Source organism: Nostoc sp., from assembly GCF_036916735.1.
Taxonomy (GTDB): Bacteria; Cyanobacteriota; Cyanobacteriia; order Cyanobacteriales; family Nostocaceae; genus Nostoc.
On the sequence record NZ_JBALFV010000081.1, the window covers coordinates 1 to 57,671 of the forward strand.

Annotated in this window: 46 protein-coding genes and 2 pseudogenes (1 of these 48 running past the window's edge); 22 read left to right on the forward strand and 26 right to left on the reverse strand. The window is 41.0% G+C overall.

Annotation, left to right across the window (positions count from 1 at the left end):
• Positions 1-163 precede the first annotated feature (163 nt).
• Both kdpA and V7L20_RS32770 read right to left on the reverse strand, forming a co-directional pair.
• Positions 164-1,912, reverse strand: coding sequence for a potassium-transporting ATPase subunit KdpA (kdpA, locus tag V7L20_RS18310; RefSeq protein ID WP_334745452.1), 1,749 nt, complete (start codon positions 1,910-1,912; stop codon positions 164-166).
• 335 nt (positions 1,913-2,247) lie between these two features.
• Positions 2,248-2,385, reverse strand: a pseudogene (locus V7L20_RS32770) (potassium-transporting ATPase subunit KdpA); the annotation flags it as partial.
• Position 2,386: 1 nt separating this feature from the next.
• Between V7L20_RS32770 and V7L20_RS18320 the strand changes: the two are divergent.
• Positions 2,387-3,199 carry a class I SAM-dependent methyltransferase gene (locus tag V7L20_RS18320; protein WP_334745453.1) on the forward strand — a complete coding sequence of 271 codons (813 nt, stop codon included), beginning with the start codon at positions 2,387-2,389 and terminating at the stop codon, positions 3,197-3,199.
• 308 nt (positions 3,200-3,507) lie between these two features.
• Here the strand turns inward: V7L20_RS18320 and V7L20_RS18325 are convergent, their stop codons facing one another.
• The 3 genes from V7L20_RS18325 to V7L20_RS18335 all read right to left on the reverse strand — a co-directional run bounded on the left by V7L20_RS18325 (position 3,508) and on the right by V7L20_RS18335 (position 7,991).
• Positions 3,508-4,329, reverse strand: coding sequence for a DUF928 domain-containing protein (locus V7L20_RS18325; protein WP_334745454.1), 822 nt, complete (start codon positions 4,327-4,329; stop codon positions 3,508-3,510).
• A 196-nt stretch (positions 4,330-4,525) separates the two neighbouring features.
• Entirely contained in the window at positions 4,526-6,856 is a 2,331-nt protein-coding gene (locus V7L20_RS18330) for a CHASE2 domain-containing protein (RefSeq protein ID WP_334745502.1), read from the reverse strand.
• A 166-nt stretch (positions 6,857-7,022) separates the two neighbouring features.
• The gene (locus V7L20_RS18335; RefSeq protein WP_334745455.1) at positions 7,023-7,991 is read right to left on the reverse strand and encodes a DUF1822 family protein; all 969 of its coding nucleotides are present in this window, start codon (positions 7,989-7,991) and stop codon (positions 7,023-7,025) included.
• Positions 7,992-8,664: 673 nt separating this feature from the next.
• Between V7L20_RS18335 and V7L20_RS18340 the strand changes: the two genes are divergently transcribed.
• Genes V7L20_RS18340 through V7L20_RS18360 form a run of 5 tightly spaced genes read left to right on the forward strand, consistent with a single transcriptional unit; the run spans position 8,665 to position 13,646 of the window.
• Entirely contained in the window at positions 8,665-9,309 is a 645-nt protein-coding gene (locus V7L20_RS18340; protein ID WP_334745456.1) for a sigma-70 family RNA polymerase sigma factor, read from the forward strand.
• Positions 9,310-9,342: 33 nt separating this feature from the next.
• On the forward strand, positions 9,343-10,314 hold the full coding sequence (locus V7L20_RS18345) for a DUF1822 family protein (protein WP_334745457.1): 972 nt from the start codon (positions 9,343-9,345) through the stop codon (positions 10,312-10,314).
• Positions 10,315-10,340: 26 nt separating this feature from the next.
• Positions 10,341-12,680, forward strand: coding sequence for a CHASE2 domain-containing protein (locus V7L20_RS18350; protein WP_334745458.1), 2,340 nt, complete (start codon positions 10,341-10,343; stop codon positions 12,678-12,680).
• Between the two features lie 39 nt (positions 12,681-12,719).
• The gene (locus tag V7L20_RS18355) at positions 12,720-13,478 is read left to right on the forward strand and encodes a DUF928 domain-containing protein (RefSeq protein WP_334745459.1); all 759 of its coding nucleotides are present in this window, start codon (positions 12,720-12,722) and stop codon (positions 13,476-13,478) included.
• A gap of 12 nt (positions 13,479-13,490) precedes the next feature.
• Complete coding sequence (locus tag V7L20_RS18360; RefSeq protein ID WP_334745460.1) at positions 13,491-13,646, forward strand: hypothetical protein; 156 nt, start codon at positions 13,491-13,493, stop codon at positions 13,644-13,646.
• A gap of 44 nt (positions 13,647-13,690) precedes the next feature.
• Here V7L20_RS18360 and V7L20_RS18365 read toward each other — a convergent pair whose 3' ends face one another.
• Positions 13,691-14,065 (reverse strand): hypothetical protein, encoded by a 375-nt coding sequence (locus V7L20_RS18365; RefSeq protein WP_334745461.1) that lies wholly within the window; start codon positions 14,063-14,065, stop codon positions 13,691-13,693.
• Between the two features lie 32 nt (positions 14,066-14,097).
• Here V7L20_RS18365 and V7L20_RS18370 point away from each other — a divergent pair, with 32 nt between their 5' ends.
• Positions 14,098-14,406, forward strand: a complete 309-nt coding sequence (locus V7L20_RS18370) for a hypothetical protein (RefSeq protein WP_334745462.1) — start codon at positions 14,098-14,100, stop codon at positions 14,404-14,406.
• 47 nt (positions 14,407-14,453) lie between these two features.
• Here the strand turns inward: V7L20_RS18370 and V7L20_RS18375 are convergent, their stop codons facing one another.
• The 3 genes from V7L20_RS18375 to V7L20_RS18385 all read right to left on the reverse strand — a co-directional run bounded on the left by V7L20_RS18375 (position 14,454) and on the right by V7L20_RS18385 (position 19,080).
• Complete coding sequence (locus tag V7L20_RS18375) at positions 14,454-17,996, reverse strand: two-partner secretion domain-containing protein (protein ID WP_334745463.1); 3,543 nt, start codon at positions 17,994-17,996, stop codon at positions 14,454-14,456.
• A gap of 11 nt (positions 17,997-18,007) precedes the next feature.
• Positions 18,008-18,328 carry a transposase gene (locus V7L20_RS18380; RefSeq protein ID WP_334745464.1) on the reverse strand — a complete coding sequence of 107 codons (321 nt, stop codon included), beginning with the start codon at positions 18,326-18,328 and terminating at the stop codon, positions 18,008-18,010.
• Positions 18,329-18,579: 251 nt separating this feature from the next.
• A complete protein-coding gene (locus tag V7L20_RS18385; protein WP_334745465.1) occupies positions 18,580-19,080 on the reverse strand; it encodes a helix-turn-helix domain-containing protein in 501 nt (166 codons plus the stop codon).
• Positions 19,081-19,323: 243 nt separating this feature from the next.
• Here V7L20_RS18385 and V7L20_RS18390 point away from each other — a divergent pair, with 243 nt between their 5' ends.
• Entirely contained in the window at positions 19,324-19,569 is a 246-nt protein-coding gene (locus tag V7L20_RS18390; protein ID WP_334745466.1) for a hypothetical protein, read from the forward strand.
• Between the two features lie 66 nt (positions 19,570-19,635).
• Here V7L20_RS18390 and V7L20_RS18395 read toward each other — a convergent pair whose 3' ends face one another.
• From V7L20_RS18395 to V7L20_RS18425, 7 genes and pseudogenes are all read right to left on the reverse strand, one after another.
• Entirely contained in the window at positions 19,636-22,221 is a 2,586-nt protein-coding gene (locus V7L20_RS18395; RefSeq protein ID WP_334745467.1) for a CHAT domain-containing protein, read from the reverse strand.
• A 54-nt stretch (positions 22,222-22,275) separates the two neighbouring features.
• Positions 22,276-25,908: a two-partner secretion domain-containing protein gene (locus V7L20_RS18400; RefSeq protein WP_334745468.1), complete on the reverse strand. Its 3,633-nt coding sequence runs from the start codon at positions 25,906-25,908 to the stop codon at positions 22,276-22,278.
• Between the two features lie 117 nt (positions 25,909-26,025).
• Positions 26,026-27,408 carry an HlyD family secretion protein gene (locus tag V7L20_RS18405; protein ID WP_334745469.1) on the reverse strand — a complete coding sequence of 461 codons (1,383 nt, stop codon included), beginning with the start codon at positions 27,406-27,408 and terminating at the stop codon, positions 26,026-26,028.
• 6 nt (positions 27,409-27,414) lie between these two features.
• On the reverse strand, positions 27,415-29,631 hold the full coding sequence (locus V7L20_RS18410; RefSeq protein ID WP_334745470.1) for a peptidase domain-containing ABC transporter: 2,217 nt from the start codon (positions 29,629-29,631) through the stop codon (positions 27,415-27,417).
• A 196-nt stretch (positions 29,632-29,827) separates the two neighbouring features.
• Entirely contained in the window at positions 29,828-30,235 is a 408-nt protein-coding gene (locus V7L20_RS18415) for a beta/gamma crystallin-related protein (RefSeq protein ID WP_334745471.1), read from the reverse strand.
• A gap of 191 nt (positions 30,236-30,426) precedes the next feature.
• Positions 30,427-30,608: pseudogene (locus V7L20_RS32775) on the reverse strand (cysteine peptidase family C39 domain-containing protein); the annotation flags it as partial.
• Between the two features lie 284 nt (positions 30,609-30,892).
• Complete coding sequence (locus V7L20_RS18425) at positions 30,893-31,186, reverse strand: SH3 domain-containing protein (protein WP_334745473.1); 294 nt, start codon at positions 31,184-31,186, stop codon at positions 30,893-30,895.
• A gap of 439 nt (positions 31,187-31,625) precedes the next feature.
• Between V7L20_RS18425 and V7L20_RS18430 the strand changes: the two genes are divergently transcribed.
• Complete coding sequence (locus V7L20_RS18430; protein WP_334745474.1) at positions 31,626-32,147, forward strand: helix-turn-helix domain-containing protein; 522 nt, start codon at positions 31,626-31,628, stop codon at positions 32,145-32,147.
• 105 nt (positions 32,148-32,252) lie between these two features.
• Here V7L20_RS18430 and V7L20_RS18435 read toward each other — a convergent pair whose 3' ends face one another.
• On the reverse strand, positions 32,253-32,921 hold the full coding sequence (locus V7L20_RS18435; protein ID WP_334745475.1) for a DUF6875 domain-containing protein: 669 nt from the start codon (positions 32,919-32,921) through the stop codon (positions 32,253-32,255).
• A gap of 721 nt (positions 32,922-33,642) precedes the next feature.
• Positions 33,643-35,316 carry an alpha/beta hydrolase gene (locus V7L20_RS18440; RefSeq protein ID WP_334745476.1) on the reverse strand — a complete coding sequence of 558 codons (1,674 nt, stop codon included), beginning with the start codon at positions 35,314-35,316 and terminating at the stop codon, positions 33,643-33,645.
• A gap of 793 nt (positions 35,317-36,109) precedes the next feature.
• Between V7L20_RS18440 and V7L20_RS18445 the strand changes: the two genes are divergently transcribed.
• A complete protein-coding gene (locus V7L20_RS18445; RefSeq protein WP_334745477.1) occupies positions 36,110-36,565 on the forward strand; it encodes a hypothetical protein in 456 nt (151 codons plus the stop codon).
• Positions 36,566-36,656: 91 nt separating this feature from the next.
• On the opposite strand, the gene V7L20_RS18450 is transcribed toward V7L20_RS18445, so the two are convergent.
• The 3 genes from V7L20_RS18450 to V7L20_RS18460 all read right to left on the reverse strand — a co-directional run bounded on the left by V7L20_RS18450 (position 36,657) and on the right by V7L20_RS18460 (position 39,045).
• Positions 36,657-37,709 carry a M28 family peptidase gene (locus tag V7L20_RS18450; protein ID WP_334745478.1) on the reverse strand — a complete coding sequence of 351 codons (1,053 nt, stop codon included), beginning with the start codon at positions 37,707-37,709 and terminating at the stop codon, positions 36,657-36,659.
• 220 nt (positions 37,710-37,929) lie between these two features.
• Positions 37,930-38,226, reverse strand: coding sequence for a type II toxin-antitoxin system death-on-curing family toxin (locus V7L20_RS18455; protein WP_334745479.1), 297 nt, complete (start codon positions 38,224-38,226; stop codon positions 37,930-37,932).
• 417 nt (positions 38,227-38,643) lie between these two features.
• Positions 38,644-39,045 (reverse strand): hypothetical protein, encoded by a 402-nt coding sequence (locus V7L20_RS18460; protein ID WP_334745480.1) that lies wholly within the window; start codon positions 39,043-39,045, stop codon positions 38,644-38,646.
• A gap of 602 nt (positions 39,046-39,647) precedes the next feature.
• On the opposite strand from V7L20_RS18460, the gene V7L20_RS18465 reads away from it, so the two are divergent.
• Both V7L20_RS18465 and V7L20_RS18470 read left to right on the forward strand, forming a co-directional pair.
• A complete protein-coding gene (locus V7L20_RS18465) occupies positions 39,648-40,919 on the forward strand; it encodes an urease accessory protein UreH domain-containing protein (RefSeq protein ID WP_334745481.1) in 1,272 nt (423 codons plus the stop codon).
• Positions 40,894-41,577 (forward strand): hypothetical protein, encoded by a 684-nt coding sequence (locus V7L20_RS18470; RefSeq protein WP_334745482.1) that lies wholly within the window; start codon positions 40,894-40,896, stop codon positions 41,575-41,577. Before V7L20_RS18465 ends, V7L20_RS18470 begins: the two co-directional genes overlap by 26 nt.
• Before the next feature lie 158 nt (positions 41,578-41,735).
• Here the strand turns inward: V7L20_RS18470 and galE are convergent, their stop codons facing one another.
• Positions 41,736-42,734 (reverse strand): UDP-glucose 4-epimerase GalE, encoded by a 999-nt coding sequence (gene galE, locus V7L20_RS18475; protein ID WP_334745483.1) that lies wholly within the window; start codon positions 42,732-42,734, stop codon positions 41,736-41,738.
• A 413-nt stretch (positions 42,735-43,147) separates the two neighbouring features.
• Here galE and V7L20_RS18480 point away from each other — a divergent pair, with 413 nt between their 5' ends.
• Positions 43,148-43,801 (forward strand): hypothetical protein, encoded by a 654-nt coding sequence (locus tag V7L20_RS18480; protein ID WP_334745484.1) that lies wholly within the window; start codon positions 43,148-43,150, stop codon positions 43,799-43,801.
• Between the two features lie 285 nt (positions 43,802-44,086).
• The gene (locus tag V7L20_RS18485; protein ID WP_334745485.1) at positions 44,087-45,838 is read left to right on the forward strand and encodes an ABC transporter ATP-binding protein; all 1,752 of its coding nucleotides are present in this window, start codon (positions 44,087-44,089) and stop codon (positions 45,836-45,838) included.
• 527 nt (positions 45,839-46,365) lie between these two features.
• On the opposite strand, the gene V7L20_RS18490 is transcribed toward V7L20_RS18485, so the two are convergent.
• Positions 46,366-48,162, reverse strand: coding sequence for an endonuclease (locus tag V7L20_RS18490; protein ID WP_334745486.1), 1,797 nt, complete (start codon positions 48,160-48,162; stop codon positions 46,366-46,368).
• A 177-nt stretch (positions 48,163-48,339) separates the two neighbouring features.
• Between V7L20_RS18490 and V7L20_RS18495 the strand changes: the two genes are divergently transcribed.
• The 4 genes from V7L20_RS18495 to V7L20_RS18510 all read left to right on the forward strand — a co-directional run bounded on the left by V7L20_RS18495 (position 48,340) and on the right by V7L20_RS18510 (position 51,053).
• The gene (locus V7L20_RS18495) at positions 48,340-49,083 is read left to right on the forward strand and encodes a hypothetical protein (RefSeq protein ID WP_334745487.1); all 744 of its coding nucleotides are present in this window, start codon (positions 48,340-48,342) and stop codon (positions 49,081-49,083) included.
• A 93-nt stretch (positions 49,084-49,176) separates the two neighbouring features.
• Positions 49,177-49,851: a HupE/UreJ family protein gene (locus V7L20_RS18500; RefSeq protein ID WP_334745488.1), complete on the forward strand. Its 675-nt coding sequence runs from the start codon at positions 49,177-49,179 to the stop codon at positions 49,849-49,851.
• A gap of 176 nt (positions 49,852-50,027) precedes the next feature.
• Positions 50,028-50,591: a leucine zipper domain-containing protein gene (locus V7L20_RS18505; RefSeq protein ID WP_334745489.1), complete on the forward strand. Its 564-nt coding sequence runs from the start codon at positions 50,028-50,030 to the stop codon at positions 50,589-50,591.
• 75 nt (positions 50,592-50,666) lie between these two features.
• On the forward strand, positions 50,667-51,053 hold the full coding sequence (locus tag V7L20_RS18510; protein WP_334745490.1) for a DUF2358 domain-containing protein: 387 nt from the start codon (positions 50,667-50,669) through the stop codon (positions 51,051-51,053).
• Positions 51,054-51,466: 413 nt separating this feature from the next.
• On the opposite strand, the gene V7L20_RS18515 is transcribed toward V7L20_RS18510, so the two are convergent.
• Positions 51,467-51,673, reverse strand: a complete 207-nt coding sequence (locus tag V7L20_RS18515) for a hypothetical protein (protein WP_334745491.1) — start codon at positions 51,671-51,673, stop codon at positions 51,467-51,469.
• Between the two features lie 149 nt (positions 51,674-51,822).
• On the opposite strand from V7L20_RS18515, the gene V7L20_RS18520 reads away from it, so the two are divergent.
• The 4 genes from V7L20_RS18520 to V7L20_RS18535 all read left to right on the forward strand — a co-directional run bounded on the left by V7L20_RS18520 (position 51,823) and on the right by V7L20_RS18535 (position 55,394).
• On the forward strand, positions 51,823-52,218 hold the full coding sequence (locus tag V7L20_RS18520; protein ID WP_334745492.1) for a hypothetical protein: 396 nt from the start codon (positions 51,823-51,825) through the stop codon (positions 52,216-52,218).
• Positions 52,219-52,580: 362 nt separating this feature from the next.
• Positions 52,581-53,333, forward strand: a complete 753-nt coding sequence (locus V7L20_RS18525) for a hypothetical protein (protein ID WP_334745493.1) — start codon at positions 52,581-52,583, stop codon at positions 53,331-53,333.
• Between the two features lie 523 nt (positions 53,334-53,856).
• Positions 53,857-54,498: a DUF4232 domain-containing protein gene (locus V7L20_RS18530; protein WP_334745494.1), complete on the forward strand. Its 642-nt coding sequence runs from the start codon at positions 53,857-53,859 to the stop codon at positions 54,496-54,498.
• Positions 54,499-54,599: 101 nt separating this feature from the next.
• Positions 54,600-55,394 carry a GH25 family lysozyme gene (locus V7L20_RS18535; protein WP_334745495.1) on the forward strand — a complete coding sequence of 265 codons (795 nt, stop codon included), beginning with the start codon at positions 54,600-54,602 and terminating at the stop codon, positions 55,392-55,394.
• A gap of 337 nt (positions 55,395-55,731) precedes the next feature.
• Here the strand turns inward: V7L20_RS18535 and V7L20_RS18540 are convergent, their stop codons facing one another.
• Positions 55,732-56,181 (reverse strand): NUDIX hydrolase, encoded by a 450-nt coding sequence (locus V7L20_RS18540; RefSeq protein WP_334745496.1) that lies wholly within the window; start codon positions 56,179-56,181, stop codon positions 55,732-55,734.
• Between the two features lie 647 nt (positions 56,182-56,828).
• Positions 56,829-57,671 carry the 3' portion of an RsmB/NOP family class I SAM-dependent RNA methyltransferase gene (locus tag V7L20_RS18545; protein ID WP_334745497.1) on the reverse strand. 129 nt of this gene lie beyond the right edge of the window, so 843 of the gene's 972 nt are visible here — the last part of the coding sequence; its start codon lies beyond the right edge, outside the window — the gene reads right to left on this strand; it ends in the stop codon at positions 56,829-56,831.

The following is a 57,671-nucleotide window of genomic DNA, read 5'->3' on the forward strand; positions in this document are numbered from 1 at the left end:
GGATGAACGAGTATCAAAGGTGGATGAACGAGTATCAAAGGTGGATGAACGAGTATCAAAGGTGGATGAACGAGTATCAAAGGTGGATGAACGAGATTCTTAACTCCTAACTCCCCCTTGTCTCCCCTGCCCCCTGCCCCTCCACTCCCCACTCCCCCAATCTTTAGCCCATACCTTTAGCGATAAAAAACGCTTCACCGATCGGCCCTAATGCAAGTACTGGGAAAAATGTAAGTGCGCCCAGGATTAAAATCACCCCTGCGGTAACACCTGTAAATAGTCCAGTATCGGTTCGCAATGTACCAGTAGTGTAGGGAACAGCTTGCTTACGAGACATACTATCTGCTAAAAACAGCAAACCCAGAATTGGAATATAGCGTCCAGCAATTAAACTGAAGCAGGTACTCAAGTTCCACCACAGGGCAGTTGCAGTAGTTTTTGTACCCGTTGCAGACATCGCCAAAGGTGAAGGTTGTGAATCTCCCAAACCTTCAAACCCAGAACCGTTGTTAGCAGCAGCAGACGCATATTCATAGATAACCTGAGCAAAGCCGTGAAAACCCGGATTACTAATTCCTGATAGTTGATCGGGAAATGCCAAGGCGATACCTGCGGGAATCATAATTGCGATCGGGTGAACCAGCAGAATCAGGAAACTAGCAAGTACAACCTCGCGCTTCTCAATCTTGCGTCCCAAAAATTCTGGTGTGCGTCCTACCATCAACCCTGTAGCGAACACAGCCAGAATCAGGTAAGCAAATAAATAAGCGGTTCCTGTACCCTGTCCACCCCAGATAATTTGCAGAAACATATTAGAAAGGGTAATAAAACCACCGTTGGGCATAAAGGAGTCGTGTAAACTATTGACTGCACCGCACATAGTACCAGTTGTACTTACGGCAAATAATGCAGATTGTGCCCAACCAAACCGGACTTCTTTACCCTCTAGATTCGCTTGCTGACTACCCAGTAGTGCATTCACAGCCGGATTGCCATTGTATTCACCAACGGCAGTGACGATGATAAATATTACATAGAGAACGCCTACCATACCGTAGACTAACCAAGCTTGCTTAGTGTTGTTCGCAAACAACCCATAAGTGTAGATTAGGGATGTAGGAATCGAAAGCATCGCCACAATCTGAATTAAATTAGAAAATCCGTTGGGATTTTCAAAGGGGTGTGCTGAGTTGATGGCGAAAAAGCCACCGCCGTTTTCCCCTAATTGCTTGATAATTTCAAAATGGGCAACAGGGCCACGAGCGATCGCCTGACTAATATTCGGATTTTCCAAGGTAGGGAATACAACTGCACCCCCCAAAGTTTCAGGAACACCAGCTGCCATCAAGACAATGCCGCCCACAATACAAATAGGCAGCAAAATTCGGGTAATCGAGCGAATTAGGTCTACATAAAAGTTGCCTAACGATCTACCAGTCAATCCTCGAATAAAAGCAATTCCTACCGCCAAACCAGTTGCAGCAGAGGTGAACATGTGATAACCAAGTCCCCACATTTGGCTGCCATAGCTCATGTAGGTTTCGCCAGAATAATGTTGCTGGTTAGTATTAGTAATAAAAGAAATAGTAGTATGCAGTACTGTATCCCAAGTTGGAGCATTTATCCCCGTAGGGTTGAGGGGCAACCATCCCTGATTCATGATGATAAAGAAAATCAGCAACCCCATTACTACGTTGCTGTATAGGATTGCCCGCCCATACTGCCAGCCCGTCATATTTTCTTTGCTTTTCACACCAACCAAGGCATAAAGCACTCGCTCAACCGCATTTAAAATTGGGTCGAGAAAAGTACTTTCCTCTAGATAGACACGCGCCATGTAACGCCCAAATAAGGGAGTAAGCGCTACTACAATTAGTAGCGTTAATACAATTTGAATCCATCCTTCTAGCATTGGATTAGTCGAACTCCGACATGAATAAATTTCAGATGAATATCAGATATTCTCTTGCAATGAATCAGAAAAACTAATCAAGTATATAGGCATTATTATTAGCTAACCTATAACTATGCGCTTCTTCAATCAATCATGTAGCTTTTTATCAAATAACACAAGGTATAAATTAATATTTAAACTAACCTATACAAGGAATATATTTATCTATATATACAAGTTTTCAGAGCGTTTATATTGATATATATTTGCAAATATAGAAGGACAGCTAAATGCTAAACAAATAGCTATTTTGCACTCAAATGGGAACATCTCACAAGCCAAGCCGGAAAAGGGGTGGGAATCGAAAGCATGACCACGATTTGAATTATATTAGTAAATTCGCTAGGATTTTCAAAGGGGTGTGCCGAGTTGATAGCAAAAAAGCCGCCGCCGTATTCCCCTGATTGCTTGATAATTTCAAAATAGGCAATTATGCAAGACTTTAGACAAGAAATAAATGCCAGAGCTTCTATGGATTTGGAACAGCGAAGGACTTGGTATTCTCCCGTTGCTGATGTTTATTACAATGCAAGAGCGTCCTATCCAAAGGAACTAATCGATCGGTCTGTCGCTTTAGCCCAACTTGACTCAGATGCATCGATTCTTGAGGTTGGTTGTGGTCCAGGAAATGCGACGGTGGCTTTTGCTCAATTTGGTTTTTCAATGACGTGTATTGAGCCAAACCAGGATTTTTTTCATTTGGCACAACACAACTGCGATCAATATCCAAAAGTTACAATTTGCAATACTTCATTTGAGGAGTGGGAACCAGAAGCAAAAAAGTTCAATGCGGTTCTATCTGCCAATGCTTTTCACTGGATACCGCCAGAGATTAGATATACCAAGGCAGCATCGGCAATGTGCGATAACGGCTTTCTGATCCTGCTATGGAATCTGACCCCAGAACCGAAATATGAAGTTTACCAAGCGATCGAGGAAGTGTATCAAGCTTATGCTCCCTCATTTGCCCGATACGACGGTGCACAGATTCAAGCGGAGATTTTGAGGGAGTTTGGACAAGATATTTTAGACTCCAATTGTTTTAAAGAGTTGGTTGTCGAGCAAACTGTGTGTGAAGTCACCTATAGCATTGATGACTACCTCAAGCTTTTGAGTACCTTTAGGAGACTAGAACCACAAGCGAAAGACTTACTATTTGCAGGATTGCGCCAGAAGCTAGAAAAATTTGGAGATAGCATACAACTCTCGTTTCTTTCTGCTGTTCATGTTGCCCGCAAATGCTAATACTTGCACAACACCTTCTAACTCTTCTCTGTCAGCTTCTGTTAGTAATGGCAGTATTTGATTGTTATTGTTTCCCATGTTAGTAGTTATGTATAAATAATACTGAAATTGCTTTCTAGTTTAATGACCAGAAATAAAAAGGTAGAGCTATGCAACTTAAACCCCCAAACTAGGTTAATCAATTTTAGATTTTAGTTTTGAAAATCCTAGTTGGTAGTGGTCGATTTATCGTTCACTACCAACTAGGATTTGATTTTATGTTTCATTATGGCTAGTTGCTTAGTTGCTTTGGAAATGTGTTTTTTAGTTTAAGGTTTTTCCGAAACAATCGGTTCTGCTGCAATATCATCTAAGCGGATGCTGCTTAACAAATTTCGCCACTCTGCTTGTAGTGCTGCATCTTTAGGATTTTGATCGCGCAGTTGGGCCAGTGTCGTCAGTGCCTCGTACCATATTCCATTTTGGGCATAGATAGCATAGCGCTTTAGAGGTTCTGTGGTTTGTAGCTCTTTGAGAGCGGCTGGTTTGAGTTCGATTCGTTGTATTACCCCTTCGACAAAAGTTGGGGGAGAATTTTCTTGGTTGTCACAGTTAACGGTTAAAAACCAGCGATATTGTTTGTTTAGTGCCAAGACAGGAGCGCTGGTAGGCAGAGAAACGCGGATGACTCCTGGTTTATCTGGTAGAGCGATCGCTTCTTTGTAAATGTCTTTTAAGTCCTGATCTTGCAGCACAAATTCAACTGCATAGGGCAAATCTTTGGTATAGGGCAGATAGAAAAACCAACTTGGGTGTTCTTCTGTTGTCTGTCCCCAGACATTAATCACTGAGTTAGCTTCTTCAGTAAAGGGCACTAAAGCAGTCAGGTCAGTTTTAGTTATAGGAAGTGGACATGCATCCCCCCCGTCGCGCTTCGCTCCACCACGAACGCGACCTCCAGGAGGAGGGCCAGATGGAAGTGAGGGTTGATTAAAGGCTGTAGATTGAGCAAGGTTCGTTTTAACACCACGATTGCTAAGTGAAGAACTAAGAGTTGGTTTTGCCAGTACTGGAGTCAGGCTAACTAGTAAACTAGTGCAGCTAAAAGCTACTACTAAAAACAGTTTTATTGGTTGTGAATTTGACTTCATAAAAACCTTCCCTTAAGTATGCAAACCTAATAGAATTATCTATTAGTTATCCAAAAATTTCATCAAGAAATCTTTCCCCATTTCATAGTAAACTCCAAAAATTAAATTATCGAAATTATTCTGTCCAATACAATTATCAGATTTTTATGCCCTGCCTGCATCAACAGATAAATTTTCTTAACTTAAGCGGATTGCCCTATTCCCCACTACCCACCCGAAGTTTTGTTGATGAATTAAATATTGACATCAAGCCAACCATGACAAGCAACGACAAAGCCGAAGGTACAAAAGGCACCCAAACACCCGAAATTAACAGACCAAAGCAAACTAAATATAGAACACTAGAGGTAATAATAACTGCCAATGCTAACCAAGGGAAGGAAAGCTTTCGCCAAACCAGGACTCTCCCTATTAAAGACCAGCCCCAAATCCAGGCCACCTCAGCCCACAATGACCAAACCCGCAGCAACGGTCGCCCATCCTGCACTGCACTGAGGATTTGGCTGATCATCTGCGCTTGTACTAACACTCCTGGCATTTGCTCATTTAAAAGAACGCCATAGGGTGTAGACCAGGTGTCTGGAGAATCCCCTTTTGCTACCACACCAATTAAAACAATTTTATCTTTGATAGCACTGGGGTTAATTGGACTAGATAAAAATTGGGTTAGCTTCACCTGTTCGGCTATTTGTTTAGGGGAGCGGTAATTGAGTAAGATTTGACCGCCATTGGCATCAATATTTTGATAGCTGCCAGTACGAGATTTCAGCTTCGGAAAAATAGTTTTACCTAGCTGCAAATTCCCTTCAGAGGTGAACTTTGGTTCAATTCCTAAAGGGCGCAGATATAGGGAGGCCAGTTTTAGACTGAATGCAAAGGGAGCAGGACACAAAGATGTCGCCTCTTGGTTCATGAACAGGAGATGCCGACGGATAACTCCATCAGGATCATTAATAAAGTCACTAAATCCCAAATTTGTTGTAGGGATTTCTGGCGGCGGCTGATTTCCTGGGATATTTACTGTGGCATCACTCCCTTTACATACGCCAATCAAATTCTGAGTTGTTTGAAAACGAGTAATTAAATCTGGTTGTTTGGCTTTAAAATCACGGTAGATATCCAAGCCGATCGCACGGGGTTGGTATTGATTCAGTTTTGTCAGGAGTTTGTTAAGAGATTTTTCGGAAATGGAAGCTCCAATTAAATCCTCGTTATTTTTTCTTTGAATTGCCAGATCGTCATCGTCAATTGTGATTACCAGGAGTCGAGAATCAAGTCCCTCGGCAGGGCGCGATCGTATCATCAAGTCATAGGCTGCAATCTCTGGATTTTCCAGCAATCCCAGCAATCTTAGCCCACAAACAAAGCCTGTAATCGCCAAACTAGATAACAAAGTTCTCGTAAGTTTTTGTCTGGTAGACAAAACTAAATTTGGTGCTTCAGTTTTTGTAGACCTTAATTCATCCCAAGTAGGTGGGATCTGTGCTGGATTTTGGCAAATCATTGGTAGCCAAGTCGCACAGGGAAATTTATCCTCAAGTCCTTGCAACCTTTCCCGTGCTTGGCGTACCGACTGATATAAAGGCTCGCCACTGGCAAAACCTTCGAGAAAATACTTTAAGAACTCCTTGGCTACCTGATCTGGGACAGGTTCACGCATAACGATCATCTGAGGGATTTGCAAATCAGCCAGTTCTCGCGCCAATCCCAATCCATCACAGGAGTTGAATATAGCTAGTTGCAAACCGTTTTCAATGGCTTTCTTGAGAGCATACTTTAACTCGCTAATGGTGAGGCTATCAGTTTTATTCAGGTAAATTCGTCCGCTTTCTCCACTTTTGTTACTGGAACTGTGCCCAGCAAAAAAGAGAATATCCCAGTTTTTTCCCCAAAGATGCTCAGTCAATTCCTTTCGTTGTGGTTCTACCAGAAAGCTGACCTTTGCATTACTACACTGTTGCAGTAAAGCTTGGTCAGCCTCAGTGTCAATTCCTTTACTATTGCCCACAATCGCTAAAATGTTGACTAATGGATTTAAAGTGCGTGGTTTTTGAATGCGATCGTAAGATGGGGAAGAAAGGGCGATTTCAGCCTTGGGGTAGCGTTCTAACAAATCCCACAGATGCCAGGGTAATAGCTGCAATTGGCTATTTTCTGTTTGCAAAATTACCCGCACTTCTTCTGTGGACGACAATCTTTCTAACCATTTTTCCCTCAAAGGGCGAAACTCCTCTGCTCGCAGCCACGTATTAAAGCGTGCCCGTAAAATATGAGAAGCGTTTTCGCAGTCTTGAATCATCGATACATTCGTCACCTGCATTTTGTCAGCATGGAGACGATAACGATTGCCTATCTGCCGATAACTAGACTGCCAATGACTGTAATAGAGCGGCATTTCGGGAAATGAAGGTAGTTTGCCCGTAATTTCTGTTGCAGCACGCTTTTGTTCTTCACCAATTTCGAGGGTGACAGCAAACCCTTGCTCAAAACTACCCTCTCCGAATTTCAGAACCACTAACTTACCCATGACCGTCCCTATCCCTGTACGAAACCATGCCCTGTTTTCATGTCTCATAACAAGCTCTATAAGCATTTACAGATTTTTTCAGAATCTCTAAAAGCCAGCTTGAATTTTTAATTAACCAATTACCACTTCATAAATTACCGACAAAAAGGGAAGATAGCTAGATGTTTTAAATTCTAAAATATTCGGTAATGCTAGTATCATTTATGGCTATCTTAACGCTAAATTGCTCTCTAGGTTCACCGCGAAACTGCAACTGAATGTAGTTATCTAATTTTCTAGATTGAGCATCTAGAAATACTGTTCCCGAACTATCTAAAACGGTGAGATGAACTCCTGGTGGCAAGTAGAAGTGATTCCCAGTGGCGTGCAATTGGAGATGAATACTGGTTTGCTGATTTTTTTCTGGGCTGATTTCTACAATCAACATGACGGGTTGGTTGAGAATTTGGATACCCAAATCAATCAGTTTTGCACGTTTAGTAATTGATTCTGGTCGGTTAAGGGCATTTAGTTCCACAGTATCAATACTGCGAAAGGCATAAATTGGTCTGAGTTCTGGCACGTTCCACAGAGATTCAATAGTCTGCCAACCTGTCTCAAATATACCAGCAAACCATTGACTTAAATTCACCAGTGGACTAACTGTGGATTGGCGCAGTTGGCTCAGGTGGTCGATAAACGCTTCCAATGGTTGCAATTGCGCTAAAGGCAACGTTTCAGTTTGGACACTAGGGATAAAACCAAGCAACCTCGCTTCTTGGAACGATTCATCAAATTGAACTACTAAATAACCCACCCGTTCGTCCCAGGTTTCTGGAGGAATGGAACATATCTGCTGATGCAGATGGACAGGGCGACACTCCAGACGACCGATTGAGGGCACTTTTAAATCAGCTACATCCCCACAGAGGCGCATAATCGGGTTCCAACTGTCACTAGCTTGAAGGTCGGTGGGAATATCCATCATTTCTAAGTAGTCATTCACCACCCACACAGCCAGTGTATTCAGCCGAACTTGCTCTGCTTTTTCAGAATTTGGCTGTTGGTTAGCAAATTGCTGGGCAGTTATGCGAGCTGATTGGGAAATTGGTAATGTTAAAGCAAAATCGTCTAGCTGGTAGGTGGAGTTATTCATAAGGAACTTCTTAGTGATCAATGCTGCTGTATACATATCACCCGTATTAACTAAATTTATGCCACAAAATAGAGAATAATTATTGGAAAAAGAATTGGGGATTGAGGGCTAGCCTTCAACAGTTATCAGTTATCAGTTAATTTGTCTGCTGGCAGTCAGAGTCCCCTACGAATATAAGTAACGTGTTTCATTCGGGGTCAAATCTGCGACTGCTTCCAATGATTAAGCTAATCGTCATTCATTTTTCTAGGTTGATTCGCTTGTAGTAAGCGGCTCCAACCCTGCTTTTATACAACTTAAATGCTTATTAGCTTAACTGTTCACTGATTTAATACGGTTCAGATAAGCAGGGTAAGTCAGAGAGACAAGAGGGTTATTGTTAAGTAATTTTTCTCTCCAGAACAGCTTTTTTTCTGGAATTGCCCTCCTGCATTAAGGACTTCCAATTATATGGCGGGCAAGATACCCACCCCACAAAATTAGATAATTTATTTCTTGGAGTTTCTTTAACCAAGAAATTCCTTAATTGAATGGTATTAATACCTACTTACATTTCTTTCATGTCTAAGCAAAAAGTTTTGTAACAATTGTGGCTAGTTTGTGTAAAAATTGCAATCTATACATGAGATATATACAGATTGGCAAGTTGGTGCATTTGAATTCGAGGTCTTTTATGACTAACGACTGGAAAAAACAACTAGACGTACAACTTAAAGAATTAGCGCTCAAAGCCCAACAACATCCATACGCAACCAAAGAACAGCGGATAGCTTTAACACGGCTGATGAATGCCATTTGGCAGTCGGGTAGACTTATTCATCCTTATAAGGGCCAATTTAAACAACTTTATGAAGATATTTATGATGAGGCAGTACAAAATTTATTTTTCTATCTTTGCCAAAATAACAATATTAATAAGTATAATCCAGAACGCGGTGGAGTTATAAATTGGGTAAATATGCTGTTAAGTAAGCGCTTTTTTCCAGAAGCTATTCCCAAAATTATCGGTCAAAGAAATGAAATAAATCTCGAAGATTATCATCTAGAAAATATCTCATCATCTCAATCTCAATCTATGTCTTTATCTGAACAAATAATCGAATGGATAGAATCTGATCCAGAGTTTATTTTTTGCAAAGAACACATAAAAGGTCATCCAGAGGCAAATTTTCAAGCTATAGCGAAAAGAAGATATTCTGGAATTTCCTGGAAAGAGATTTCGGCAGAATGGGGCATTGGAATCACATCTTTACATAGTTTCTACCAACGATGTCTGAAAAAATTTACTGATAAACTCCAAGAATATATGTGTATTTAATATTTAATCAATTTGAATCATTTGGTCAAAAATATGGAAAAAATCGGAGATTATTTAACATTTACAGGGCCGATATCGCTAGATGGAAGACATCGAGCAGAAGAGTTATGTAGGCGACAAGCCACGCAAAAAAAAGCTGAACAAGTTTATCTCAATACTTTGTCTGTGTCTTTCGTAAACTCTTATCTACAATACATGGGATTTGAGACAGACTTAGACAAGAGTGATAGTTGGAATCCTATACAGCATACCCTTATGGATGTAGCTGATTTGTCGCTACAAAACTTGGGATCGTTAGAATGCCGCCCAGTGTTTGCAGATACACAATTTGTTTACGTACCGCCTGAAGTACAGTCAAATCGAATTGGCTATGTGGCTGTGCAGATAAAAACATCATTTCGAGAAGCGACGCTGCTGGGATTTGTCAGGCAGGTACAAACTGATTTGTTACCAATTAATCAGTTGCTACCTTTGGACAATCTACTGGAGTATTTAGAAGAACTGACTCAAGTGACGCAAGCTGAGTTAACTTCTCAATCACACACTGCCAACAAGACTTTAGTTAAATTGAAACAATGGTTGGAAAATTTTTGTGAGGTTGGCTGGCAAGAACTTGAAACTCTCTTTGATTATCAAAGAGCTAATCCAGATTGGAGTCTAAGAGGTGCTAATAATTCTTTTGTGAGCAGGGGTAAGCTGATTAATTTAGGAAAAACAGGAATAATTCAATCTGTAATTTTAATTGTTGGCTTTATTCAAGAGAATGAGCAAGAAATAGACATCATCGTAGAAGTGCATCCTATATGGGGGGAAATTTATCTGCCACCCAATCTCCAACTGATGGTAATTGACTTTGAAGGAGTAGAGGGAAAATCTATTATGGAAGCACAAACTAGAAGCACTAACAAAAATATTCAATTGCAGTTTAGTGGCGACGTGGGAGAATGTTTTAGTATTAAATTGGTATTGGGAAATATTAGCGTTATAGAAAGTTTTCTCATCTGAAGCGAAAAACAATAGGAGTGCTGCAAATGGGAAAGTTAGTTGTTTTGAAGCTAGATGGCGATTTGGAGTTAGGGGTGCGGGTAACGCTGGAGATTGGAGAAGATGGCAAACGCCCCAGCATAGAAACCTCTGGTCATTTACCTGCCAATCTAGAAATAGCTAAAGCAATTAATGAGTGGCGATCAACTTATTGTAGTCTAGGAAGTGGCCGCCTCGAAGCCAAAAAAATTATTTACGATGGTTCTATTACCCAACGGCGTGATGACTGTCAAAACAAAGCTTGTGAGTTGCGATCGCACTTAAATCACTGGCTAGAGTCAGAGTCATTTTGGCGGATTCGAGAAAAATTGCTTAAATACTTAATGCCCAATGAAGAAGTACGAATCCTGATTCGCACTGCTTCTATGCAGCTAGAGAAACTTCCTTGGCATCTATGGGATTTGCTCGATCGGGACTACACCAAAGCCGAAGTAGCTTTGAGTGTTCCAGAGTTAGAACAAGTAATTAGATTGCAGACATCTGTCTACAGACATAAAATCAACATATTGGCGATTTTGGGCGATAAAGCTGGTATTGATATAGACAAAGACTGCGAATTCCTAAAAAAATTACCTAATGCTACCACAACCTTTTTGACACAGCCCCAACGCGATCAGATTAACGATCAGCTGTGGAACCAACATTGGAACATTTTATTTTTTGCTGGTCATAGTAGAAGCGAGGGTGAAACTGGTCGCATCTATATCAATGACAAGGATAGTTTAACAATTGCAGACCTGAAATATGCGCTGAGAAATGCCGTCACCAATGGGTTACAGTTGGCGATTTTCAACTCCTGTGATGGATTGGGATTAGCGCGAGAACTACAAGATTTATATATTCCCCAAATTATTGTCATGCGAGAACCTGTGCCCGATCTTGTGGCACAAGCATTTTTAAAACATTTTCTGGAAGCTTTTTCTTCAGGCGCATCTTTATATATTGCAGTTCGCACTGCTAGAGAAAAACTGCAAGGATTAGAGAACAAATTTCCCGGAGCAACTTGGTTACCGATAATTTGTGAAAATCCTGCTGCCATACCGATGACTTGGCCAAAGCCCCGAATTAAATCTTACATTGGCCTACTCATCAGGGGATTGCTAATGAGTGTGATACTTACTATCAGCGTGCTAGGAGTCCGACAAATGGGAGGATTGCAAACATGGGAGTTACAAGCTTACGATCAATTAATGCGATCGCGTCCCCAAGAAAAGCAAGATTCGCGCCTGTTGATAGTCACTGTTACCGAAGAAGATTTTCAGTTACCAGAGCAAAAGGAAAGAAGTGGGTCGCTATCGGATCTAGCACTAGCCAGACTTTTGGAAAAACTTGCACAGTTCCAACCCAAAGCCATTGGCTTGGATATTTATCACGATCAGTCATCACAACGAAACCAAGCTTCTTTGGCGACTAGGTTGAAAACAGATCACAAGCTTTTTACAATTTGCAAAGTTCAAGAACTTACAAAAGAACGTCCCGGAATTTCACCTCCTTTGGGGGTTCCGTTAAAACGCCAAGGATTTAGTGATATTGTCCCAGACTCAGACCACGTTTTGCGTCGTCATTTATTGGCAATGCAACCAGCAGATGTAACCTCCCCTTGTACTGCACCCTACGCCCTTAATGCTCAACTGGCATTCCACTACTTGGAGGCAAAAGGCATCTCTGCCAAATACACTGACTCTGGGGATTTGCAGTTAGGTAAGGTTGTTTTTAAGCGGTTGCAGCCTCAGATGGGTAGATATCAACAAGTGGATACAGGGGGCTACCAAATATTGCTCAATTACCGCTCTTTCCAAGGTTCTCCTGGAGAAATTGCTCCTAAAGTCACACTCACAGATGTTCTTAGGGGTAAAGTCAACCCTGAACTAGTCAAAGACCGAATTGTTCTCATTGGTACTACTGCCCAAAGCTTTCGTGATTATAGTCCTACCCCCTACATGAATGGGCAGGCTTTTTCTGCCGAAGAAATACCAGGAGTGGTTCTGCAAGCACAAATGGTGAGTCAGCTAGTGAGTGCGGTGATAGATGGCCGACCTTTGATATCAGTTTTGCCCGTTTGGGGCGAAGTTTTATGGGTTTGGAGTTGGTCAGTGGTTGGAGGTGCGTTTGGCGTAGCCGGATTAGTAGCGATCGCACCAAGCGATCGGTCAAGACTATATTTAGTATTGGCCGGAGGAGGTGTACTTGGAGTCTTATACGTTTTTTGCTTAATTCTCTTTTACCAAGGGATTTGGGTTCCCCTCGTTCCATCAGCTTTGGTTTTAGTGGCTACTGGCGGCACAGTGGCAACTTATGTATTTTTACAACAAAGCAGCGACAACTGATTTCTACAACTTGAGGTATAAATAAAAATGAAGTTATCTATGCAAAAGATTCAAATTTTCCTCACCATTAGTTTAATACTCCTTAGCTCTATAGATGTACAGGCACAGCCTGCAAATCCCAACGAACAATTAAAGCAATCGTTGATTTTCGCAGCACCGCCTCCACCAAAAGGCATCGGGGAACCAGGTAAGCGAGGAGAAGCAGGTAGTCGTGGCTGTGGTCAGGATATGAATAAGCGCATGATTTCTTCTCAAAAACGGCTCACAGCCTTAGTGCCTGTTTATTCAAACTCAGAATTGGTATTTGGCACAACGATCAGAGAGCATCCTAGTTTCTTATTCTATGTTCCTTATGCATCCGACTTTGCATCTGGAGAGTTTGTCCTAGAAGATGAAGCAGAACATCAGACTATTTACAAAACTTCTTTAACAGGGACACCAGGAGTAGTAAACTTTCGCTTGCCATCAAAAGCAGCACCTTTAGAGATTGGCAGGCAATACCGATGGTATTTTAACATCTACTGTCAGAAGGATAACCAAATTATTGCTAATGTTGAAGGCTATGTAAAACGGGAAGAACTAAAGCCTGCTTTGAAAACTGAATTGGAAAAAGCAACACCACGCCAGCAAGTAAATCTTTATGCGGCTAATGGTATTTGGTATGAAGCGCTGAGTGCTGCTAGTGAATTGCGTCGCACCAATTCACAAGATACTTCTTGGACGGCGCTGTTAAAAGCTGTAGGTTTGAATGATTTTGCAACTGAACCAAAAGTAGAGTGCTGCAATTTAGAAAATTAGGGCGTTGCATAAATGCGGGATGATTTTATAGAGTTTCCTTTGCACGGCAGTTGCAAGGCTTGTCGGCAGAGCCGCAAGGGTACACTGCCTTGTCTTTGGGCCTTTGCGCGAGATAAATCCCGCAACTATGCAACGCCAGAATTAGCAGTAAAGAGCGATCGCCTTTGAAGAAAAATCAGCGACGCTCTACACTTACTTAATGGTTAAGTTGATTAACTTGCAGCCGCAACTGACTTTTTACGGTTAGAACGCTTGCGCTCTGATTTTTTCTTTAGTCCAACTGCTTGAGCTTGATCGCTGTCTGACCCATATTGCCCGCGCACAACTTCTTTCATCGCTAATACAGCATTGTGAAATTCCCATTCTGCTAATCGCGCAGTATCAGCCGCAGCACGGTATAAAGTTAGTTTCTCGATTTCGGTTTGTTGAAAACTCAACATAGTTTGATAAGCTTGCTGTAAGTTTGCAGCAGAGGCATCAGCACGGGTTGTATTGTATGTGCTGATGGTTTGAAAACCGTGCAATGAAGCAATATCTTGACTAATTGATTGAGGAGGCAAACGCCGTGTTGTATCTTGGGTAGGCATAGATGTATACCGTAATAAAGTATACATTTAATATGCCCATTACAACTCTAAAGCTAACAGGAGACTTTTACAGCTATTTTCGGGTAAATGTACCACATCTTTTTTATCTCACGCAAAGCCGCTCCAGGCGCACAGATGAATCAAGAGTGTGGTTTAAGAACATGAAAACTGCTGTAAATTATGCAAGCCGATGCAATGGCATTGTCAGGCGATGCGATCGCACTGTAAATCGATGCAATGACATTGTTAGCCGATATAATGGCATTGTCAGGCAATGCAATGGCATTGTCATCCGCAACAATGGCACTGTAAATCGATGCAATGGCATTGCAATCCGATGAAAAAAACCTAGATTACAATCTGACTTTCTTAAATTACGAATTACGAATTACGAACTTGTACTGAGCTTGTCCTGAGCGTAGTCGAAGGGCGTAGCCGAAGTATTACGAATTGCTCTGCAAGATGCAGGCTTCAACCAAGGACTATGGGGCGTAGTGGTGGGAAGATTTGCTGTTAGGACGACTTCCCCTTTTTCGTTTAGCGTCAAACCAGTAGCTTCTATAATTGGTTCTGGTGCGGGGGTAGTTGTTTTGCTGGGAACAAAGGAGCGATCGCGGTTATCACTGTTTGGATTGAGACTCACCAAATCTACTTTCACTGCATCAGCGTTAAGAGCTTCACTTGGGTTAGGTGGCAAGCCGCCGCGTCCAGTAATTATAAAACTGTTTTTAGCTAAATTTCCACCAGCTTGACAAGTCTGTGCTACAGAGGTATCAACTGGTACGGTTGGCAAGTTAACTAAGCCACTGTTAGGGTCTACATCAGGTGTGTTAAGTTCTACAGTGCCGTTTACACCAAACTCAGAACTAGCGGTGATATCACTCAAAGAAGTTGGCTTAGAGCGGGGTTGAATGCCATAGATACCAAAGGCTCGAATATCTACTCTTCCACCACTGCCTGTGTAAGCATTAGCAGTGATGTCGCTATTTTCTTTTGGGACAGCAACAATGAAGCCAGACGGGGCATTAATATTAATGTTGCCACCATTACCACCAGTTTTGTCTGTGCCTGCGGTGGTGGAAATGGAAGCGCCACGACGCAGAAGTAGTAAATCAGTTTGTAAGTTGATATTGCCACCGTTACCTAATTCAGATTCCGCAGTGAGCCTTCCTTGGTTGTCTAAACGAATTTTAGGCGAGAAAACTTCAATGTCTCCAGCAGTTCCTAAACCAGAAGAGCGAACAAACAAGCCACTGCTAGCACTAAGATTAGGAACTTCTGTAGGAAATTGAGTAATTCGGGAGTCGAAAGTCGCATCAGTGCCATTAACAATTATAGAGTCAGTAGCGTTGAGAGTAATCTTACCTGCGCTTCCTTTGCCAGAGGTGGTAGAGAGAAATTGTCCTCCATCAAGAACCTCAACTTTATTTGCATTCACTGCAATATTGCCACCATTGCCATTACTTGTAGTTCGTGCGTCCAAAACTGCACCATCTGATACAGTGAAACTGTGAGTGTTAATAGTGATATCCCCTCCTTTATTTAAAGAGTTGGTAAATGTAAATAATCCACTGGATTTTCCAGTTGTGGGGCGTGTCCCAGAAATACTGACAGCATTAGCAGTATTAATTTTAAGTGTGCCAGCATTCCCCTCTCCAGAAGTGCTAGCAGACATAAGAGCACCATCAGTTAAGGATAATGAGTCAGAAGAGATCATAATGTTACCTCCATTGCCTATCCCTCCTGGTGATACTAAGCTGAAAATTCCACTAGCAATTCCATCCTTGCTTCCAACAATCGTTACTGGACCAGTGACTTCTATATTGGTATTCCCCGCATCCCCCCGTCCAGCAGGCTTATCAAAATAGTCAATATAAATTGCACTGATCAATGTAGCACCATCATTAAGAGAAAGTGAAGTAGCTTTAATATCAAGATTTCCACCTTTACCAACACTTCCAGCCCCCACACCAGTGACAATTTTAGTAGGAATACCTGCAAGAGAAACCGAATCTCTGGCACGGACAGTTATGTTGCCTGCTCGACCTTGCCCTTGGGTCCTGGTATCCAATGTAGCACCATCATTTAACGAGACAGTGCCGGAATCAATAGTAATGTTACCTCCATTGCCTACTGCTCCTGATTGCACTATGCTAAATACACCACTGTCAAGACCGTTAAAGAAAACAAAATCGCGGGCAAATATAGCAACACTGCTTGCATCTCCTTGTCCTAAAGTACTAGCACTTAGTCTGGCTCCATTGGTGATTAATAGTGACCCAGTTGTGATATTGATACTACCTCCATTGCCCATAGCCATATCTCCTACTTGGCTAGCTGCTCTACTAGGGACACCATTATTACTTACCCCATCAAAAGATACGGTATCGCGGGCTTGGATTGCTATACTACCTGCATCCCCTCGACCCCGAGTATTGGCAATCAGTTCAGCGCCATCTCGTAATGAAAAGGAACCAGAATCGATAGTAATGTTACCCCCATTGCCAACTGTCCCCGTATCCACTGAGCTGTCAATCCCACTCAATAAACCGTTATTCTCCCCAGCAATATTAACAGCACCAGTAACTTTCACATTCACATTCCCCGCATCCCCCCGTCCTGCTGGTAGGTTATTAAATGCTTCACTAGTACGGGTTACCAATTGAGCGCCATCAATTAGTGATAGTGTTGCAGCATTGATGTCAATATTACCTCCCTTACCTACAGCCCCTGATTCCACTGTGCTGAAGATGCTAGCATCTGCAATGTCAACAGCATTTTTTGCACTCACTGTCACATTCCCTGCATTCCCTTGTCCAAATGTTGAGGTACCAAGTTGAGCGCCATCTCGTAATGAGAAAGAAGCAGAATCGGTAGTAATATTACCCGCATTGCCTTGTGACCTCAAACGCACATCATTAAAAACTACGCTCCTATCGGCCACTTTTATTTCCCCGGTAGCATTCAGCGTAATATCTCCCCCAATTGTTTCAGGTGTCCCCAAACCTTCCTCAATACCACCAAGTACAATACTTCCTCCCAATATGTCTAGATTCTTAGCATTGACTGCAATATTACCGCCACCAGCGCCTTCTACATATATCGCAGCTTGATTAGTAAGGGATACCGAAGCTCGCCCAACATTCTCAGGAAATTTCAAACTGAGATTATCACCATCTACATTCAACGCTACACTACCAAGTTCGCCCAACCCTCCTAACTCAACTCGTCCACCAAAAGCATTTAATTCTCCCCCATCCATGCTGACATTCCCACCCACCAGCAGCAAACTTTTTCCATCTGGTACTTGTAAACCAAATGCATTAAAGCCTGCTGAATCTTTTCCTGCAAATGCAACTGAGCTATTTTGAATCGCTGCGTTTTGATTAATCTGATTAAACAGCAATGCTGAAGGATTAATAGTCAACAACGGTGAAGGGATATTTTGCTCACTAGCGCTAAAAAATCCACGATTTCCAAATTGCAGTGCATTCGCTGTCGTCGCTACAAAAGAACCACCAATATTCAACGAAGCATTACGCCCAAAAATAATCCCACTAGGGTTAATCAGAAACAGGTTGGGATTAGAGTTACCAAATGTGCCAATGGTTCCAAAAATCTTGGAGGGATTACCACCTGTAACGCGGGCCAAAATATTCTGAATATCCGCGCTCCGACTGTAGAAATAGGCTCCTCGTCCTTCAGCCACATTGAATTCCCGGAAACTATGGAATAGATTTGCACCTCGCTGCGCCCCGCCATTGATTACGTCAACAGGTGAGTCAGGAGTAAAAGGTGTGACCAAAGAACTTTCAGCACCCAGCGTATTATCAGGTATGGGCTTGAGTTCTTGAGCTAGGGCGCAATTTGTACTCCAAATGCTCGCACTAGCGATCGCAATCCCTATAAACCAGCTCCAACGATTACTCATCTCATACCAATTCACGAAAAGCCTGATACAAATAAAGCATCCAAAATAAAACCCCAACCTGTAATAGAAGCAACAATTGATGTGTTGAATGTTTCAAGACGTTGCCATACAAATTCTCTCAACTCATCTTCATAGTGAAAGGATTCCCAACTCAAAGACCTTTTAATCTCTTGCCAAAAGCGTTCTATAGGATTAACTTGTGGTGTATGTGGTGGTTGAAACAGCAGAATGATATTTTCTGGTACTTGAAGATATTGACTACAATGAAAAGCTCCATTATCTAGTTGAAGAATGTGTGTATCCTCTTGATATGCCGCAGCAAATTTTTCCAAAAATATGTTAAAACAAGTGGTATTTAAATGTGAAAATTCCCAAATAAAATGTTCTCCAGTTAATGGTTATACTAAACCATATAAATAAAAATTATCTCTTTTCCATTGCATATTACCCAGAGGTTTGATACCTTTTTTGGTAATTAATCTTCCTGACTCAGTTTTTAATCCTAGTCTACTTTCGTCCCCACACCAATATCTGATTCTTTTTTGTTGATCTACTGGTGCTATTATGTGTTTTTTGATAACCTCTAAGAATTGTGGTAGTTTTTTTTAAATTCTGACTCTGCCTCTTCTTCATGTTTTATGCCTACTGGTCTTGGCACTTTTAGCTTTGCTTTCATTTGATAATGCACTGTGTCGTGTACTACTTTATACGACGCTTCTATTCCCTCAACTGCTTTTAACCATGTACGTATTTCCTCATAACTTTTGAATCCCTGTGGCTGTTGGAGTTCTCTGTCTAGTTGCTCTCTTGCCGAAGATTTAATAATTGGCGATCGCCCTGGACTTTTTTTTGTTGACAACAGACTCATTATTCCTGACTCTGTATAAGTCTTTAACCATCTTTCTACCGTTACCCGTCCTCTTCCCAACACCACAGCTACATCCTGTACTGTTTTTACTTGCCCTATTTTCAGTAAATACAAAGCTTGAATACGTTCCAGGTTTGATGCTGTTTTTTGTTTTCTCAACAGTTCATGCAATTGGTCAACTGATTCAACTATTTTTACTTTGGTGACTCCAGCCATCTTTGCTCGTAATATTTATTCCTTAATTATCTGTATCATACTTTTCGTGAAATAGTATCAGACATTGTACACCCCTAAGCAAACAGCAGTTGCTAAACTTTTGGTTATGTCACACCACTAATGTGGGTTTACGCTGATTGAAGTCACCTCTGGATAATTCTCTGTTGCGATTGCGTTAGTTTTACGCAAAACTTGCTAATTGATTTACATAATTTTATACAATATAATTCATCAGTCGATACAATGGCATTGTCAGGCAATACAATCGAATTGTCAGCCGATACAATGGCATTGTTAGCCAATACAATGGCATTGTCAGTTGATGCGATCGTATTGTTAGTCGATGCAATCGCATTGTCAGTCAATGCAATCGCATTGTCAGTCGATGCAATCGCATTGTCACCCAATACAATCGAATTGTCAGGCAAAACAATGGCATTGTCAGTCGATACAATCGCATTGTCAGTTGATGCGATCGCATCTGCGTAAGTAAATGGACAAAAAGTTAACTCCAACTCTAGCCTGAATCCCACCACTTGAAGTTGTGAGAGTGGCTCAAAGCCAATTACCCAAAAGAATATAGGGGGCCCAAAACCTGGGACGTTGGTACTTGGGATTTTTCAAAAGAGCTAGCTGGGCGCGACGGAGTACTTCAGCTTTAGTTAGGTTTTTGTTGGCTAACTCTTGGTAAAATTGACTCATCAACACAGCAGTAGACTCATCATCCAAGTTCCACAAAGAAGCGATCGTACTGCGTGCTCCTGCCTGAAAAGCAACACCAGCAATTCCTAGTGCAGCTTGTTCGTCTCCGGTTGCTGTTTGACAGGCACTAAGAATAAGCAATTCAATCGCTTCGGGTCTATTTTGCTCTAATGTTCGCACTAACTCATTTAACTTTTTGACATAAATACGCTCATCCCAAGCGACAATAAATGTCTCTTCAGCCTTGGAGCTAAACTGACCATGAGTTGCAAGATGAACGATAGGGAAAGATAGAGAATTAATTCGGTTTTGCAAAGTTTTGCTGGTAAATTGTTGATTTAGAAGGATAGTGCTAGGTACTTGAGAGCGGATTTGTTCTAATTCAAGTTTGACGTTAGGTAATGCAGAAAATCCCGAACTTGCTTGAGTCAATCCTGCGGCTATTGCCTTTAATCCTTTCTCTAATGGTTTGGGTTCAATCAGTTGCAGACTGGGGGTAAGTGCAATGTTATACTTCTCAACTAGATACTGTTTGCCATCGTAAAGAGCTGCCATCGGAATATTTCGCAACCAACCATCCAGCACAAACACCAAAGTAGGAGTCTTAGTTTCAGCTAAGGCAGCTTCAGCAGGTTGAATTAGCCATTTGTAAACCTTCTGGGATAAAGATTGAACCTGTCGCAGCGTGTGTGGTTTGGGTAGATTTTCCTGTAGTTGCACTAAAGTAGTTTTCAATTCTTTTTCAACTACAGGGGTAGTGTAGTGCAACCAACGCTGTTGAGGCAACTCAACGATCACCTCTAGTCGGTCTGGTAAAATAAATGGATAAATAATTGCTGCCGTTGGATCTTTTTTTGGATTACGAATTTGAGCATTTAAACAGTTGTTGCGAAAGAAGTTTTCTAGTTCTGCTATTTGGAGTGATTCGATTGTATTGCTGGCTTTTGCGAGATTTTCTGAGCTAACTTGATTACCCTGAGATTGCAAAAGTAAATCAACCAACTGTCGATAAACTGGTTCAACTTCTTCTCGAAAGGAAAATTTCACCGCAGAATTGACAGCAACTAAATCACTGCGGAGGGCTTGGAGGTTATTAACTGCTTCTGTGTAAGCTGCTACTGCTCCTTTTATATCTCCCTTAGTTTTAAGCAAACGTCCTAATTGCCATTGCCATTGATAGCCAATGTCTTTAGCATCGATATCTTGAGCGATGAGTAAGGCTTGTTGGGTGAGGTTTTGGGCATCAGACCACTGTCGAGTTTGTTCGTACACTTGCCCTAAAACACCAATAGCATAGGATTGTGTGCGTTTATCTTGCAAACTTTTTGCTTGCTCAATAGCAGTTCCCAGCAATTGGGCAATGTCCAACCATGAGGAAGTGTCTGCGGCAGTTTTTTTTCGGAATTGCATTAGACTTTGGGCAAAGTTAATGCGGGCAGAAATTGCTGTCGGACTAAGGGGTAAGTCGTTAAGCTGAGTTTTAATTTGCGAGGACAATGTTTGGAAAGCGGACAATTGCTCAGTTTTCAGCAATAGTCTTAGTTGATTGGCTTGAGCTTGGATGCGTGTAGTGGGTGAGGTTGCAGTTTTGATAGTTTGTTGATAATATTTTATAGCGGTTTGCGTGTCTTGCTGAACACGCGCTGTATTACCCAGACTAAGGAGAATATCAGCGATCGCTTCCTGATTTGGCAACGATGAAGCTACTTCTAAACTTTGCTGCAATATCTGCCGAGATGTTTCTAAATCACCTGTGACTTGCATGACATTGCCGAGACTATGCAGGGCTGCGACTTTAACAGGTGAGTTGGGTTGACTTTGGAGAATCTGGGTAGTTTGCCTTAATGTCTTCTCAGCTTGACGATAAAATCCTAAAGCTTGCAAAGCTTGTGCTTGGTTAATCCGATTTTGAATACCCGCCCTCTTACTACCTATTTTGGTATAAATGTCAAGTGATATTCGCCAAGTATCCAGGGCATCTTCAGCTTTGCTTTGAGCCAATTGTAAGCGACCTTTGATATCTAGGACTTGGGCTAGAATTTGCAAGGAGTCTTTGCTATTTATATTTTGAGAAGTTTGTAATAAGTTGAGACTTTGAGCGATCGCAGTTTCTGCCTCTGACCACTGTCCTAATTGCTGATAAGCTAATGAGAGATTACCCAGTGCGATCGCTTGCTTCAGTTCATCCCCATTGCCTTGTAATGCAGAGATAGCCTGTTGCCAAGAAGTAGCAGCTTCAGCAAACCGTTCAGCTTCATAAAATTTACTGCCTTGTTCCAGTAAATTTTGGGCATCAAGTAAGCTTTGAACACTAGAGTTTTCCGTAGTTACATGTGCGAAAGTGGGGGGCAATAACCCCGCGCCTAAGAACATAGCCAAAAGCAACAGTACACTTAAAAGGCGTTTGATTTTCCGTAATCTAGATTTTTTTCTTGTCATGTTTTTGCCCTCACTTGCACCCCATCTTCACTAAAAATAGACAGTGTAAGTTGCTCAACCTCCCTGGTGTTGATTAAATACACGACAATCGGCTGTTCTCTGCCACGAAGAATGAGGGGTGACTGTGGGTGCAGAGCTAGTGAGAATTACATCGCCATTAGCAGCAGTTACCCAACCAGTAGCTTCTACTATGCGATCTGATGTTGGGTTAATGGGATTTGTGGAAACTGCTGGAGTATTACCTACTTCTGGTTTGAGAGCCACCAAATCTACCTGCACTGCGTCAGCGCTGAGGGCTTCACCTGGATTAGGTGGTAAGCCACCGCGTCCAGTGATAATAAATTTGCTTTGCGCTTGAGAGCTACCCGCAGTACAACCTTGGGCTACACGGCTATCAATTGGTATGGCTGGTAAGTTGACTAAGCCACTGTTAGGGTCGATGTCGGGTGTGTTGAGTTTTACAGTGCCGTTTACACCAAACTCAGAACTAGCGGTGATGTCACTCAAAGAAGTTGGGTTAGAACGGGGCTGGATACCAAAGATGCCTTGAGATGTAATTTGGATATTACCCCCATTGCCTTCAAAGGCATTGGCAAGGATATCACTGTTTTCTGAAGGAACCGCGACGATGAAGCCGCTATTTATATTGATATTGCCGCCATTGCCATTATTGGCAGCTTCAGCAGATATCTTACTAGCACGGCGCAAAAGTAATAAGTCCTGCGCTTGCAGTAAAATATTGCCGCCTTCACCGCTTTCAGTGGCTGCGGACAGGAATGCTTGACCATCAAGGGTTATGGAGTTTGCTTGTTGAATCAGCAAGTTACCTGCGTTTCCTTGACCTTGGCTATTGACTGCTACGCCAGCACCCTCTGTGATAGTTAGTTTATTTGGATTAATGGAAATTGTACCACCCTCTCCTGTAGAGTTGATATCGGTGTTAGCAAATAGTCCACTAGCAGGACCTTCATTTCTGACTCTTTCTGGACCATACAAGGCAAATCGATTATAGAAAGTGCGATCGCTACCAGAGATAGTCACGCTGTCAGTAGTATTGATAGTGATATTACCTGCCCTGCCACTACCGCTAGTAGTAGTGAGTACTTGTCCACCGCCAGTAGCCTCAAAGGTATTAGCCTTAATGGTAATGCTACCTGCATCACTAGCGTTCAGAGTTTGAGCGTTGACAACTGCCCCATCTGCGACACGAAAAGCACCTGTATTAACTGTAATCTCTCCGCTCTGACCCTGCGCTCCTAGCTCAGTACTAGTTAACAGCCCTCGAGAAAATCCATTAGAACTGATCCCAGAGACAATCACAAAATCATCAGCTTTAATCTGAATATTGCCTCCCTTACCCTGCCCAAAGGTACTCGCACTCAGGAAAGCACCATTAGTTACACTAAGTGAATCAGCCGTGATGTTGATTTCGCCACCATCACCTATGGTTCCAGCTCCCACACTGCTGAGTACACCGCTAGAGAATGTATTGCTACCTACCCCATCAAATAAGGCTGTACCGCGAGCATTAATATTTACATTACCTGCATTCCCTTGTCCACCCAGAGTTTCAGGAGCTGTACGAAGAATGGACTGTATTTGAGCACCATTAGTTAGGGAAACAGAGTTGGTTGTGATGTTGATGCTGCGACCATTGCCTATAGCCTCAGGCTCCACAGTCATGAAAACTCCGCTAGAGACTGTATTGCTACCCACCCCATCAAAGAAGACTCTTTCGCCAGCTTTGATATTAATACTGCCCGTATCACCTGTCCCAAAAGTGCTGGCAAGTAGTCCAGCACCGTTAGTTAAAAAAAGCGATCCATCGGTATTAATATTGATGTCCCCACCTTTGCCGATAGCGTCAGGTTCTAAAGTGCTAAATGCAGAACTGGAGCCTCCATTTCTTCCCACACCATCAAATGAGACTCTATCACGAGCATTAATATTGATATTCCCTGCGTTCCCTTCTCCATAGCTGCTGGTAGTTAGTTGAGCGCCATTAGTGAACAAAAGCGCTCCAGTTTTGATGTTGATATCTCCACCCTTACCCATACCTGTTTTTTCTAACCTGCTGGATGCAGCCGTAGCGAATCCATAGTTATCCACACCGTCAAAGGAGACTGTATCACCAGCATTAATATTCAAATTGCCCCCATCTCCCTGCCCTCTACTGTTGGCAATTAGTAAAGCGCCATTGGTTAAAAAAAGCGAGCCATCTGTATTGATGTTAATGTCCCCACCGTTGCCCACAGCGTACAACCCTACTTGGCTGGATGCACCACTGGAAGTTCCATTGCTATCTATGCCATCAAAGGAAACTGTATCATGGGCGTTGATATTTATACTACCCGCATTCCCCCGTCCATCAGTGCTAGTCTCTAACTGAGCACCATCGGTTAAAGAAAGCGACCCAGTTATGATATTAATATCCCCACTCTTACCTACGGCTTCAGAATCTACCGTGCTGTATGCACCACTAGAAGTTCCATCGCTACTTACACCATCAAAGGAAACTGTATCACGGGCGTTAATATTTACACTACCTGCATTCCCCCGTCCATAAGTGCTAGCACTGAGGAAAGCACCATCAATTGCAGAAAGCGACTCAGCTGTAATGTTGATGTTTCCACCTTTGCCTAAAGAACTTATTCCCACTGAATTGGAGATAAAGCTCCCCTCTGCAATCTTTATTGGCCCTGTCGCATTGAGCGTAATATCTCCTGCTTGACTGTTAACCGATCCTAATTCTGACTGTATACCACCAACAAGCACACTTTCTCCCAAAACATCTAAGTTTTGGGCGTTGACTACAATACTACCTCCGGTGCTGCCACTAACAGAAACTAAAGATTGATTGGTCAAGGATACATCTGCTCGTTGCACTTGTTGAGGATTGGGAAAACTCAAACTCAGGTTATTGCCTTCTACATTTAGCCCAAGTGTTCCTACTCCGGTTAATCCTCCAAGTTCGATTCGACCATCCCCAGCCCGCAAAAACCCATTATCGATTAATATTCTTCCAGTTTCGGCTAGATTGGGGGAAACCTTGCCCCCTATTAGTAACAAACTTTGGCCATCAGGAACCGAGAGAACAGCTCTACTCTCAATAGAATTAGTCGGCTGCACTGTAATTTGATTGAATAATAAAGCTGAAGGATTGACTGTCAGCAAAGGTGGAGAATTCGGGTTGGAAGCATTAAAAAAACCTTGATTGTCAAATTGCAGTGCATTAGCTGTTGTCGCAACAAAAGAACCACCAATATTTAATTGAGCATTCTGACCAAATACAATTCCATTGGGATTAATCAGAAACAGGTTAGCTGTTCCATTAGCGCCAATTATCCCATCAATTGTAGAGACTGATCCACCCGTTACCCGACTGATGATATTTTGAATATCCGCAATATTATTAAAGAAAGCAGCACCGCCATTGGGGACAGAAAATTGCTGAAAACTGTGGAACAAGTTCCTTCCAACTTGGGTTCCCCCTTCAATGATACTGATGTTGTCTTGTGTTGTAACCCTGGAATTATTGGGTAGAGTACTATCGGGGGTAATTTGGGCAAAAGCGCAATTAATAGAAAAAGTGAATGTCTGCAATACAGCTTCGCCGATCGCACCACCTATCACCAATAAACTTCCCAGTGCGAATTTCCAGTACCAATGCTGCTTATATCGCTTCATTCTAAACATTGCACCCCTTATATAACCAGCAAGTAAACTACACCCTCTTATAAGGATAGATAGAAAACCTCCGGTAGGATTGTGAGAAATAATTACGAATAGTTACAATGCGATCGCTCACAAGTCTGCAATCAGCCTTGCCTTCCTCAAAAAGAATTGCATCACAGTCTCTTCTCTAGAAATAATATCGACTGTACCTTCCATTCCCAATTGCAGCGCACATAAGTGTTTGTCTCTACCTAGAGAAAGGCTTTCTGGCTCAATTGTGACCCCATAGAACGTACCAACGGCTGCCATCTTTTGGTTAGCAGATGTAGTGTCGGTGGCATTAGCAGCATTGCCTTGAGGTGCGATTGCATCGGGGGAAATCGTCTTAACCTTGCCTTTGAGAGTACCATAATCTGGATAAGGACAAGCAGAAACCCGCATTTGTACCTTTTGACCTTGCTTCAACTTATTTTTATCGTGAAGTGCTACTGCTGCCTTAATCTCTAAAGGGGCATCACTAGGAACAATTTGGGCAATCTCCTGTCCAGCAGGCACTGTTTGACCGGAGTTTCGCAGGTTTAATTTAGAAATAATTCCGTCTGCTGTGGCAATAATTCTAGTCTGGCTGAGGTCAATATTTACCTGTTGGAGTTCGCGGGTGTCACTCTCTAGCTGTTTTTGGATTTCAATTCGTTGCTGGATTAAAGCAAGACGTTCTTTATCTAAAGTAGCAATGTTAGCTTGACCCGTAGCTTTTTCTTGGGCAATGTGATTATAAGCGATCGCTACTTGTGCATTACTAGGATTAAGAGCAGTTTGGACATTTTGCAATTTGGCTTTAGCTGCCTGGAGAGCTTGTGATTGCTGGCGAACAGCTAGTTGTGCTTCTTCAAATTGATCTTGAGACAAGGCTCCGGCTTTGGCTACAGTCTCATAGCGATTTCGCTTTGACTGGGCAGCTTTCAGACCAGCATCTGCGGCTTTGACATTGGCATCCGCTTCTTCAACATCTGTAGCAGTAGTAATAACTTTATCTTGATAGTTCCGGCTGCGATCGCTTAATTCAGCTTCAGCGCCAGCAATAACCCGGTTGACCCGCTCAGTTTCAGCTAAAACCTGGCTATTAATAGCATTAATCTGGGCATTAATTTGAAACAGTTGCAAACGACTTTGCCCAATGTTATTTTGCAGTTGGCTCTTTTTGGTTTGCAGCTTCGAGTTGTCAATAGTAGCAATCACATCCCCTTTTTTGACAACTTGATTCTCTGCAACAAAAACCTGCGTCACCTGACCTTCAGTAGCAGCTTGAACGAGCCGCAATTCACCAGCAGGGCGGACAACAGCTTGTCCTTTAACTGTCACTTTATATTTGGTAACAAAGGCGAGTGGAACGCCTAACCCTACAGCACAGACAAGAACTAGTCCGCCCCAAGTAGTCCAACGACCAAGTGGTGGGAGAAACTCGTTGTCTTGAATTGGGGGCAAGTAGTCTGAGTTGGAATGGCTAATCATACTGTTTTATTTACTGATTGCGCTGAATTTACCGTTAGAATTAGAGGATAATGGCACTAAACCATTTGTAAATGGGTCAACGCCGTCTAAAAAGTCTAAGTGTTCACCTCTTTGATGGCGCAGAGCCTCTGGAGTGCCTTGGATTTTCAAACGTCCTGATTCCAGCAGTACAATCCAATCAGCCCGCCCGATGACTTTGGGGCGATGGCTAATCATAATTGTGGTTTTGCCCAGCCGATGGGATAACAACTTATCTAGCAGTTTGGCTTCACTTACTGGGTCGAGAGCGCCAGTGGATTCATCTAAAATTAATATTGGCGGGTGAGTAATTATAGCTCTAGCAATCGCTAATCTCTGTCGTTGTCCACCAGAAAGATTTGCGCCAAATTCGCCTAAAACAGTTTGATATTTATCGGGCAGTTTACTAATAAACTCATCTGCACCAGCAATCTCGCAAGCTTGCACAATTTGTTCAAACGTGATTTGAGGATAGCTGAAACGGAAGTTTTCAATAATTGAGCGACTCCAGAAGTGAGGTTCTTGAGGTACTAGCACCACCTGTTGCCGCAGACATTCCATCGAGAGGTCTTGCTGATTATAGATACCATAGCGGATATTGCCAGATTGAAGGAAATATAAACCAGCAAGCAGTTTGGCGAGGGTGCTTTTACCACAACCGGATTTACCAATCAGCCCAATAACTTGACCACCAGGGATAATCAGCGAAAAATCTTGCAGCAAGTCAACTCTACCTGCGTGGTGGAAATTAAGGTTAGTGCAAGTAATATCTATATTGCCCTTCAGTTCTGCCCAAGGCTTTTTCTGGTCTTTGTCGTCTTCTGGGGTAGCATCAATCACCTCCGTCAGGCGTTGGATAACAATCTGGGCAGTAATAAACTCATCAACTAAGCCGATAACTGAACTCAAAAAGCCGAGAAAGTTGCCACTCATACCACTAAACGCTAGCAACTGACCGATGCTTAAAGTGCGATTAATCACCAGATACGATCCTAACCACAGTAAGGCAATATTAGTGCAAGTAGAAAAAATATTAGTGATTGTGCCACTGTAAAGCCCCAGCTTCATCGTACTCCAGCCCAAGTTAGCAAGCCGACCATAATTTGCCTGATACTCTTGCCAAGCTTGGGGAGTGGCTTGGGTCGTTTTTAATACTTGGACACCGCGAAAAGTTTCAACGAGAAAGCCTTGGTTTTCTGTACCCAAGACGATCGCGTTGCGGGTTTTCTGGCGCAAAGCCGGGAGAAAAAGCAGATTGACGAGGGTGACAATCATAAAGGCAGCCAAGGAAGCCAAAGTCAGCCCCCAACTGTAAAAGAGCATGAAGCCCAAGGAAACCAAGGCGATAAAAAATTGGCTGGGTAAACCGAGAACAATTTGGGAAACTAGCTCATTGATGTGATTCACATCGGCAATCCGGCTGACTACTTCCCCACTGCGCCGTCCTTCAAAGTACGAAAGGGGCAAACGCAACAGTTGTCGCCCGTATTCTAGAATCAGTCCTAATTGCAGTCGTTGACCAAAGTGACCAATTAAGTGAGACTGTACCAAACCGATCGCACTGCTAAATAGATTCATAGCGATTGATCCAATTGCCACGACGGTTAGCAGTTGGGTATCTCCCCGCACTAACACATCATCAGTAAGTAATTGCATCATCAAGGGAGAGACAAGGGAAAGCAGCCCGATGACAATGTTAATTGCGATCGCTTGAATCAGAATAGCGCGATAGGGTAAAACCCGCATCAGATAACGCCCAAAGCCGCCAATTTTATCATCTGATTGCTGATAAAAGCGGCTGTCGTCTGGCGTTAGCAGCAGCATAATGCCATTACCCCACCCTTCGAGCAACTCCTCGCGGGTAAGGTAACGGATACCTACACCAGGGTCAGCAATTATATATTTTTTCCCCTTTTGCCCGTATAAAACGACCCAGTGGTAGCCTTTCCAGTGAATGATGGCGGGTAGAGGGGCTTTATGCAATTGGTCAATCAGTTGCTCTGAGGCTTTGACTTGACGTGTATTAAATCCTAGAGTTTCTGCACCCCGCCTCAAACCCAGCAGACTGGTTCCCCGCGAACCTGTACCAACTACTTCCCGCATTCGACTAATCGCAAAGGTGCGTCCGTAGTGTTTGGCAACAGTCGCAAGGCAGGCAGCACCACAGTCTTCTTCGCTGTGTTGTAATATGCTGTGGTATTTCATTGTTCAATGATTAAAGTAAGTAGCAGTAAACAGTAAATAGTTATCAGTCAATATTAGCAATTACTATCTCAATTATTAATATTAGGTAACTGATAAATTAAACCAGGATACTGTTAATAATGCCTCAGAAAATTTAGAATCTGAGGCAGCTTATGTTTCTAAGGAAAACCTTATAACAGTCTAAGGAAAGCTAAACCTATCCTACACGTTTGAGTGAAGTTAATGAGTCGTTGTAAAAACCTTTAGGAAGAGAGGAGTATTCGCCTGGTCCTAGAGGCTTTGAGTTGTATAGACCGTTATAGCCTGGATCTGCGTAGAAATTCCACTTACCTTTATAAATTATAAAAGATGATATCTCATCGTTGAAATTGTTGAAGCCCAAATTCCTCCTATATTTAGAAAGGTTTCTAAGACCATCATTATTTTTTGCGTTGACTTTTAAACTATCGCCCTTGAACCCTCCATCTACAAATAAAACTACATCTGGGTTATTACTTCCAGTATATCCTTCTCCACCACTACAGTTAGCAGCAACTTTATCGTCAAGTTCTATGACGGGAAGAGTTGCATCAATTTGTTTTAAATATTCTTTGATGTTTAACATTGTCACTTTCCTTCATTTCAGATTGATGTTGATGTGGAATTAGTGATGCATTATCTAACTCAATTTAAATATTCTGATATTTAATCAATAAACTCAATAGGTTTAAATTGAATTTTTACACATAAATAAAGGAGTTATGTTCTCATTGTTTGAATTGAAAAATTCAAAATTAAAGGTATTTTTGTCTGCATATTAAATCCTAGAGTTTCTGCACCCCGCCTCAAACCCACTAGGCTGGTTCCCGGCGAACCTGTACCAACTGCTTCCCGCATTCGACTAATGGCAAAGGTGCGTCCGTAGTGTTCGGCAACAGTCGCAAGGCAGGCAGCACCACGTCTTCTTCACTGTGTTGAAGTACACTTTGGTAGGGCATTTTTCTTAAAGACCTATCTTATTTTGTTTTTGAGCATAAAAAATTCCATGTAGGAGTGATCGTTCTACGCTCCTACAGGTATTATGTGTATTGTTTGCTCAGATTAGAGCTACTGTTCAGCTTTTAACTTGGATTTTTGAATGTCTGCCTATACCGGCTTAATAGAGTTGTCGAGAAATAGTGACTAAAATCGCTGAAAGACTTATATAGATGGGTTTCAATGATTTTAGTCAGAAATTACTAAAAAGTTTATCACAAGCAGGTTTTAAGAATTTTTGAGCTTATTACCCAACAAATTTAATGTACTTCGTCGATACCCACTGATTCACATCAAAAGCGAATTTACGAAATCCATTCTTCACAATAGCTGGTACTTGTAAGTAGTTTATTTGACCGGGATACCAGCGACCAACAACTTTGTAGTTGGTGCCCGGTCCAGAACGAATGTTTAAGTAACTAGAGACACCCTTAGTCGTGTACCGGGAAAGCCCGACCCCTCCCTGCATAGTTTCTGCTTCTTCAGGTTTCAATTCAACAATTAGGGATTCATCATGAAGATAGTTGAGTGTTTCCATCATTTTCTCCTTTATTTAAGATTCATGTTGATGTGGAATTAGTGATGTATTGTCTAACTCAATTTAAATATTCTGAGATTTCATTTAGAAAATCAAGGGTTAAAAACTAACTTTTTATACATAAATCAATGATTTATGTTTTTATTATTAAATTTATTTATATTAAAAAAAATTGAATTTATTATCTTCCAAACTAAACTTTTATAACGTCTTTTGACTATTCCAAATCATGGGATTTAAAACGGAGGCTATATCTCTATCCTTTCTGATTTTCACTATACCAAGGCTTAAAAAGCTGTACTGATGCTAATCCACTTGATAATTATGAATTTTTGTAACGAGTTGTGGAATTCATAGACTTTTGATTCGAGAAGTAAGCAGAGGTTCGCAAAGAAGCTAAACGAACTTCCAAAGAGTGCAAGTTCTACCAAGAGGAATCGTTATGGAAAATCCAGGTCTTTGTTTAACACCCTTTCAGCGCAGATACTTACTGAAAAGCTTAGAAACCGATTTACGTCCAGAATACCGCCGTCGCATTGAAATTATGCTGCTTTGCGATGCAGGTGAATCTCAGGCTCAAATTTGTGAAGCTTTGGGATGTTCTCAAGAGACTGCACGCTACTGGATTACGATCGCCCAAACAGGACAGGCTCAAAAATGGAGCGATCGCTTAATGGGACGGCCTAAAACTGTGAATGAGCAATACCTCACTCGCTTGAAAGAATTGGTAAACCATAGTCCGCGCCTTGTTGGCTATTCATTTGAAAACTGGACAGCAGAATGGTTAAGCAAGTATTTGGCAAAAGAATTGGAAATTAAGGTTAGCAGTTGTCACATTAATCGTTTGCTCAAGGAGATGGGGCTTTCCACCCGTTCAAAAGGTAATACAACTAAGCAAGAAACCTTACATCAAAAAGATTTAGGTGCAGCTCTTATTAAAAGACAGTACTCTTTGAAAAAGTAAAATTTTTCGTATCAAACCACCTGCCCTTCCCTACAAAGGAAGGGCAGGGTGGTTAGCTTAAGTTGACACGTATGAACATTACTATGTCCCTACAGAGTAATATATTTACCTGAAAATAACTGTTTGTTCTTTTGCTAAAGCTAATGCTTGTTGAGCATTTCTAAACTTTGTTTCATCTGTAAATTTATGACCAAAACACTTTAAATAAGCTTCCAAATATCGAATACGTAAGTATGGATCAGCCGGACTGTTAAGAAAGGGGAGGTCAGCTTCAACCATAAACCGGATAGCCAACAAGGGGATAGGGCTACGAAGTGGACGAAAATTTGGGTTGTGCAAACCAGGACTTTCATTACGTTTATGAAATTCTCCTATCATCAGTCCTGACTCAACAAACAAAGGTTTAAGTTTTTGTTGAACACTATCTACTAACTTAGGAGCATCTTCTATATGAATGTCAGGAAATATTAGTAAAAAAGCTCTATTTATTGCTAATTCACCCTCTTTAACTTCCATCTCAAGAAAGATATCTCGGTAGCGCCCAACAATTTCTTCTAATTGTTCTGGATACAAGTTTTTTGTATGGATAACTGCCAGACGAATACTGTTTGACTTGAGAGAGTGAGGTACAAAAGGGCAAACTACACCGGGTCTTCCTAAGTTAGGATGAGGTCTTCCTAAAAAATTTTTTACCCAATCCATAACTTCAATCAAGTAAGGAAGGTCTTCATTTTGCTCGAGTTGTTTGATTTCAAGAGGTGTATAAAGTTCCATGAGCTTAAATTAAATAGGGTAATTGTCTAACTCTGAATCCAAAATTACTTTGACAAAATGATATAAAACTCCAATTTGATTTTTGAAAACATACTGAGGCTAAAAAGCCTGTTTTCCCAAGATTTCAGATAAAATCCTGTTCATAAATCAGACAGGAGTCCTATATGTCTGAAACTACTTACTGATTATCTAAAGAAATAAAACAAGTCTTGAACTTTCTATTTTGCGTTGATCTGTGGGTTTAGCGGATAAAAATGCTCTAACATATTTCGCATCAAGCTAGTTGTTTTCATTTATGTGTCCTTGGGGCAAGACAGAAGGCAGAAAAAAGTTTTCAGCTATGGTTTTGTGCCTTGCCTAAACTGAGTTAAAGACCCCACTAAATTTACGATTTAGTGGTTTTCAATCAGAGGGGGTCTGAATCCCTTCTAATTCCCTTTAGCATAGCTGCCTCCTTCAATTTTGGAATTTTAAGTAGAATACATCTGTATTATCTAGCAAATACTCATAGTTTTTTACACCTTAAGCTTCTATTATTTTTAATAAATATATTATAAAGTTTATGTGTAAATAGTTATTTTTACTGTAAAAATTTAGTGTAGATTTTACAGTATCTATACATTTAATATCAAGTTATGGCAATTTAATCTAGCTCAAGTTACTAGAATTTAATCTGGCTAGATATTAAAAATTAAGCCTACTTTTACAAGCTGTATATCGCTTATTTATTAACAAATTCTTTAACCACTGCCATAGCATTAGGAGGAATCTGCGTAATTAAGCGAAATGGAAACGCTTTAGTCGAAGCAAATTGGGCATAATCTGATGTCAGAAAAATAGCGTAGTTTTTAGCTTCTGGAGTCATCTGGAAAGCAAACGCTAAAACTATAGCTTTAACGTACTTGCGAACATCTGCTGCTTGTTCACCCACAACTTCACCACCACTAAGTGGTGTATTTGGTTTTCCTATCTGATCTAATGTGGTTTTGGGGTCTTTTACACTCAGATGAGTAGCGCCAACTATACCAACGAGCCATTTGGGGGATGGGATTTTGTCAAATCCCGCAATCTGTTCAGTTAAAGCTGGGGTGGTTTTATCTGCGGAACTTGCTAACACTAGGGTAGGAACTTGCACCTTAGTTAATCCTGTTTCGCCAAAAATCAGAGAAGTTGTAGGATTGAGAGCGATCGCCTGTTTTATTCTAGTATCCCGTAATTGATAGGTATTTTCTGGTAGCTTTTGAGCAATGCACTGCATAACTTCTCCCTCACTGAAAATAGTCAAGTTCTTTTTACAGCGTTGTTTGAGTTTTTCGAGTTGTAACTCTGCTCCAGCAATTTCTAAAGCTGTACCACCACCAAAAGAATGGCCAATCACCATCGCGTTATTGGTTGCAAGTTTCCCTTGTAGTGGATGATTAGCTGTTTGGTTGAGCTTTTCTAATTCGTCGAGGACAAAACTAATATCTTGAGGGCGATCCAAAAACTCTTGAGGCTTCATAAGACTGGTTTTGCCTTGTAATGCTGAGTTAGTATTTGCCTGGTTACTACCGGGATGTTCTAAAGCTGCTACTATAAAACCGTGGGATGCTAAATGTTCTGCCAGGTAATACAAGTCTGTGCGGACTGAGGTAAAACCGTGAGAAAGGACAATCAAGGGTTTGTCGGGAGTTGCAGCAGTTGACCAGTAAACATCAACTGGAATTTTACGATCGCGCTTTTGGTCATTCAAGCTTAAGTTGAGTATTTTTACTTGAGCGGTTCCTGGTTGGCTGGGATCAAAAGGGAAGGCAATCTGCGGTGTTTTGGGGTCGAGTTGGGGAGCAATGTCTGATAACAAGCCGCTACGCGTCAACGCTAGCATAAATTGTTGGGTGCGCCAAAAAGTTGTATTCAAACTTTTTGCAACTATAAAAGCCTTTGGTAAATCAATTTCTAAACGTTTACTGGGATAAGCCGCGATAAAACTCAGTATAGAAAGACCTTGCGGTGCAGTAGAACCTAATATCAATCCTGCTCTAAGTGCTTGCACCCCAGCTTTGTCTTTTCGGGCTAAGGCTGTAGCAAAGTCACTGAGAATAGTTGTACCAATCTGGGTATTAACTAACCTATTAACGGTGACAACATTCATCGGTATCTTCATGTTTAGCGCCCCTAAAAAGAAGTGGCGTTGTTGTTCAGATAATCTTTTAGCAAAAGGCTGTAAACTCCCAGACAATTCCCTAGTTTTTGCAGCTTTTTGCAACTCAGCAAGGGAGATGGTTTTTGTAAATAAACCCAGACGCACAACAACAGTGTCAGCCGCAATGGCTTGAGTATTTGCTCCGAACTGTGTAAGAGCAATCGCGCCAAAGAAGCCCGCAATTGTCTTAAGACTTACCCAACTTCTTCTCATAAATATATACCAAGTGTTACTTAGGGGAATATAACGGATATTTGTGTATTTGGCTACCCCAATAATTATCTAGAAATAAAAGCAGATTGTTGCCTTAAAGACTCCAAATAAAAAAATATCCCATCGTTTTAGAGGCAAAGGGCAGGGGGAGGGAAAGTCGTAGTGAAGTCCAGAAATTGGATAATTTATTTTTTGGAGTTGCCTTAACTTAATAGCGATGTCCATAACGAGCTATGACGCAATAGGGTTTAGTTAAGGAAATTTATCTATTAAGGCAGGCAGGGGGAGCAGGGGAGGCAGGGGGAGAAAAAGCTTAACTTGAACCGTATTGGGCTATGACGCTCGATAGCGCAGCGTAAAGCCAACTCTTAGAGACGCACTCGCGTTTGCTATCGGTGTTGCGCTGATTTACTCAAAGCATTAGCAGATGCGAAGGGAATTACATCAAAAACATAATCAAAGCAACGAATTGTAGAATTCATTACAGTTAAAAAAATTGAGGATAAATCAGTGTTGACAGTCACAAAAGGCTGATTGCTTCTCAGCTAGGTTTAATACTGTAAAGAAGGTCTAAAACAGGATAAGCGATCGCATCTACAATCTGAACTTTTTATGCGCTGATATCTTGACTGCAATTTTTTTGACAGCAAAAGTTTAAACGCTCGCTTAATGTTCTGTTTTTGCCCTTTAGAACGTGTTGCAGAGGTGTTGCCGAGGGATAGTCTTACTGCTTTATTAGCTTATCATTACCCATCAAATTCTACCAGCCACATCAACAATTTTTCTTGGCTTTATGCATCGCAGACTCCGCTATATTTTTATTTTGCTACTCTCCCTGAGTATTATTATACTGTGGTGGCCTGTGAATAATTCTGATTGTAATTCCGAGGCTTTTCTTGCTGCAAAAACTACAAAGTTCCAAGTACATGCTACTAAGGTTATAGTTCAGCCGTGGCGTGGTCGTCACCATGTATATGGGATTTTTATGATTCCTGATAAATACAAAAAAGCTCCATTTTTTGTCTTAACAGTAAAAGGTGCTGGCAGTTACTGTTCAAAACAATTTGGTCAAATAAAAAACTATAATGATATCTTTGCTGAACCAGGAACTTATCTGGTGAGGAATTTCATTAGAACTCGAACGGCTTTGCGGCTGATTCTCCAAGGTTTGTACTTTCAAATCAATGATAAAAACAATTGGACATTGACTTTGCCTGAACCAAAAGCTAGTATTGCTACACGTAATTAGTCATTTCTTTTTTAATTATGAATTACGTTAGCGAACGCGAGTGCGTCTCGTAGAGAGGAACGAGCGTCATTAAGAATTACGAATTATTGACTCAGCTTGCTGGTTGAGTTTCCAAAACTTCGTTTTTTTCTAACAAGGCAGTAGTAGCATTGACCACAATCTGTGCTGCTCCCGTGAAAAACGATCGCTCGATAGTCGCTGGAACATCACTAGGTTTATGATAGTGGGGAGTACGTAAATTTGCGGTATCTGTCACCAGCACAGCACCCACACCCTGATACCAAAAAGGTGCATGGTCGCTGCGTAGGGTGTCTGGTGTCAGTAAACCTTTTAAAGGAATTGGTAGTGTTAGGACTGATGGCATTGATTTTTGTTTATTCAGAGCGCTTGAAGAAAGCATCTGTGGGTTTTGAAAGGCACTGAGCAAAGGCAAATGTTCTGTATCACCAACTACTGCCAAAAAGTCGCCCTTGTCGCTAATTGCAGTAACAGGCAATCCAGCAGGGTATTTTTGACACCCAGGAGTGTAACATGCATAACCTACCATATCCATAATGATCGCTCCGCTTAAGTTTTGTAAGCGTGCTGTCTTGCTAACAAAAGCCTGACTACCCAAAAGTCCTGCTTCCTCTTTGTCAAAAAAAGCTAGCTGTAACGTCCGTGGCGTAGAACGGGAACCAAGCAACCGAGCTACTTCCAGCACCACAGCTACACCACTAGCGTTATCATCAGCACCAGGCGATAAAGCAACAGTATCGTAATGCGCTCCCACGAGAATTGCTTTAGCTGCTTTGTTAGTTCCTACACGTTCGGCAAAAATATTCACACCCTCAGAGAACTTTTCCAATTTGAACTTCCAGCCTAATTTTGTGAGTTCAGTTGTGATATAAGTGCGAGTAAGCGATCGCTCTGTTGTTGTGTAGCGCTGAAAATTCAACTTTTGGATATGAGTTAACAGCTTATTAGTAGACACTTGCGGTGCACCGTTAATTTCTTTTAACTTTGCTTGTGGTTGGGGTGTTTCCACTGGAATGCGCTCAACAATTGCTGGCGACGTACGCTGTTCAAAAAACGTGCTACCTCTGCTACCCACTACTGCAACTGCCATCAGCAGCAACAGCATCAGCCAAATCCATTTTCTCATGTGATCTTATCCTTGGCTTCCTGACTTAGGGTAGCGCAAATCCCCTGGTATAACTTTCCAGGATTGCTAGGAAGGTTTAATATTTTGGTTTCCTAAATTCTTAGATAAACCTGCAAAGTTACTTTACAATCAGCTTAATTGGCTATTTTAATACAATTTTCTTGAATCCAATCTGCTATCAAGTCTTGAGTCTCTTGATCAGTTGAAAGTCTTTTTATCATTAATACAACTTCTTTTTCTGGCAATTCAATATAAGAAAGGTAGCCATCGAAACGAAAGCTACCCTTTTGTTACCATCTATAAATGCATGATTTTTCGCAAATGCAAAAGCATAAGCTGCGGCTAACTCAAAAACAGTTGGTGTAGGTTCGCCATAAGCAAATAAATTTTTCGGTCTATCTAAACTAGCTAAAAGCAGATTTCTATCTCTTATACCTGGAAGTCCGCCGTGTTCTGCTAGTTGTTCTTCGTGCATAGCTTTAATGACTGCCTCACTTAACCAAAAAATATCATTCACTGAGCTAGTTCACGAAGTGCATTTCTATACTTACTGCTTACTTTTTGATAAGCTTCCATAGCCTTTTCAAATTCAGACTTCTCAGATGTCGTTTGAGGATTACGAGAATGTTTCACAACGAAAAGTACCCCATTCTTACTACGTCTAAATTTTAGACTTTGAAAAGATGGGATCAATTTGTTTTTGAGCTTACGAAGTCTCAAGGTTTGCATGATCAAGAAAGCCAGTGATTATCGCTTTAATCTATTTGTCCTAAGCCTAATATACCTCATCTAATTAGGTCAGGTCACTTTATTTGAATTGCTTACGCGCTAAAGCGATCACTTAAACTTTTAGCAACAAGCAAGGATTAATGAAATTATTTTTAACTCTGTCTGGATCAACATCAAAATTTTCTAATAAAGTCTCAGTAGTTTTTTATTGTTCTGTGTCGGCTGAAATTGTTCCTTTAGTTCCAGCCAGTCCGAAGAAATTCACTACTCCTTCAAAAGAAGCTGCAACCTTTTGCTTACCAGAAGCAGTTTGTTTAACAGATTGAGTAGTTTGGTAACCTGCTTGTTTCAGAATAGCAAGATGTATATCTATTAATTTCCAATGATTAAGACATTGAATATTAATATATTCGTCAGATTTAAGGCAACTCTTTTTTAAAGATGTTTTTCGCTGCTTGGAGCTACCATATATAACAATGTATCTACTTTTGTCTAAATTTTCAATAATTTTTTGATCAACTTCTTGCCTCTTTATATAGTTTAAAGGTAAGTCACGACTTATACCATAAATATCATTTGTTTTATATACTTTTTTGTTAAATAACATATTTTTTACTCCTATTTAGTTTAAAATTATCTCGTTAAGAGAGGTTCGTGAATAAGTAAGTCTGCGCTCAAATTTCAAGCTATGTTAATAAATTTAAATGTAGGGTGTGTTGTCGCGCAGCGCAACGCACCGTCAAGAATTCAAGGTGCGTTAGCCTACGGCATAACACACCCTACTTAAAATTTATATTTCTTCATATACATTGAATTTTTCTCACCGACTTACTTACTCTTTAAGATACTAATCGAAAAGACGGACAGAGATTTTTAAGTAGATGCTATTTTAGCTATTAAAATTATACATGCTCTTTAGGATATTACTATACGGTATATACTGTTATACCTCAAGTTATTAGTTTAGGATTTACGCGCATTTAGAGAGTTTTATGAGTGTTTACACCCAAGTTTTCTTACTTTTTTGTTTCCTATGAATAAACATTAAGTTTGACAACTTGTCTTTTGACAGCGATCGCAACTTCACGTAAAGTGCCGCACTAGAGGAGTGCTGAGTAATAAGTAAAGAAGAAAAGAATTTCTGATTACTTCTTCAAAATTTTTATTCTGACACTCAGCACTTATGACTGAGAACTCAGGGCTTTTTTTATGGTAGATTTGTTGCTGATTGCGATCGTGGGGTTCCTGGGGAGTTTTGGACATTGCTTTGGGATGTGTGGCCCCCTAACGGTGGCATTTTCCCTGTCTCATCAGCCGAAAATTCCCCAAACAGTTTCTTTGGGACGGACATCAACCTTAGAAAAGTCTGATAATTGGCAACAGCAATTAAAATTTCATATCTTGCTAAACCTGGGGCGGATGTTAAGCTATGCTTTAGTCGGTGCTGGCATTGGGGCGCTGGGTTCGGTATTGCTGCAAGGTGGACAGCTAGCGGGTGTTGGCAGCGACTTCCGGCGCTGGATGGCAATTCTAACTGGTGTAATGTTGATCTGGTTTGGCTTAGGACAAGTAAAACCTGATTTACTGCCACGCATTCCCGTGTTACATCCCCTATTGCAAGGTAGCTTACATGATCGCCTCAGCACCGGAATGGTTAAGCTTTCCTTAAAAACCAAATGGTGGACACCAATGCTTTTGGGGATGACTTGGGGCTTAATGCCGTGTGGTTTCCTCTATGCTGCCCAAATTAAAGCTGCTGAAACTGGCAATTTATGGATGGGTGCGGCAATTATGCTGGCTTTTGGCTTGGGAACTCTACCCACAATGCTAGGCGTGGGCGTTTCCACATCGTTGGTAAGTAAAGACAGGCGCAGTCAATTGTTTCGATTAGGCGGTTGGGTGACACTCATCATTGGCGTTATCACCTTGTTGCGAACTGGTGACACAATGGTAGATTACACCGGACACGCTGCCTTAATCTGCTTAATCTTGGCTTTAATTGCGCGTCCTATTAGTGGCTTGTGGGCTTCACCACTGCGTTACCGCCGCGGCTTGGGAGTGGGATCTTTTGTGCTTTCTGTGGTTCACACCGCCCACATGATAGAACACTCATTGCAATGGAATTTTGCCGCTTTTTCGTTTCTGCCGCCAGAATTTCAGTGGGGTATGGCTGCGGGTGCTGTAGCATTGGTATTAATGTCCCCTGCCGCTTTAACGAGTTGGGAATCTTTGCAGAAATCTTTGGGCAAGCGTTGGCGACAGATTCATCTATTGGGTGTGCCAGCCTTGCTCTTGAGTGCCATTCATACTGTGTTAATTGGTTCCCATTACCTGGGTTCCTTGGAATCAACTTGGGGAAATAAATTAGCGGCAGTACTGATGGTAATTATTACCCTCAGTGTCTTAATGGTACGTTCGCGCTTTTTTTGGTCAAAGTTAGCCGTAGAAAAGTTTTATGTTCCCCCAACCAAATCACGGTAAATTATCCTTATTCTCAACGAGTCAAAAACAGAGGCGTTACCTATTCAAAGGCATTTCCTGGCATCAAGGAAGAATAAAGTATTTATTATTCCTGAGTTGCTTAGTTATATCAATAACTAATTTTTCTCCTGCATCTGCTCATAAGGTGGAAGTAGCCGGAGATGTCGGCGGCACCCTCCACATTGAACCAAATGATAATCCCCGTGCTGGAGAACCAAGCCAAGCCTGGTTTGCGCTTACCCGCAAAGGTGGAAGAGTGATTCCCCTATCACAGTGTAATTGTCAGTTGGCTGTTTATGCCGAACCTTATGCCGCCGGAGAGCCACCCCTGTTAGAACCACAGTTACAACCTGTGCCAGCTGAACGCTATCAAGGTATTCCAGGTGCAGATATTACCTTTCCCAAGCCAGGTATTTATCAGTTGCAACTAAATGGTAAACCAGTTTCTGGAGCAAAATTCAAACCCTTTGAGTTCAAATTTGAAGTTACTGTGGCAAGCGGTTCTACACAAAATACACAAAATATGCGAGATGTCAATGGTAATTTAGGAGAGGGTGAATCTCAGCAATTACCAATTTGGGGAATCGCCCTGCCAATCCTTGGATTTATTGGCATCTTAGTTGTCGTACTACGAAGCATGAGAGGGAGTGGGGAGTAGTTAGGAGTGAGGAGTTGAGAGTTATGAATTCAAGACTTAACAATTTTAGATTTTGGATTGAAGGAAAAATCTAAAATTTACAGACGCGATGATTAATCGCGTCTCCTAATTCCTGTACAGACGCGATTAATCGCGTCTGTACTCCTAATTCCTAACTTTTACTGATGTCGCTTTTGATGCCACTGCCATGCATGAGCGACAATATCTTTGATCGATGGATACTGAGGTTGCCAGCCTAAAATTGTTCTGGCTTTCTCGCCGGCGCCAATGAGAATTGGGGGGTCACCAGGACGGCGATCGCGTTCTTCTACTGGTATGGAAATTCCTGTCACTTGTTCGGTAGCTGCAATAACTTCTCTGACAGAGAAACCGCTACCATTACCTAAATTAAAAACTTCGCTATCGCTACCTTTTAATAAATATTCCAATCCAAAAATATGGGCATCTGCTAAGTCATTAACATGAATATAATCACGAATACAAGTACCATCGGGCGTAGGGTAATCAGTGCCGAAAATTGAGATGGATTTTCGTTTGCCTAAAGCTGTCATCAGCACCAAGGGAATCAAATGGGTTTCTGGGTTGTGATCTTCGCCAAGCAACCCACTGGGATTAGCACCAGCAGCATTAAAATAGCGAAAACGCACTGATTTCAAACCGTAAGCAACATCAAAATCAGAGAGAATCCGCTCTACCATTAGTTTTGTAGCGCCATAAGGATTAATCGGATTTTGGGGATGATTTTCTGGAATGGGTAACAATTCCGGTATACCGTAGGTGGCACAGGTAGAAGAAAAGACAAATTTCTTTACAGATGCCGTCAGCATCGCTTCTAACAGAATCAAAGTACCAACAACGTTATTGCGGTAATATTTAGCCGGGTCAGTCACTGATTCTCCTACGTAGGCATAAGCAGAAAAGTGCATCACAGCAGCAATATCGTGGGTTTTAAATAGATGATCTAGCAAGGCGCGATCGCCTATATCCCCTACTATCAGTTCTACTTGTAAAACCTTTTCTACCAAATCACGATGCCCATAAACCAGATTATCAAGTATGACAACGTTATAACCCGCTTGCTTCAAAGCCAGCACCGTATGAGAACCAATATATCCAGCTCCCCCCGTTACCAAAATGGTAGGCTTTCCAGGCGACATAGTTTTTCCTTTTGAGTCAATTATTTAATTAATTTAGTTTATCGGTACCATATTACTCTTCTGGAAAAATATAAATAATAGACGCAGTGTCAAAAAATTGCACTAAAATCACTACGACGGTAGTCTTTGGGTGTGAGGTTTGAAGTATTTTAAGTCAAACAGTGCGATTACAATTTGACAATAAAATAAATCTATTTCCCGAAACCTCTAGGTTGACCCTTACGGGTGACGCTCCTAGCGTCGCTAAAGCTAAGAAGTCGCTAGTTGTTTTATGCAGGGAAACCATGCACGACAGTTCCTCTTGGGGAGCTACTTCTTCTCTAAACAGGAGAGGTGGCGTGGAAATCCTAAGCAAAGTGGACTGTCTTAACACCACATTGGCTCACTGCACCAGAAAATTTGAGAGTTAATCTATGTTTCTATTATTAAGCCGAGTACTGCTGTGGCTGCTGATTGGCACTATCGTATATTCTCTGTTCCAGCGATTTTATCCTTCTGGAACTTTTGTCGGGCGATTGATCTTAGTCGTTATCTTGGTAATCATAGCCCTATCTTTTGTTAACCCTAATGAACCAGCTGTGGCGTCGTTGTCGAGGCTGCTGTCTTTTCCACTCAAGCCTTTAGGAGCCTCTATTTTAATGATGATTTTTGCAGCTCAGAGAATCAAAGGAGGCGGGATAGACAAACCAGGAGGATACTTGATCGGTTGGGCACTGACGATTTTGCTGTTAGCAAGTACACCAGCAGTCGCCTACTTCCTTTATAGAGCACCTCTAGCAATGGCAGGTGAAACCTATGTAGCAACTGCTGCACCAACATCTGGGACACTGGTGGCATTTGGGCAACCAACCACCACAGCCAACATCTCAGATGTTACAGGCGATCGCATTCTTTCTTATAATTTAAGAGTGCCTCCCTATCTATTACAAGGAAGTCCTCAAGATATTCGCACACGCGGTTTACGACTTGAAGACTTTGTACCGAATGCGGAAACGTTGCAATTGACAACCAGAACTTGGGAAACTTATCTCTTTGAAATTTACAGGTTCTTGCGTGTTCAACGGTAATAAAGTAAAAAAGTAAATACTAAAAAACCGTAATGCCACGCTTTAGTAAAACTGCCTGGAATTCAGAACTAAGAATTTGCAAGGGTTTCATTGAACTAAAGACTGGGGATTAGGAAAATTCAAATAGGGATTCAGACCCTATTTTTTCCCAATCCCCAATCCCCCATACTTCGGCTTCTCTACGAGACGCTACGCGAACGCTCAGTACAAGTCCCCAGTCCCCTACATAGCTGTCTTCTTGGACAAACAGTTAATCTAGGATGATAAAGTTGCAAAATTGCTTTAATGGCAAAATCTCGACGAATCGCTAAACTCATTGCTTACCTACGTCCCCATTGGCGGGAGGCGTCTTTAGGCATTCTCGCTTTGTTGTCTGTCAATGCACTGGGCGTTTATATCCCCTTGTTGATTCGTGCTGGTGTTGACAAACTCTCTACAACCTTCGTCTTGAGCCAAATAATACATGACGTAGTAATTATTATCTTACTCAGTTCGGCGATGTGGCTAATGCGGATGGCATCCCGTATTTGGCTATTTGGGGTGGGGCGGCAGGTGGAATTTGACCTGAAACAACGAATTTTTGAACACTTACTCAAGCTGGAGCCGGCTTATTTTGCTAGTAATACTGCTGGCGATTTGATTAACCGGGCTACTAGTGATGTGGATAACATCAAGCGGTTATTGGGTTTTGCAGTTTTGAGTTTGGCAAATACCGTATTTGCCTACGCCCTGACACTGCCAGTAATGCTGGCGATTAGTGTGGATATCACACTAGCCTCCCTGGCAGTGTACCCTTTGATGTTCTTGTTAGTGAGTATGTTTAGCGATCGCTTACGCCAACAACAAGCAGAAGTCCAAGAGCAACTCTCTGACATCAGCGAACTTATCCAAGAGGATATCAGTGGCATTGCCTTAATTAAAATCTATGCCCAAGAAGCAAACGAGCGTCGAGCGTTCGCCGAAAAAAATCACGAGTTGTTGACTGCTAACTTAGAACTGGCAAAACTCCGAAATACACTTTTTCCCATAATTGGTGGGTTAGCCAATGTCAGTTCGCTGATAATCATCTGGCTAGGGACGGCACGGATGTCTTCTGGGACGCTTCAGGTTGGCGATTTTTTAGCACTGTTAATTTATGTAGAGCGTCTAGTTTTCCCCACAGCCATTTTAGGATTCACAATTACAGCCTACCAACGGGGTGAAGTTAGTATTGATCGCCTTGAATCTATTCTCTCTGTCACACCGAAAATTCAAGACACAGCCGATGCCATACATTTACCAATGGCTGAACTTAAAGGGGAAGTGACAGCTAAAAATCTCACCTATACTTACCCTGGTTCCACTACTCCAGCCCTAAAAAATGTTAACTTTACCATTGCTCCCGGAGAAACCGTGGCCATTGTTGGGGCAATCGGTGCAGGAAAATCTACTTTAGCCAATGCTTTGCCGCGCTTGTTGGATATTGAATCAGGACAATTATTTTTAGATGGGGTGGATATTACGAAGATAGCGTTAGCAGATTTACGAGGTGCGATCGCTTACGTTCCTCAAGATAGTTTTCTTTTTAGCACTACAATCAAAAATAATATCCGCTACGGTGACCCAATTAGCAAACAAGAGCAGATAGAATCTGTCGCTCAACTTGCCCAAATTGAATCAGAAATTAACAATTTTCCCCAGCAATATGAAACTATTGTTGGTGAACGCGGTATTACTCTTTCTGGCGGTCAACGACAACGTACTGCCTTAGCTAGGGCTATGTTGGTCAATGCTCCAGTATTAATTTTGGATGATGCCCTCTCTAGTGTGGATAATCAAACAGCCACGCAAATCCTCAAAAATCTCTCTAGTGGTACTGTACGCAAAACAGTAATTTTCATTACTCATCAATTATCCGCGGCCGCAGCTGCTGACCGAATTATTGTGATGGAAAAGGGAAAAATTATCGAGACAGGCAATCATTTAGAACTTTTAAAACAACAGGGTTTATACAGAACTTTGTGGAGCCAGCATCAAGTTGAAGAATTACTCCATTAAAGTTTTGATTTATAGCAATCCGATTTGATTCGGTGAATTACTTGTATAAACTGGGGACACAACGGCTAGCGGTAGTTGAATCTCGACTCTGCGGCAGTTGAATCTCGACTTTGCTCGATTACCGCGTAGCCGAAACTCGATTACCGCACAGTTGAAACTCAGTGCATCGCTGGGAAGAAGGAATAAAAGTGGACTTACGCACTGTACAAAATAACTATCTTGTGGCTTAACGTAAATACGTTGTTTCAGGCTTTTATCAATCACCGTTGATTGGGTGTGTAGGCGTAGCCCGCACTTCTCTACGAGACGCTGCGCGAACGGCTGCGCTCAGTGACCACCGCAGGCATCGCCAAAATCTCATTGAAAAACCTAGCTATAAGCCTTGAAAACTATACCTGTTATTTTGGCTTTTCTGTCAATGCGTAAGTCCTATAAAAGTGTAATGAGTTTTTTCAAAAATCAAATATGAGTCCTACATAAGCATATTTTATTGCTTGAAGGGTAACACAACTGTGCTACCCTTCGCTTTAAGAATTACAGTATGCCCGTTCTGCTAATGTGACATCTAGCACGAATGGATTGTCATTACCTTGAAATTTTGCGATCGCATGGCTGCGTTCTATTTCAGTAATATCAGGTAGGTCTTGCTGATTCCATTTACACAAAGTCTGACGCTGATTCTGAAAGTAATTTCGGTCTACACTTTCAGCCTGATTCCGATAGATAGTATAAAAGTAGAACACTGCCCTAGCTATATCCCCTTTTACTTTCTCTCTCGGCTCAAATTTGGCAGATCCTGATTCGCTAAACTCGTCGATTGCACTATTAGGAATTGTAGATTGAACAGTATCGTTTCGATACCATTTCTTAGTCATTGTGTCGGCTATATCGTCGAAGGGTTTATTGCCTCGCTCACTATTAATATCTTCTCGTGCAGGAAATAGATGGTGAAGGTCACTCCGGGAATTACCTTTTTCAGCACCTTTACTCTGTGGCCAAACATGTTCCGTATTCAGTCCTAATTTCTCAGCTTCCTGACTAGAATCGCCATTGCCAGCTAAACGAATTGGGTAACTGGCATAAATATCTGTCACAATACCTGCTCGGTTATCAATAATGCCAAACATTTCGTCTCTTGCGCGATCATAATTCAAGATTTTGCTAGGCGTATACTCTTTAGCTAGTTCGTCAACTAGAGCAAATTTGGATAATTGAGGCAATATAATTGCCGAATCACTTACGGGTTGCCTAACAGGAGGGATGGTTTCAGAGGTAGACTGGTTAGCAGGTAATGTAAACGCTGCAATCACAGGATCGTGGTCACTGACAGGTCTACTAAAGCCAACGTTGACATGCACAATGTCAATTTCCGGTTGAGCAATACGAGAAAGATTTTCACTGACCAACAAATGGTCAATAAGTTCAAGATTTCCACTGAATTTAAAACTAAACTGATCGCTAGGAGGTAAACGATCGGTCAGATTTTCCAGAATGTTACCCTTCAAGGTTTTCAGAGGTAGCGAATCTGGTACATCGTTTAAATCACCCAGTACAATTACTTTGGCTTGCGGATCAACTTGTAGTAATTGCGCTACAAATTCATTAACGATTTCAGCTTGTTTCACTCGTTGAGCATCAGTGGAAGAACCTCCTCTCTTAGAAACAAAGTGATTAGCAATGATAAACAGTTTTTGATTGTTAAATATAAACTCTGCCGCAAGTGGCTTACGGCTTTGCTCGAAAGCACTATTTGTAGGGTCAATGCGACCTGGGTTAAGCGAGAGGTCAAGACCATTTGAACCTTGAATAACAGCCACAGCATCTAATGAACCGCCTCTTCTGGGCAGTTTTGCTAGAGTTATCCGGCTGGGTCGAAATAATAAACCGACACGGATATTGCCTCCAGGTTCTCCACCATCTTGATCGTCGCGGGGCGGAATATCAACAAAATCGTATGCTGGACTACCGATATTTTCGAGCGCAGCAATCAGTTTTTGGTAAGTCTGGTTTGCATTCACAACGTCATCATTAATTGGCCCGTTGTTATCCTGAATCTCAATTAAACTGATGACATCTGGTGCATTCAAATTATTGAGAATAATTTTGGCAATATTATCAAAACGTCGGTCTTTCGGGTCTAAATTTTCGACGTTAAAAGTTGCAACAGTCAATACATCCTGGGAATTTTTCAGAGATGTTGTTTCACGTTGTGCAACTACAGGTAAAGGAGTTGGCAATTGAGCTATTGGACTAGCTTGCAGTGGACTAATCCATACAAAGAATATCAGAACAATACTAAGTAGTAACAATTTGATAAATTTCATTCTCTAATCCAATGAAAGTATTTTCTAGATTAGTTTTCTTCTTAATAGAGTTCAGTTAAGATAAGCTTTAGCTTAGGTAAAGCTTGTCTAATAATTAAGTTATGCTGCAAAAGTCTTAGGATGATGATAAGCACAAAGATAGTATATGTATTTTTATTCCTCTTTTTGATAATTGCTTTGTTTCGGCTTATAAAGAAACCTGCTAAAGCAAATTCCTTCCAAGAAACTCAACAGCAGATAATCAGAGTTTTATTTATTGGCAACAGCTATACCTATGTCAATGACCTTCCTTGGTTGACACAACAGTTGGCACAGTCGGCAAAAGAAACTAGAACACTCGAAACTGAAATGGTTGTGGTCGCTGGAGCTACTCTCAAAACCCATTGGAAAGGTGGTAAAGCACTCAGGCTATTGAAAGCTAAACGATGGAACTACGTGGTACTCCAAGAGCAAAGTACCTTACCGATTACCAATCCCAAGGAAATGTATAAGTACGCCAGTCTGTTTGATGCCAAAATCAAGCGAGTGAATTCCCAAACAGTATTTTACTTGACTTGGGCAAAGCAAAATCAACCAGAAACGCAACAGATATTAACCGATTCATACATGACAATTGCTAAAGAACTGAAAGCCAAAGTTGCACCTGTTGGAATAGCTTGGCAAAAAGTTCAACAAGCCAATCCGAAATTGAACCTTTATAATCCGGATCAAAGCCACCCCAGTCCTATTGGCTCATACGTAGCTGCTTGCGTATTTTATACAACAATTTTGCAGATGAGTCCGGTAGGGTTGAGTCGCCGTATATACAGTAGTCAATTTAATACTCCAGAAGAGGGCAACAGACTTGAATTGGAAAGTTTAAGTGAAACAGATGCCCAAATAATTCAAAATTCAGTTGAGTCCATCGTCAAAAAGATTTGATCAAGCTAGTGTAATCTGGTATGATTACCACGTTAGTTTTTTTGAGTATGTGGGTAGTATAAATTACCGAAAAAACTAATTTGGCAGATGGTAATGTTCAAAACTAAATTATCAAAATCCCATGCTTTAGGGGAATTTTACAACTTAAGGTTAACGCATCGCTATATTGGGGCGATCGCAGTTCTAATTTTAATTAGCTTACTAAGTTCATTGAGTGGAACACCAGTTAACCATACCATCTCTAACTGCTGGGAAGGCTTTCTCTGGGGACTGGCAGATCCAGTAATTAGCTTGAATTGTTTAGTTGGGATTGTTGCTATTGGTTTACTCTCATCTGTATTTGTTCGTGGTGTTGCGATCGCTGGATGTTTTGTCATAGCATCAATCTTGGGTATTGTGATTCATTCATTTCAGCTAAGTTTACCAGGCACAGAAATAGCCATCGCCATTTCTACCATCATTTTTGGTACTATGCTGATGATGCCAAATCAACTAAACTTTATGGCACTTGCTGTGGTAGGCGTTGGTACTGGATTATTTCAGGGTTACGCTGATGCTAAATCTATTATTGAGGCAGGAATGATGCCACTAATAGCCTATATACTAAGCATGACCTTAACTCTGTTTGTAGTTGCCATGAGTGCCAGGGAAATTGGTTATGCAATGGGTATGGGAGAAATAAACCGAATTTTACCCTGGAAAATTAATATTGCTGGCTTTGCTTTGTGTGCGATCGGCATTGTGTTTTTGAGGAATTCAATAATCTAAATTACATATTTCAAGTCAGTGGAATATATTACATTTGTGGGGGCGTACACTTAGCTGTACGCCCCCACTACGTCTTCAGACTGAAAATTTGTCCAGCAAGCAAGTAGGACAGAGTTTTAGCGAATAAGCTGATGCACCTCTGCGCTAATCTAGAGACTATATCTCAAAAAAGGCTTATGACACCTGAAGAAATTGCTGGTACACTAACAGAATTATTTGGCACATCGACCGTTAGTGCGAACGCTCCTGGATCGTGGCAAGTAGACACTTCAGCTTTCCGGCTGTTAGTGCTGCTTTCCGAAGATAAGACTTGGTTGCGAGTTTTACTACCTATTGTGCCTATTCAAGAAGCCCAACCATTTTTAGAACAGTTCCTAGAAGCCAACTTTGATGACACCCAAGAAGTACGTTACGCTTTGTATCAAAGGGTGATTTGGGGAGTATTTCAACATAACAGCAGCACTTTGGTGAGTGCAGATTTGTCCAATGCAATTAATCGACTTGTATCTCTCCATCAGGCTAGATTAGATAATGTCTTTAATCAACTAATTGAAAGCCGCATCCGGCAAATTATTCAGGCAGCAAAACAGCAAGGACAATCTCTGCAAGCTACTATGCAAAACTTGGAACGCTTTTACGCTGAGGGATTGATGGGTGAAATAAATCAAAGCTCAGAAGCACGAGAAGAAGTTTTAGTTGCTTGGCGGCGTCAGTTAGAACGTTTATGGAATGAGGGCTGATTTCAATTTTTAATAGAGATTTTGATCCGCGCCCCGTTTACATATTAAAGAAATTTACACATATATCTATTTATCATGGATATCATTGAAATCCTCAAAGAAGACTATCAAAGATTCCCAGTAAATCAAACTTACAGCATTTACGATCCAGACGTTTATTTTCAAGATCCACTGAATAAATTTCGTGGCGTTAAACGTTACAAAGCAATGATTAATTTCATTGAGACTTTATTTTTAGATCCCAAAATGGATTTACATAATATTCAACGTTTAGGAGACACAATAAAAACTGAGTGGACACTCAGTTGGAACACTCCTCTTCCCTGGAAGCCACGGATTTCCATTCCTGGTTGGAGTGAATTAGGTCTTAACTCTGATGGTTTGATTGTCTCCCATGTCGATTATTGGAATTGTTCACGCTTAGACGTGGTGAAGCAGCATTTCTTTGCTACAAAAATGTAAATAATTGAGGATTAAATTTTAAAATCCTTTGAATTTTTCAAATATGAGCCTCTCACGGGTGCGGCGATCGCTCTTGCAACAGATGAAAGAAACACATTCATCTTGAAAACCTCAAGTCCTTCCTAATCCAATTGCTTGACTTAAATCTCAACGGTATTCTGCCACTACACGATCGTACTCTACCATGAGAATACTGGGACAGGTGTAAAACAGATTAATGTACCCAGCTTAAATTCCCATACCTCCTGAATGATACGAGCGCTCCATTGTACGAATAACATTACGGGTTGACCAATCATAAATATTGATAAATCGGCTTAAGGCATTAGCAGACTTATTTTTATAGTGTTTGGGTAAAAGATGTCCTTGTGCCTCTAGAAATAATCAAGGGCATTGCTTCAAGGTTCCTTCTCTCAGAAGCCATTATGATGAATATCACGACATTCATCATCAACATCACGACATTCATCATCAACATCACAACATTCATCATCAACATCACGATATTTATCATTAACATCATGATATTTATCATTAACATCACAACATTCATCATTAACATTACGATATTTATCATCAACATCACAACATTCATCACTAACGTTAAAGCAATCGTCCAAAAAACCAAGTGCAATCTCATAATTAAGAGAAATTACTTATATTTAAGTATTAGTTTTATAACAAATAAAATTATTCACGAATTTTACTGAACCAGAAAACAGCTTTACTAAGTCAAACTAGCTTTATAACCTTTCTAACGAATATATATATGCCCCGTCAAAAACGTACATCCCGTATTTTAGAAAAAGCTGAATTGAGATCAGCTGGGCTGAAAGCAATAGATTCAAAGATGGACTTTGGCAATAATTGCGATTTGCAAAATCTGACTAAATCAATTGAGCAGTTACGCACTATGCTTGATGCTTATAACATCGCTCTAGCTATGATTGACTCTTCAAAAATTAAAATTGATGAGATGGAAAAAATCTTGAACAATCTTACAGATAAGATGGTGAGGGGCGTTGCTTTTAAATATGGTAAAAACAGCAACGAATATGAGATGGCGGGTGGTGTTCGTGATAGCGAACGTATCCGCAAAAGCAGGTTAAGCCGCCTGAAAGCTGCTACAGAAGAAGTATTAGATGAGAATGCTAAAATCGCCTAGTACACTACGGCGCAAAGCAGAAAGCAGAGGCGAAGTAAGCTTTTAGCAAAGTACATGGAGAATGAACAAACGCTACTTGTTCATTAAAAGTATTTGTTGTTGACTGCTGCGATACCTTTGGTAGGCTTTGTCTACGCAATTTATTCTCTTCGCTGATGCTCTTTAATATGCAAGGTTTGTATACAGTTAATATCATGCAATACCATGAATATTATCTTATAAATTTTGTAGTCTAGCCTCATTTTTGGTGATATTGAAAATGCTGCAATCTGCGATTTTCAATAATTTTGCTTGTCTAATTTTTCATTAAATTTTATAGTATTACGGTGTTTTTCCTGACAATTTCTTGGCAGATTTTTACCATGATTTATTCTCACAAATTGCATAATTATTTGGCAGCTTTCTCTTTATCTGTAGTATTAGTAGCTGATTTAGTAATCACACAAAAAGCTCCTCCAGCTTTTGCCCAGACGGTAAATTCATCTATCGGTAATGGTGTAACATTCAGTTGTAATGATAGTGAAGCGACAATCAAAGCTAAAAATGGCCCTAGAGTAGTTAAAGGAAATACAGCTTTTTATATTGGTTATGAGCAGGTTTCATCTAATAACAAAAATCCTATAACTATCCGTTTTAATGATGGTATTAAAACATGGTGTAGAACTGACTACGAAACAACGAATGACGATGGTACAGGCTATGGATTGTATTGGGATGGGGACAATGTTTTATATGGCGTTTACTCCTCTACTGGTAGTCAGACTGGTAATGATTTTCGCCGCTTTGCAACTGGGCGTTGGTTGTCTAGCTATGGTAGCGGAGGTGGACCAAAAGTCGCGGTTATAGCCCGAATTAATCCAGCTAATGGTCAGGTTAACTATGCCACATTTTTAACTGCCAAAAAGGCAGATAATGGACAAACTAATTCTTTAGTTGTCCAAAATTTATCATGGAATGGCACAAGTTTGACTGTGCAGGCAAAGTCATGGTGGACTCCTCGTGGGGCTAATACAAATTCTATGACTTGCACTGGTTCATCACCTTATCAATACACAGCAGTATTTACTGGCGATTTAACAAAGGTGAATTCGGCTTCAGCTCCTACCTGTAAGTAAAGCGTCAGCTCCTCCGGGGAAGTCAAAAATCAAAAGTTTGACCCTGAGCGCACTTGTACTGAGCTTGTCCTGAGCGACTTGTACTGAGCCTGTCCTCTTGGTAGCCGTAAAGCCTGCGGCATAGCTACGCTTAAGGCGCAGCCTCTGGTAGAGTTGGGCGTAGTCGTTTGCGTAGCGTCCTGTAGGGAAGGAAGTCGAAGTAGCCGAGGGGCGTAGTCGAAGTAGTCGAAGGGTCAAAAGTCAAAAATTTTGAAACCCATAAATAAATTTACTTGCTCTAAGTCAACTGATTTAGTATTTCTTGCACTACGTGTCTTGAAATATATTTTTTTATTTTCCATAAATAAATTTATTTGCTCTGTACCTTTTTATTTCTGGTAATGATTCAGCTATCAAACCGCAACGCCAGAGTCATTAGTCCTTAAGATACCACCCCTCAGAGCAATGCTAACCCTTGCAAATTTGGAAACTTACACTGTATGTAAAGCATCAGTGTAAGTAGTTCACCAGAGAGAAAAAAGATATGCGAATTCTAATTGTGGAAAGCAGTATGTTGTTGCTCCTAACTGCGGTGACAACTGGCTGTGTCGGTTCTTCCTCTGTCACAAAACAGCAGCAAGCCTTGCCAGCAAGCACTGAGCAAGCAATAAAGGCAACTGTGTTGACTTCAAAACCTACACCCACTGAAAAAACTACAGACAATTCTACCCCTCAAGCCACTATTGCTACAAATCCGACGCGCTGTGAAACTAGCCAATTGTCAGTGCGCCAAGTCTCTGAAGATGCTGGCGTTGGAAATGTTGCACTTACCTACGCCTTCACCAATAACGCCTCATCCCCTTGCACCCTCAACGGTTATCCGGGATTGGCACTACTGGATGAAAAAGACCAGCCTTTGAAGGGAGTTAAAATTCTTCGCTCCGAGGACACTTACTTTTCGAGTAAGCAACCTCGACAAAAAGTAACTCTAGCTCCTGGAAAACAAGCCTCATTTCAGATAGCATATAACCATATCAGTTCCCCAAACGAACAATGCCCAATGTCTAGTAAAATTGAAATCACACCTCCTAATGCTTACAAGCATTTTATATTGACAGAACAAATCAAGCCTTGTACAGGCAAAGTTAGAGTGACTCCAGTGCGATCTGTTGACACTCAACCCTAGTAAATATTCTGTAATTTACTTAAATATCCAGAAAAAGCATAAATTTAATCAAAACCTCTGAGAAATTCACTATTGTACTAATCAAAAAGGTTAAGAATTTTATGGAAGGAATTGATGTTTACGAAAAAGACGGCAGAGTAGATTGGACGGCAGTAAAAAACTCTGGTAAAACTTTTGGGTTTGTCAAAGCTACAGAAGGAGTTACCATCAAAGATTCTGCTTTTGCTCATCACTGGCAGACTATGAAAAGTGTTGGCATTATTCGGGGTGCTTATCATTTCCTTCATTCCGAAACATCAGACCCGGTTGAGCAAGCGAAGGAATTCTTAAAAACAGTGGGGAAATTAGAACCAGGAGACTTACCACCAGTTCTGGATGTAGAGATAATTGACAAAGGAGGAAATAGCCAAGGAGTAACTAATGCAGCCAAACAGTGGTTAGCAGAGGTGGAAAAAACCCTTTTACAACAAACACAAAAACCAATCAAACCGATTATTTATACCTTCCCCAATTTCTGGGAAGAAATCGGCAATCCATCTGATTTTGCAAGTTATCCTTTATGGATTGCCAACTACAAAGTTAAGGTTCCAATTATTCCTGGCGCTTGGCAGGGGCAATACCTAATCCATCAATATGCAGAGAATGTATCTGGTGTAGCTGGTGTTAATGGTGTAGCCGATTTGAATAGATTTAATGCCTTACAGCTAGAAGATTCTGGACTGAGAGTCAAACAATTACAACAGCAATTAAAAGATATTGGATTGTATACTGGTGCCATTGATGGGCATTTTTCTGAGTCAGTTAAAGATGGAATTGTTAGTTTTCAAACATCTAAAGGATTGCAAGCGGATGGAATTGTAGGTATCAAAACTTGGGTAGCTTTATTGTGGATTTAGAACAAATTGCACACTTAATAAATAGCCCCATATTGACCATCAAAGAAATGTAAATAAATAATGTTTACTTGTTTTAATTAGCGATGCCTACGGTGGTCACTGAGCGCAGCCGTTCGCGCAGCGTCTCGTAGAGAAGTGCGGGCTACGCTTACGCAGTTGTTTTAACTATAGTTACTTATTGAAAAGCTCTCAAGTTACTTCCAGGGTTTTTCAATAAGTAGCTAGCCATAAATTAATTCAAGTTTGTAGTAGAAACCTTGTTATAAGCGATGAATACTCACTACAAACTAGGATTTTATTGTATGTTTAATTATGCATATTTAATTAATGTATTTTACTATACTTGAGTAGTATCTTGAAATGCACAAAAATGAGATTCAACCTGGAAAAAACCTTTAAGGATTCGTTTGAGTGAATTAAACTTAACCCGCCTGATAGCTTTAGTCACTTCTACCCACTGCCGTTTTCTTTTACTTGCTTCTGGATAATCTTCACTTAGCATTTCAACTGGTAACAAATACATCTTTACCCGGTAAATTTTACCTCCTTTGCGGTACTTATAACTACCAAGTTCATTTGTGTCTACTTGCCCAATGACCCCTGCTTCTTCCCACGCCTCTTTGGCTGCTGAAGCGGGTGGACTCATGCCATTAGGAATATCTCCTTTCGGAATCACCCAGTGTTGAAAGTTACGGGTTGTGATTAGCAAGATTTCGACTTTGCCATTGTTCACTCTATAAGGAATCACCCCAGACTGTTTAAACACTTTGCTAACTTTTCGACTCATGTAATTTGCATCCTTTACGCTCTAGCTTTTTTGTACAATGTTTATTTAAAAAAGTCGAGAGCTGATACTAGATAAATTTTAGTTAATTCCAGGTTATGAAAAGGTTAAAATATTTTGTTAGCTATAAAAGTTAATTATTGAAAGTTATTGATTGTTGAATTAACACTGCACATTTATCCACCACTACCGCAGGGCGGAAGTCAAAAGTTAACACTGAGCGAAGTCGAAGTGTCAAAAGTCAAAATAATTTTATTCCAAGCTTTTGCGCCATTTGAAATGCTATGCTTATTTTTGCTTTGCTGTACTAAATTTGTAACCTTATAAATCAATACGTAGGTTGGGGAGCCACTGCGCCCTTGCAGTTTCCCGACTTGTTCGCTCTTAGCGTTCCCGCTTTCTTAGCAAGTGGTGTTTAAGGAACGTAGCAAGATTTTGCAGGGTAACCCAATATTTCTGGGGCTTTGTTGGGTTAAGCAAAGCGCAACCCAACAAAGCAATTTTTCACAAAGCCAAGCGTATTGACATATAAATATAAAATCAACTCCTATAAAAGGTGTACTCTTAATGGCTGATTAACAAATGTAGCATTATTTAAAATATTAGATATTCTATGTGCCTTAATGCCAGAATATCTCCCATCAATTTAACTAACTTGACTTTTTCAGATTTTGATAAATATACAGCGAGGCTATTGTATTTAAATCTACTTCTTTATTCTCATTTTCATGCTCGTTAGTATTTTGAAACAGTACTGTAAACGCACCAGCACCTAACATATCTTGAGGAAACATCCGATAACAAGGCATTTTAGTTAAATGCGACTGATATTGGGCTAAATTACTAATTTCTATCGCCTGAAACTGGGGAAAGCGTTCTAAAAACCATTCACAAACTTGCTCATTTTCTTCGGGTGAGTATGTGCAAGTCATATAAGCAAGATAGCCTTGAGGTGAAACAAGTTTAGCAGAGTTAGCGATAATACGTTTTTGTCGATTTGCACTTTTATTAATAGCAGTCGGGTGAAAACATCCGGGAGCTTTTTCACCTTTAGCCAGTAAAGATTGTCCAGTACAAGGAGCATCTACTATTACTAGATTGCTAGAGTAGGGAAACATTTCGGCAAATATACTCGAATCTCTATTAACTACTGCACTAGGGTTGATCTGGCAACGCTTCAAATTAGAAATTAGCATTCCCAGACGTTTGCCAATTACTTCATTACTGATAAGTAAATCAGGTTGTAAAGCTTTCCAAGCGAAAATACTTTTACCTCCGGGTGCGGCACACATATCAAAAACTAAACTTACTGGTACAGGAATAGCTAACAAAGTAGTAGCTGCAAACACCGAAGAAAAATCTAAACAATAGAAATATCCTTGTTGATGCAAGGGATGCTGACCGGGTTTTTCTCCCCAGCATAAACGGTCTAGAAATTGTGGTTGCCAATAGGTTGGTGTTTCCACTGCCCAAGGCAAAATATCTGGCTTTTC

What these genes read in the sequence shown, in the direction of transcription:
- V7L20_RS18540 (WP_334745496.1), bottom strand. Translation starts at nt 56,181, where the DNA reads ATGAGTCGAAAAGTTAGCAAAGTGTTTAAACAGTCTGGGGTGATTCCT.
- V7L20_RS18390 (WP_334745466.1), top strand. Translation starts at nt 19,324, where the DNA reads ATGGCATTGTCAGGCAATACAATCGAATTGTCAGCCGATACAATGGCA.
- V7L20_RS18340 (WP_334745456.1), top strand. Translation starts at nt 8,665, where the DNA reads ATGACTAACGACTGGAAAAAACAACTAGACGTACAACTTAAAGAATTA.
- V7L20_RS18325 (WP_334745454.1), bottom strand. Translation starts at nt 4,329, where the DNA reads ATGAAGTCAAATTCACAACCAATAAAACTGTTTTTAGTAGTAGCTTTT.
- V7L20_RS18535 (WP_334745495.1), top strand. Translation starts at nt 54,600, where the DNA reads ATGGAAGGAATTGATGTTTACGAAAAAGACGGCAGAGTAGATTGGACG.
- V7L20_RS18370 (WP_334745462.1), top strand. Translation starts at nt 14,098, where the DNA reads ATGCCCATTACAACTCTAAAGCTAACAGGAGACTTTTACAGCTATTTT.
- V7L20_RS18410 (WP_334745470.1), bottom strand. Translation starts at nt 29,631, where the DNA reads ATGAAATACCACAGCATATTACAACACAGCGAAGAAGACTGTGGTGCT.
- V7L20_RS18350 (WP_334745458.1), top strand. Translation starts at nt 10,341, where the DNA reads ATGGGAAAGTTAGTTGTTTTGAAGCTAGATGGCGATTTGGAGTTAGGG.
- V7L20_RS18500 (WP_334745488.1), top strand. Translation starts at nt 49,177, where the DNA reads ATGTTCAAAACTAAATTATCAAAATCCCATGCTTTAGGGGAATTTTAC.
- V7L20_RS18485 (WP_334745485.1), top strand. Translation starts at nt 44,087, where the DNA reads ATGGCAAAATCTCGACGAATCGCTAAACTCATTGCTTACCTACGTCCC.
- V7L20_RS18400 (WP_334745468.1), bottom strand. Translation starts at nt 25,908, where the DNA reads ATGAAGCGATATAAGCAGCATTGGTACTGGAAATTCGCACTGGGAAGT.
- V7L20_RS18465 (WP_334745481.1), top strand. Translation starts at nt 39,648, where the DNA reads ATGGTAGATTTGTTGCTGATTGCGATCGTGGGGTTCCTGGGGAGTTTT.
- V7L20_RS18345 (WP_334745457.1), top strand. Translation starts at nt 9,343, where the DNA reads ATGGAAAAAATCGGAGATTATTTAACATTTACAGGGCCGATATCGCTA.
- V7L20_RS18530 (WP_334745494.1), top strand. Translation starts at nt 53,857, where the DNA reads ATGCGAATTCTAATTGTGGAAAGCAGTATGTTGTTGCTCCTAACTGCG.
- V7L20_RS18445 (WP_334745477.1), top strand. Translation starts at nt 36,110, where the DNA reads ATGCATCGCAGACTCCGCTATATTTTTATTTTGCTACTCTCCCTGAGT.
- V7L20_RS18435 (WP_334745475.1), bottom strand. Translation starts at nt 32,921, where the DNA reads ATGGAACTTTATACACCTCTTGAAATCAAACAACTCGAGCAAAATGAA.
- V7L20_RS18505 (WP_334745489.1), top strand. Translation starts at nt 50,028, where the DNA reads ATGACACCTGAAGAAATTGCTGGTACACTAACAGAATTATTTGGCACA.
- V7L20_RS18330 (WP_334745502.1), bottom strand. Translation starts at nt 6,856, where the DNA reads ATGGGTAAGTTAGTGGTTCTGAAATTCGGAGAGGGTAGTTTTGAGCAA.
- V7L20_RS18355 (WP_334745459.1), top strand. Translation starts at nt 12,720, where the DNA reads ATGCAAAAGATTCAAATTTTCCTCACCATTAGTTTAATACTCCTTAGC.
- V7L20_RS18520 (WP_334745492.1), top strand. Translation starts at nt 51,823, where the DNA reads ATGCCCCGTCAAAAACGTACATCCCGTATTTTAGAAAAAGCTGAATTG.
- V7L20_RS18460 (WP_334745480.1), bottom strand. Translation starts at nt 39,045, where the DNA reads ATGTTATTTAACAAAAAAGTATATAAAACAAATGATATTTATGGTATA.
- V7L20_RS18430 (WP_334745474.1), top strand. Translation starts at nt 31,626, where the DNA reads ATGGAAAATCCAGGTCTTTGTTTAACACCCTTTCAGCGCAGATACTTA.
- V7L20_RS18375 (WP_334745463.1), bottom strand. Translation starts at nt 17,996, where the DNA reads ATGAGTAATCGTTGGAGCTGGTTTATAGGGATTGCGATCGCTAGTGCG.
- V7L20_RS18360 (WP_334745460.1), top strand. Translation starts at nt 13,491, where the DNA reads ATGCGGGATGATTTTATAGAGTTTCCTTTGCACGGCAGTTGCAAGGCT.
- V7L20_RS18385 (WP_334745465.1), bottom strand. Translation starts at nt 19,080, where the DNA reads ATGGCTGGAGTCACCAAAGTAAAAATAGTTGAATCAGTTGACCAATTG.
- V7L20_RS18470 (WP_334745482.1), top strand. Translation starts at nt 40,894, where the DNA reads ATGTTCCCCCAACCAAATCACGGTAAATTATCCTTATTCTCAACGAGT.
- V7L20_RS18405 (WP_334745469.1), bottom strand. Translation starts at nt 27,408, where the DNA reads ATGATTAGCCATTCCAACTCAGACTACTTGCCCCCAATTCAAGACAAC.
- V7L20_RS18450 (WP_334745478.1), bottom strand. Translation starts at nt 37,709, where the DNA reads ATGAGAAAATGGATTTGGCTGATGCTGTTGCTGCTGATGGCAGTTGCA.
- V7L20_RS18440 (WP_334745476.1), bottom strand. Translation starts at nt 35,316, where the DNA reads ATGAGAAGAAGTTGGGTAAGTCTTAAGACAATTGCGGGCTTCTTTGGC.
- V7L20_RS18480 (WP_334745484.1), top strand. Translation starts at nt 43,148, where the DNA reads ATGTTTCTATTATTAAGCCGAGTACTGCTGTGGCTGCTGATTGGCACT.
- kdpA (WP_334745452.1), bottom strand. Translation starts at nt 1,912, where the DNA reads ATGCTAGAAGGATGGATTCAAATTGTATTAACGCTACTAATTGTAGTA.
- V7L20_RS18425 (WP_334745473.1), bottom strand. Translation starts at nt 31,186, where the DNA reads ATGATGGAAACACTCAACTATCTTCATGATGAATCCCTAATTGTTGAA.
- V7L20_RS18510 (WP_334745490.1), top strand. Translation starts at nt 50,667, where the DNA reads ATGGATATCATTGAAATCCTCAAAGAAGACTATCAAAGATTCCCAGTA.
- V7L20_RS18335 (WP_334745455.1), bottom strand. Translation starts at nt 7,991, where the DNA reads ATGAATAACTCCACCTACCAGCTAGACGATTTTGCTTTAACATTACCA.
- V7L20_RS18490 (WP_334745486.1), bottom strand. Translation starts at nt 48,162, where the DNA reads ATGAAATTTATCAAATTGTTACTACTTAGTATTGTTCTGATATTCTTT.
- V7L20_RS18525 (WP_334745493.1), top strand. Translation starts at nt 52,581, where the DNA reads ATGATTTATTCTCACAAATTGCATAATTATTTGGCAGCTTTCTCTTTA.
- V7L20_RS18320 (WP_334745453.1), top strand. Translation starts at nt 2,387, where the DNA reads ATGCAAGACTTTAGACAAGAAATAAATGCCAGAGCTTCTATGGATTTG.
- galE (WP_334745483.1), bottom strand. Translation starts at nt 42,734, where the DNA reads ATGTCGCCTGGAAAGCCTACCATTTTGGTAACGGGGGGAGCTGGATAT.
- V7L20_RS18415 (WP_334745471.1), bottom strand. Translation starts at nt 30,235, where the DNA reads ATGTTAAACATCAAAGAATATTTAAAACAAATTGATGCAACTCTTCCC.
- V7L20_RS18395 (WP_334745467.1), bottom strand. Translation starts at nt 22,221, where the DNA reads ATGACAAGAAAAAAATCTAGATTACGGAAAATCAAACGCCTTTTAAGT.
- V7L20_RS18365 (WP_334745461.1), bottom strand. Translation starts at nt 14,065, where the DNA reads ATGCCTACCCAAGATACAACACGGCGTTTGCCTCCTCAATCAATTAGT.